The 57671-nt window shown below is 68.7% G+C and carries 49 protein-coding genes and 3 tRNA genes (2 of these 52 cut by a window edge); 23 read left to right on the forward strand and 29 right to left on the reverse strand.

Translation table 11 applies throughout. The annotated features are described in order from the left end of the window. From JOE64_RS00180 to JOE64_RS00205, 6 genes are all read left to right on the forward strand, one after another. A protein-coding gene (locus JOE64_RS00180) for a YhgE/Pip domain-containing protein (protein ID WP_204962400.1) crosses the window boundary here: on the forward strand, nucleotides 1-192 show its 3' end. It extends 2703 nt beyond the left edge of the window; 192 of the gene's 2895 nt are visible here — the last part of the coding sequence; its start codon lies off the left edge, out of view; its stop codon occupies nucleotides 190-192. After that, nucleotides 189-2375 carry a YhgE/Pip domain-containing protein gene (locus JOE64_RS00185; protein ID WP_204962401.1) on the forward strand — a complete coding sequence of 729 codons (2187 nt, stop codon included), beginning with the start codon at nucleotides 189-191 and terminating at the stop codon, nucleotides 2373-2375. The genes JOE64_RS00180 and JOE64_RS00185 overlap by 4 nt, the downstream gene beginning before the upstream one ends. A gap of 32 nt (nucleotides 2376-2407) precedes the next feature. Next, entirely contained in the window at nucleotides 2408-3058 is a 651-nt protein-coding gene (locus tag JOE64_RS00190) for a TetR/AcrR family transcriptional regulator (protein WP_204962402.1), read from the forward strand. Nucleotides 3059-3224: 166 nt separating this feature from the next. Next, nucleotides 3225-5927 (forward strand): penicillin acylase family protein, encoded by a 2703-nt coding sequence (locus tag JOE64_RS00195; protein WP_204962403.1) that lies wholly within the window; start codon nucleotides 3225-3227, stop codon nucleotides 5925-5927. Nucleotides 5928-6058: 131 nt separating this feature from the next. After that, the gene (locus JOE64_RS00200; protein ID WP_204962404.1) at nucleotides 6059-6727 is read left to right on the forward strand and encodes an SRPBCC family protein; all 669 of its coding nucleotides are present in this window, start codon (nucleotides 6059-6061) and stop codon (nucleotides 6725-6727) included. After that, nucleotides 6724-8169 (forward strand): phytoene desaturase family protein, encoded by a 1446-nt coding sequence (locus tag JOE64_RS00205; RefSeq protein WP_204962405.1) that lies wholly within the window; start codon nucleotides 6724-6726, stop codon nucleotides 8167-8169. The genes JOE64_RS00200 and JOE64_RS00205 overlap by 4 nt, the downstream gene beginning before the upstream one ends. Before the next feature lie 134 nt (nucleotides 8170-8303). On the opposite strand, the gene mnhG is transcribed toward JOE64_RS00205, so the two are convergent. From mnhG to JOE64_RS00240, 7 genes are read right to left on the reverse strand one after another with little or no spacing between them, the layout of a single operon-like run. After that, nucleotides 8304-8660, reverse strand: a complete 357-nt coding sequence (gene mnhG, locus JOE64_RS00210; protein WP_204962406.1) for a monovalent cation/H(+) antiporter subunit G — start codon at nucleotides 8658-8660, stop codon at nucleotides 8304-8306. Then, a complete protein-coding gene (locus JOE64_RS00215) occupies nucleotides 8657-8926 on the reverse strand; it encodes an MrpF/PhaF family protein (protein ID WP_204962407.1) in 270 nt (89 codons plus the stop codon). The genes mnhG and JOE64_RS00215 overlap by 4 nt, the downstream gene beginning before the upstream one ends. Beyond that, nucleotides 8923-9507 (reverse strand): Na+/H+ antiporter subunit E, encoded by a 585-nt coding sequence (locus JOE64_RS00220; RefSeq protein WP_204962408.1) that lies wholly within the window; start codon nucleotides 9505-9507, stop codon nucleotides 8923-8925. The genes JOE64_RS00215 and JOE64_RS00220 overlap by 4 nt, the downstream gene beginning before the upstream one ends. Then, the gene (locus JOE64_RS00225; protein ID WP_204962409.1) at nucleotides 9504-11069 is read right to left on the reverse strand and encodes a Na+/H+ antiporter subunit D; all 1566 of its coding nucleotides are present in this window, start codon (nucleotides 11067-11069) and stop codon (nucleotides 9504-9506) included. Before JOE64_RS00225 ends, JOE64_RS00220 begins: the two co-directional genes overlap by 4 nt. Further along, a complete protein-coding gene (locus JOE64_RS00230; protein ID WP_204962410.1) occupies nucleotides 11066-11635 on the reverse strand; it encodes a Na(+)/H(+) antiporter subunit C in 570 nt (189 codons plus the stop codon). Before JOE64_RS00230 ends, JOE64_RS00225 begins: the two co-directional genes overlap by 4 nt. After that, entirely contained in the window at nucleotides 11632-14631 is a 3000-nt protein-coding gene (locus JOE64_RS00235) for a Na+/H+ antiporter subunit A (protein ID WP_204962411.1), read from the reverse strand. The genes JOE64_RS00230 and JOE64_RS00235 overlap by 4 nt, the downstream gene beginning before the upstream one ends. 48 nt (nucleotides 14632-14679) lie before the next feature. Then, nucleotides 14680-15732, reverse strand: coding sequence for a LacI family DNA-binding transcriptional regulator (locus JOE64_RS00240; protein WP_204962412.1), 1053 nt, complete (start codon nucleotides 15730-15732; stop codon nucleotides 14680-14682). Between the two features lie 74 nt (nucleotides 15733-15806). Between JOE64_RS00240 and JOE64_RS00245 the strand changes: the two genes are divergently transcribed. From JOE64_RS00245 to JOE64_RS00255, 3 genes are all read left to right on the forward strand, one after another. After that, nucleotides 15807-17018, forward strand: a complete 1212-nt coding sequence (locus JOE64_RS00245) for an MFS transporter (RefSeq protein WP_204964878.1) — start codon at nucleotides 15807-15809, stop codon at nucleotides 17016-17018. A gap of 76 nt (nucleotides 17019-17094) precedes the next feature. Then, complete coding sequence (gene nucS / locus JOE64_RS00250) at nucleotides 17095-17790, forward strand: endonuclease NucS (RefSeq protein WP_204962413.1); 696 nt, start codon at nucleotides 17095-17097, stop codon at nucleotides 17788-17790. Between the two features lie 229 nt (nucleotides 17791-18019). Continuing rightward, the gene (locus JOE64_RS00255; RefSeq protein ID WP_204962414.1) at nucleotides 18020-18694 is read left to right on the forward strand and encodes an HAD hydrolase-like protein; all 675 of its coding nucleotides are present in this window, start codon (nucleotides 18020-18022) and stop codon (nucleotides 18692-18694) included. 64 nt (nucleotides 18695-18758) lie between these two features. On the opposite strand, the gene JOE64_RS00260 is transcribed toward JOE64_RS00255, so the two are convergent. Then, nucleotides 18759-18965, reverse strand: coding sequence for a cold-shock protein (locus JOE64_RS00260; protein WP_005054759.1), 207 nt, complete (start codon nucleotides 18963-18965; stop codon nucleotides 18759-18761). A 370-nt stretch (nucleotides 18966-19335) separates the two neighbouring features. Here JOE64_RS00260 and JOE64_RS00265 point away from each other — a divergent pair, with 370 nt between their 5' ends. Next, nucleotides 19336-19977, forward strand: coding sequence for a GntR family transcriptional regulator (locus JOE64_RS00265; protein WP_204962415.1), 642 nt, complete (start codon nucleotides 19336-19338; stop codon nucleotides 19975-19977). Nucleotides 19978-20044: 67 nt separating this feature from the next. Next, nucleotides 20045-20737, forward strand: coding sequence for a GntR family transcriptional regulator (locus tag JOE64_RS00270; RefSeq protein WP_204962416.1), 693 nt, complete (start codon nucleotides 20045-20047; stop codon nucleotides 20735-20737). A gap of 31 nt (nucleotides 20738-20768) precedes the next feature. On the opposite strand, the gene JOE64_RS00275 is transcribed toward JOE64_RS00270, so the two are convergent. The 3 genes from JOE64_RS00275 to JOE64_RS00285 all read right to left on the reverse strand — a co-directional run bounded on the left by JOE64_RS00275 (nucleotide 20769) and on the right by JOE64_RS00285 (nucleotide 25685). Continuing rightward, a complete protein-coding gene (locus JOE64_RS00275; RefSeq protein WP_204962417.1) occupies nucleotides 20769-21545 on the reverse strand; it encodes a DeoR/GlpR family DNA-binding transcription regulator in 777 nt (258 codons plus the stop codon). A gap of 119 nt (nucleotides 21546-21664) precedes the next feature. Further along, on the reverse strand, nucleotides 21665-25222 hold the full coding sequence (locus JOE64_RS00280; RefSeq protein WP_271202466.1) for an NPCBM/NEW2 domain-containing protein: 3558 nt from the start codon (nucleotides 25220-25222) through the stop codon (nucleotides 21665-21667). A gap of 379 nt (nucleotides 25223-25601) precedes the next feature. Continuing rightward, nucleotides 25602-25685, reverse strand: a tRNA-Leu gene (locus JOE64_RS00285). 161 nt (nucleotides 25686-25846) lie between these two features. Between JOE64_RS00285 and JOE64_RS00290 the strand changes: the two genes are divergently transcribed. The 7 genes from JOE64_RS00290 to pknB are packed head-to-tail and all read left to right on the forward strand — an operon-like array spanning nucleotide 25847 to nucleotide 34680. Further along, the gene (locus JOE64_RS00290; protein ID WP_204962418.1) at nucleotides 25847-26578 is read left to right on the forward strand and encodes an FHA domain-containing protein; all 732 of its coding nucleotides are present in this window, start codon (nucleotides 25847-25849) and stop codon (nucleotides 26576-26578) included. Then, entirely contained in the window at nucleotides 26575-27120 is a 546-nt protein-coding gene (locus tag JOE64_RS00295; protein WP_204962419.1) for an FHA domain-containing protein FhaB/FipA, read from the forward strand. The genes JOE64_RS00290 and JOE64_RS00295 overlap by 4 nt, the downstream gene beginning before the upstream one ends. 10 nt (nucleotides 27121-27130) lie before the next feature. Then, the gene (locus JOE64_RS00300) at nucleotides 27131-28369 is read left to right on the forward strand and encodes a PP2C family protein-serine/threonine phosphatase (RefSeq protein WP_204962420.1); all 1239 of its coding nucleotides are present in this window, start codon (nucleotides 27131-27133) and stop codon (nucleotides 28367-28369) included. Continuing rightward, entirely contained in the window at nucleotides 28366-29748 is a 1383-nt protein-coding gene (locus tag JOE64_RS00305) for an FtsW/RodA/SpoVE family cell cycle protein (protein ID WP_271202465.1), read from the forward strand. Before JOE64_RS00300 ends, JOE64_RS00305 begins: the two co-directional genes overlap by 4 nt. Next, entirely contained in the window at nucleotides 29745-31202 is a 1458-nt protein-coding gene (locus JOE64_RS00310; protein ID WP_204962421.1) for a peptidoglycan D,D-transpeptidase FtsI family protein, read from the forward strand. Before JOE64_RS00305 ends, JOE64_RS00310 begins: the two co-directional genes overlap by 4 nt. Then, nucleotides 31199-32929, forward strand: coding sequence for a serine/threonine-protein kinase (locus tag JOE64_RS00315; RefSeq protein WP_204962422.1), 1731 nt, complete (start codon nucleotides 31199-31201; stop codon nucleotides 32927-32929). The genes JOE64_RS00310 and JOE64_RS00315 overlap by 4 nt, the downstream gene beginning before the upstream one ends. Nucleotides 32930-32973: 44 nt before the next feature. Continuing rightward, the gene (pknB, locus tag JOE64_RS00320; RefSeq protein ID WP_204962423.1) at nucleotides 32974-34680 is read left to right on the forward strand and encodes a Stk1 family PASTA domain-containing Ser/Thr kinase; all 1707 of its coding nucleotides are present in this window, start codon (nucleotides 32974-32976) and stop codon (nucleotides 34678-34680) included. A 12-nt stretch (nucleotides 34681-34692) separates the two neighbouring features. Here the strand turns inward: pknB and JOE64_RS00325 are convergent, their stop codons facing one another. Genes JOE64_RS00325 through JOE64_RS00335 form a run of 3 tightly spaced genes read right to left on the reverse strand, consistent with a single transcriptional unit; the run spans nucleotide 34693 to nucleotide 36291 of the window. Beyond that, nucleotides 34693-35331 (reverse strand): anthranilate synthase component II, encoded by a 639-nt coding sequence (locus JOE64_RS00325; RefSeq protein WP_204962424.1) that lies wholly within the window; start codon nucleotides 35329-35331, stop codon nucleotides 34693-34695. Beyond that, nucleotides 35324-35482 carry a hypothetical protein gene (locus tag JOE64_RS00330; RefSeq protein WP_204962425.1) on the reverse strand — a complete coding sequence of 53 codons (159 nt, stop codon included), beginning with the start codon at nucleotides 35480-35482 and terminating at the stop codon, nucleotides 35324-35326. Before JOE64_RS00330 ends, JOE64_RS00325 begins: the two co-directional genes overlap by 8 nt. After that, nucleotides 35482-36291 (reverse strand): class E sortase, encoded by an 810-nt coding sequence (locus JOE64_RS00335; RefSeq protein WP_204962426.1) that lies wholly within the window; start codon nucleotides 36289-36291, stop codon nucleotides 35482-35484. The genes JOE64_RS00330 and JOE64_RS00335 overlap by 1 nt, the downstream gene beginning before the upstream one ends. Nucleotides 36292-36345: 54 nt before the next feature. Between JOE64_RS00335 and JOE64_RS00340 the strand changes: the two genes are divergently transcribed. Beyond that, nucleotides 36346-36585, forward strand: coding sequence for a cell division protein CrgA (locus JOE64_RS00340; RefSeq protein WP_204962427.1), 240 nt, complete (start codon nucleotides 36346-36348; stop codon nucleotides 36583-36585). A gap of 98 nt (nucleotides 36586-36683) precedes the next feature. Here the strand turns inward: JOE64_RS00340 and JOE64_RS00345 are convergent, their stop codons facing one another. Beyond that, nucleotides 36684-37535: a rhomboid family intramembrane serine protease gene (locus tag JOE64_RS00345; protein ID WP_204962428.1), complete on the reverse strand. Its 852-nt coding sequence runs from the start codon at nucleotides 37533-37535 to the stop codon at nucleotides 36684-36686. 74 nt (nucleotides 37536-37609) lie between these two features. Continuing rightward, nucleotides 37610-38167 (reverse strand): peptidylprolyl isomerase, encoded by a 558-nt coding sequence (locus JOE64_RS00350; RefSeq protein ID WP_204962429.1) that lies wholly within the window; start codon nucleotides 38165-38167, stop codon nucleotides 37610-37612. 92 nt (nucleotides 38168-38259) lie between these two features. Between JOE64_RS00350 and JOE64_RS00355 the strand changes: the two genes are divergently transcribed. Together JOE64_RS00355 and JOE64_RS00360 are read left to right on the forward strand one after the other, a co-directional pair. Next, nucleotides 38260-38835: a DNA helicase gene (locus JOE64_RS00355; protein WP_204962430.1), complete on the forward strand. Its 576-nt coding sequence runs from the start codon at nucleotides 38260-38262 to the stop codon at nucleotides 38833-38835. Then, nucleotides 38828-39301, forward strand: coding sequence for an aminoacyl-tRNA deacylase (locus JOE64_RS00360; RefSeq protein WP_204962431.1), 474 nt, complete (start codon nucleotides 38828-38830; stop codon nucleotides 39299-39301). Before JOE64_RS00355 ends, JOE64_RS00360 begins: the two co-directional genes overlap by 8 nt. A gap of 16 nt (nucleotides 39302-39317) precedes the next feature. On the opposite strand, the gene JOE64_RS00365 is transcribed toward JOE64_RS00360, so the two are convergent. The 13 genes from JOE64_RS00365 to dnaA form a co-directional block, all read right to left on the reverse strand. Further along, on the reverse strand, nucleotides 39318-39740 hold the full coding sequence (locus JOE64_RS00365; RefSeq protein ID WP_204962432.1) for an NUDIX hydrolase: 423 nt from the start codon (nucleotides 39738-39740) through the stop codon (nucleotides 39318-39320). 68 nt (nucleotides 39741-39808) lie between these two features. Beyond that, nucleotides 39809-41194: an endo-1,4-beta-xylanase gene (locus tag JOE64_RS00370; RefSeq protein ID WP_204962433.1), complete on the reverse strand. Its 1386-nt coding sequence runs from the start codon at nucleotides 41192-41194 to the stop codon at nucleotides 39809-39811. Nucleotides 41195-41279: 85 nt separating this feature from the next. Beyond that, nucleotides 41280-43742, reverse strand: a complete 2463-nt coding sequence (locus JOE64_RS00375) for a family 43 glycosylhydrolase (RefSeq protein WP_204962434.1) — start codon at nucleotides 43740-43742, stop codon at nucleotides 41280-41282. 157 nt (nucleotides 43743-43899) lie between these two features. Beyond that, on the reverse strand, nucleotides 43900-46119 hold the full coding sequence (locus tag JOE64_RS00380) for an NPCBM/NEW2 domain-containing protein (RefSeq protein WP_204962435.1): 2220 nt from the start codon (nucleotides 46117-46119) through the stop codon (nucleotides 43900-43902). Nucleotides 46120-46475: 356 nt separating this feature from the next. Then, nucleotides 46476-46548 (reverse strand) — tRNA-Ala (locus JOE64_RS00385). Nucleotides 46549-46561: 13 nt separating this feature from the next. After that, nucleotides 46562-46635, reverse strand: a tRNA-Ile gene (locus tag JOE64_RS00390). Between the two features lie 65 nt (nucleotides 46636-46700). Then, nucleotides 46701-47102: a DUF3566 domain-containing protein gene (locus tag JOE64_RS00395; RefSeq protein ID WP_204962436.1), complete on the reverse strand. Its 402-nt coding sequence runs from the start codon at nucleotides 47100-47102 to the stop codon at nucleotides 46701-46703. Beyond that, nucleotides 47099-49690: a DNA gyrase subunit A gene (gene gyrA / locus JOE64_RS00400; protein ID WP_204962437.1), complete on the reverse strand. Its 2592-nt coding sequence runs from the start codon at nucleotides 49688-49690 to the stop codon at nucleotides 47099-47101. Before gyrA ends, JOE64_RS00395 begins: the two co-directional genes overlap by 4 nt. A 173-nt stretch (nucleotides 49691-49863) precedes the next feature. After that, nucleotides 49864-51912: a DNA topoisomerase (ATP-hydrolyzing) subunit B gene (gene gyrB, locus JOE64_RS00405; RefSeq protein WP_204962438.1), complete on the reverse strand. Its 2049-nt coding sequence runs from the start codon at nucleotides 51910-51912 to the stop codon at nucleotides 49864-49866. Between the two features lie 122 nt (nucleotides 51913-52034). Then, a complete protein-coding gene (locus tag JOE64_RS00410) occupies nucleotides 52035-52520 on the reverse strand; it encodes a DciA family protein (RefSeq protein WP_204962439.1) in 486 nt (161 codons plus the stop codon). Then, complete coding sequence (gene recF, locus JOE64_RS00415; protein ID WP_204962440.1) at nucleotides 52517-53797, reverse strand: DNA replication/repair protein RecF; 1281 nt, start codon at nucleotides 53795-53797, stop codon at nucleotides 52517-52519. Before recF ends, JOE64_RS00410 begins: the two co-directional genes overlap by 4 nt. Before the next feature lie 198 nt (nucleotides 53798-53995). Next, the gene (dnaN, locus tag JOE64_RS00420) at nucleotides 53996-55138 is read right to left on the reverse strand and encodes a DNA polymerase III subunit beta (RefSeq protein WP_204962441.1); all 1143 of its coding nucleotides are present in this window, start codon (nucleotides 55136-55138) and stop codon (nucleotides 53996-53998) included. Between the two features lie 485 nt (nucleotides 55139-55623). Beyond that, a complete protein-coding gene (gene dnaA, locus JOE64_RS00425; protein WP_204962442.1) occupies nucleotides 55624-57060 on the reverse strand; it encodes a chromosomal replication initiator protein DnaA in 1437 nt (478 codons plus the stop codon). A gap of 320 nt (nucleotides 57061-57380) precedes the next feature. Between dnaA and rpmH the strand changes: the two genes are divergently transcribed. Together rpmH and rnpA are read left to right on the forward strand one after the other, a co-directional pair. Then, the gene (gene rpmH, locus JOE64_RS00430; RefSeq protein ID WP_005054680.1) at nucleotides 57381-57518 is read left to right on the forward strand and encodes a 50S ribosomal protein L34; all 138 of its coding nucleotides are present in this window, start codon (nucleotides 57381-57383) and stop codon (nucleotides 57516-57518) included. A 10-nt stretch (nucleotides 57519-57528) separates the two neighbouring features. After that, nucleotides 57529-57671 carry the 5' portion of a ribonuclease P protein component gene (gene rnpA / locus JOE64_RS00435; protein WP_204962443.1) on the forward strand. The gene runs 196 nt beyond the window's last position, so 143 of the gene's 339 nt are visible here — the first part of the coding sequence; its start codon is at nucleotides 57529-57531; its stop codon lies off the right edge, out of view.

The following is a 57671-nucleotide window of genomic DNA, read 5'->3' on the forward strand; positions in this document are numbered from 1 at the left end:
GACACCGTCGACAGCGACACCGACGAGCTCACGCGCCTGTTCGCCGACGACCCGGCGCCCGCTCCCGCTGCGGGATCCGCGGTTCCTCCCGAACCGGAACCCGAACCCGCCGGTGCGACCGAGGGTGAGCCCGACGCCGAGGCATCCGACGACGATCCCGACGCGCCCCGCGAAGGAGGTGAACGAGCGTGAGAGGCATCCTGCACCTCATCCGCCGCGACCTGCGGCACTCGGTCATGAACGTCATGGCGATCATCGTGATGTTCGGTCTCGTCGTCATCCCGTCGCTGTTCACCTGGTTCAACGTGCTCGCGAGCTGGAACCCGTTCGACAACACGAAGAACCTCACCGTCGCCGTCGCCTCGACCGACGAGGGGTATCAGAGCGATCTCGTGCCGATCCGGGTGAACGTGGGCGAGCAGGTGCTGTCGCAGCTGCGCGCGAACGACCAGCTCAACTGGGTGATCACCTCGGAAGACGACGCGATCGACGGCACGAAGGCCGGCCGCTACTACGCGGCGATCGTGCTGCCGAAGAGCTTCAGCGCCGACATGCTCACGTTCTACGCCGACGGGGCCGAGCGCACCGAACTCGCCTATTACACGAACGAGAAGAAGAACGCCCTCGCCCCGAAGATCACCGGTCAGGGCGCCGAGGGGGTGTCGGCGCAGATCAGCGAGGTGTTCACCGAGACGCTGAGCGACGTCGCGCTGAGCCTCATCTCGTCGCTGTCCGACTATCTCACCGACGCCGACACCCAGGCGGCGCTGACCCGGGTCGAGAGCCGGGTCGGCTCGCTCGCCGCACAGCTGCGCTCGGGCGCGCAGACCGCGGACATGTTCGGCGCCCTGGTGCAGGGCACGATCCCGCTCGCGCAGAGCGCGTCGGCCCTCGTGTCGGGAGCGGGTTCGGCGTTCGGCGACGCCGCGGACGCCGCCGGCAGCGGCGCCGGTGCGGTGCAGCAGCTCGCCGGCACGCTGCAGCAGGCGACCGGCGCGATCGCCGACGCGCTCGCCCAGACGGCGGCCGGGTACGAGGCGGTCGGCACGAGCATCGACGACCTGTACGCACAGCTCGGCACGCTGTCGGGCGACCAGTCGGCCGCGCTCACCACCCTCGCCGCACGCGTGCAGCAGCAGATCGACGGGGCGACGACTCTCCGCACCACCCTGGTCGACGACGTGCGGCCGCAGCTGCCGGCCGCCGGGCAGCAGGCGCTCGATGACGTCGTCGCGCAGCTCGACCGCGCGATCCTGCGCCAGCAGGCCGTCCACGATTCGCTCGTGCAGGCAGCGCAGGACATCACCGCGGGAAATGCCGACGCCCAGGCATCCCACCAGCAGGTGAAGGACCTCATCGCCCAGGCGAAGGACGCGATCGCGCAGGCGCAGAACTCGTACTCCGGCACCTTGAAGCCGCAGTTGGATGCCTTGGGCTCGACCCTCGCCACGATCGACGACGACGTCTCGGCAGTGCGCGGCGACCTGTCGCAGGCGGCCGCGGGGCTGTCGGGGGCGTCCGACTCGGTCGTCGCGACCCTGCAGGGTGCGCAGGGCGTCACCGCCCGCCTCAGCACGGCGCTCACCGACGCGGCCGGCCGGTTCGACGGCGTGCAGCAGGCGATCGCCCGGGCCGTGCAGACAGGCGACCTCGCCGGACTGAGCGAGGTGATCGGATCCGATCCGAGCGTGCTCGCCACCTCGCTCGCCGAGCCCGTGCGGGTCGACCGGGTGGCGGTGTTCCCCGTCGTCAGCTTCGGTGCGGGCATGGCGCCGCTGTACATCGTGCTCGCCCTGTGGGTCGGGGCGCTCCTCATGACCGTCGCGATCCGCGTCGACGTCGGCCGGGACACCCTGCCCGGCGACCCCGACCTGACGCCGACGCAGAAGTACCTCGGCCGCTACGGCATCTTCGCCCTGACGGGGCTCGCGCAGAGCACCCTCGTCATCGGCGGTCTCATCCTGTTCGTGCGCATCGCCCCGGCGCACCCCTTCCTGCTGCTCCTGGCCGGATGGGTGACCTCGCTCGTGTTCACGCTCATCATCTACACGTTCGTCGTCGCGTTCGGCAACGCCGGAAAGGCCCTCTCGGTGCTGCTGCTCGTGATCCAGATCTCCGGGTCGGGCGGTGCGTACCCGCTGCAGCTGCTGCCCGCGTGGTTCCAGAACATCAGCCCGTTCCTCCCCGCCACCCACGCGATCTCGGCGATCCGCTCCGCGATCGCCGGCACCTACGGATCGGACTTCTGGGTGTCGCTCGGGCTGCTCCTCGCCTTCACTCTGCCGACCCTGCTGCTCGGCCTCGTGCTGCGGCGCCCGCTGATCTCGTTCAACCGGGGCCTGGTCGACGCCATGGCCTCGACGAAGCTCATGTGACCGGCATCCCCCTCCCCCGAAGGACCACTCCCGTGACCCGCACCGCCGCCTCCCCCGCCTCAGCCGCCCCCGCCCGCGCGACCGGTCGTCGCCGCGACGCCACGGCGAACCGCGCGGCTCTTCTCGCGGCGGCGCAGCGCGTACTCGCCGGCGACCCGCACGCCTCGCTCGACGCGATCGCCCAGTCGGCGGGCTTGTCGCGGCGAGCCCTGTACGGTCACTTCTCCGACCGCGAAGAGCTGCTGCGCGAGGTCATCGCCATCGGCGCCGGCCGGTTCAACGCCATCGCCGAAGAGACGTCCGACCCCGACCCGCGCGTCGCGCTGGCGCACATGGCGGCGCGGCTGTGGCGCGAGGCATACGCCGTGCGCGCCTCGGCGAACATCGCCCTCGACGACGCACACGTCGCCGAGACGGTGCGCGCGCTGGCCCCGCTGCGCCGCCGCGTGCGCGAACTGACCCGCGAGGGCGTCGCCTCGGGGGCGTTCCGAGGCGACGTGCCGCCCGAGCTCCTCGCCTTCCTCATCGAAGAGACGGCCCGCGCGACCCTGCGCGAGCTGCGGCTGACGACGCAGCACGCCGACGCCGCCGTCGTGCGGGTCGTGCTCAGCATCGCCGGGCTGTCGTGGCAGGAGCAGGTCGCCCTGCTCGACGCGCACCCCGAGATCCTCGCCGGGGACTGACCCGAGCCTCGAGCCGGAGGCCTGCACGCGCGACGCGCGGCGCATAGGATGCCAGGACGATCCGTTCACCTGGGGGTGCGGACCGCGCAGCGCCACCTCGGGCCCCGAACCCGCGCGGCGCGGCGTAGCGTGCTCCCGCAATCCAGCTGGAAGTGCTCCGACGACGATGTCCGATCTCCCCTCCCTCACCGGCGCCAACCGCACGGTCGCGCATGTCGACGAACCCACCCCCGACCCGCGGACGCGCCGGCGCCGGATCGGCATCATCGCGTACTCGGTGGTCGCCGGGCTCGTGGTCATCGCGCTCATCGCCGCCGGGTTCGTCGTGTGGACGATCCAGCGGTCGTTCCCGCAGCTGGACGGCACGGTGAGCGCGCCGGGCCTCGAGGCGCAGGTGTCGGTGTACCGCGATGACCTCGGCATCCCGACGCTCGTCGCCGATTCGACGCACGACCTCTTCTACGCGCAGGGATACGTGCAGGCGCAGGACCGGTTCTGGGAGATGGACTTCCGCCGTCACGTCACGAGCGGGCGGCTCGCCGAGCTCTTCGGCGCCTCGCAGCTGCCGACCGACGAGTTCCTGCGCACCCTCGGCTGGCGACGGGTCGCCGAGCAGGAGGTGGCGGCGCTGGATGCCACGACCCGCGGCTACTACGAGGCCTACGCCGACGGGGTCAACGCCTACCTCGCGAGTCACCAGGGTGCCGACGCGTCCCTCGAGTACGCGGTGCTCGGACTGCAGAACCCCGACTACGAGATCGAGCCGTGGACGCCCGCCGACTCGGTGGCGTGGCTGAAAGCGATGGCGTGGGACCTCCGCAGCAACATCGAGGACGAGACCGACCGCGCCGTGCTCGCGCAGAACTTCACGGCGGCGCAGATCGCCGACCTCTACCCGGGATACCCGTACGCCGACCATCCCGTGATCGTCCCGACGATCACGACGGGCCTCCCCGCCGTGCCCACGCCCGAGAGCGGGGCGTCCACCGCCGGGGCCGTCACGACCGGGTCGGTCGCCGCCGACGGGTCGCCGGGCGCAGGCGACACGGTGCCCGCGGTCTCGTGGCAAGAGGTCGGGTCGGTCGTCGAAGCCGCGTCGGCGCTGCTCGGCGGCGCCCAAGAGGGCGTCGGGTCGAACTCGTGGGTGGTCTCGGGCGATCTCACCGCGTCCGGCAAGCCGCTGCTCAGCAACGATCCGCACCTGGGCGCGTCGCTCCCGAGCGTGTGGCACCAGATCCGGCTGCGCTGCCGCACGGTCACCGACGCGTGCGCGTTCGACGTCGCCGGGTTCGGGTTCTCGGGGGTGCCGGGCGTCGTCATCGGTCACAACGCCGACATCGCCTGGGGCTTCACCAATCTGACGGCGGACGTCACCGATCTGTACCTCGAGCGCATCCAGGGCGATCAGTACTGGCGGGACGGCGCGCTCGTGCCCCTTGAGACCCGCACCGAGACGTTCCGGGTCGCCGGCGGCGACGACGTCTCGATCGAGGTGCGATCGACGGCGCACGGGCCGATCGTCTCGGGGCGGACAGACGACTTCACCTCGATCGCCGACGACCCCGCGATCGGAACGACGAACGCGGCGACCCCGCTCGAAGGTGACAGCACGAGTTCCGGCGGGTCCATTCCGCCCGGGGAATACGCCGTGTCGCTCCGATGGACCGCGCTCGATCCGGGCACCACGGCATCCGCCATCTTCGCCCTGAACACGGCGGCGGACTTCGAGGACTTCCGTGCCGCGGCATCCCTGTTCGACGTCCCCGCGCAGAACCTCGTCTACGCCGACCGGGCCGGCAACATCGGCTATCAGGCTCCCGGAAAGCTGCCCGTCCGCGGGGCCGGGGACGGGACGATGCCGCAGCCCGGCTGGGACTCGGCCTACGACTGGCAGGGATATATTCCGTTCTCGGATCTCCCGGTCGTCTACAACCCGGAGTCGGGCTACATCGTCACGGCGAACAACGCGATCGTGCCCGAGACGTACCCTTACTTCCTCGGCTCCGACTTCGACTACGGCTGGCGTGCCGCCCGCATCGCCGACCTCATCGAGCGGGCGACCGCACGCGGCGAGCTCACCGCCGACGACATGAGCGCCATCCAGGCCGACCAGGAGTTCTGGCTCGGAAAGCGCCTCATCGCCGCCTACGCCGACATCACCCTCGACGACCCGACGGCGCAGCGCGGCCTCGACCTGCTGGCGGGATGGGATGCCCAGAACACCGCCGACTCGTCGGCCGCCGCCTACGCGAACGTGCTGTGGGACGAGCTCGCGCAAGACCTGTTCTCGCGCCGCGACCACTCCGCGGGGCTCTCGGGCCAGGGCCGCCTGTTCACCGTCATCGACCGCCTGCTCGACGACCCCGACTCGGACTGGTGGACGAACGACACGATCGGTGTCAGCGGACAGCGCGCCATGCTCGAGCGTGCGGCGACCGACGCGTACGCACGGCTCGCGGCGCTGCAGGGCGACGACCCGGATGCCTGGAATTGGGGTTCGCTGCACGCCATCACCCTGACCAGCGGCACGTTCGGCGAGAGCGGCATCGCCCCGATCGAGGCGCTGTTCAACCGGGGTCCGTACCCCGTGGGCGGCGGCTCTTCCGTCGTCGACGCCACGGGGTGGACGCTCGGCAGCGGCTCGTTCGCGACGACGACGGTGCCCTCGATGCGCATGACGATCGACCTGTCCGACCTCGACGCGTCGCGCTGGAACCATCTGACCGGGGCGAGCGGCCACGCCTACCACCCGAACTACACCGACCAGTTCGCGGCGTGGCAGGAACGGCGCCAGACGCCGTGGCTGTTCTCGCGCGACCGCGTCGAGGCATCCGCCGTCGACACGCTCACGCTCCTGCCCGCGGACTGACCGGTGCCCGCGAACTGACCGGGCGGCGGGCGGTCTCGATCGTGGGACCACCTGTGTCACGACGTCAACCCCCACGTCCGTCGCGTGCGGCCCCCGTAGCATCGAGAGGGACCCCTGCCGAGGAGGCCCCGATGGCGACCGCCAGTGTGAGACTGTTCGACTGCACCCCTGACGACGTGTTCGCCGTGCTCGGCGACGGATGGCTCTACCCCGCGTGGGTGGTGGGCGCCTCGCGCATGCGTGCGGTCGACCCGGAGTGGCCGGCCGAAGGCGCACGACTGCACCACTCGCTCGGAGTGTGGCCGGTGCTCTTCGACGACGACACCCAACTCGTCGAGTGGTCGCCGCCGCAGCGCGTGAAGCTGCGCGCGAAGGCCGGGCCGCTCGGGCGCGGTGTCGTCGTCATCGAGGTCAAGCCCCGAGGCCAGGGCTGTGTCGTGCGGATGGGGGAAGAGCCCGTCGCGGGTCTCGGGGCGCTTCTGCCCCGCCTGGTCTGGGCACCGCTGCTGCACCTCCGCAACGAAGAGACGCTGCGCCGCCTCGCCTTCCTCGCCGAGGGGCGTCGCCGCGAGCGCGAGGCGGGTGAGTCGTCGGCCCGCGCCACCGCGCCGGACGCCGGTGCGGGGACGCCGGATGCGCAGGCCGCCGCCGAGGTCGGCGAGGCGACGGATGCCGCGGCCGCCGCCGCGGGCACGGATGCCCCCGGGAGCGATGCCGAGGGGACGGATGCCCCGGGCACGGATGGCTCGGGCACGGATCCCGGCGCCGCTGCTCCCTCCCCGGCGCCGGCGGACCGATGACCGACGTCGAGATCGTCGGATCGGGGCCGAACGGCCTCGCCGCCGCCGTGACGCTCGCCCGCGCCGGGCTGTCGGTACGCGTGTACGAGCGGATGCCGGGGTTCGGCGGAGGCGCGAGCACGCGCGAGAGCGTCGCGCCGGGGTACTGGCAGGACTCGTGCTCGGCGGTGCATCCGCTCGCCGTGGCATCCCCCTTCTTCCGCGCCTTCGGACTCGCCTCACGGGTCGAGTTCGTCACCCCGGAGGTCTCGTTCGCCCACCCCTTGCCCGACGCCGACGGCGGCCCGGGCATCGCGTACCGCGACCTCGAGCGCACGGTCGACGCGCTCGGCACGGACGGCCCCGCCTACCGTCGCCTGCTGCAGCCGCTCGCCGCGCACGCCCGCGAGATCGCCCGGTTCACGGGGTCGTCCCTGCTGCGTGTGCCGCCGCACCCCGTCGTCGAGGCGCGGTTCGGGCTGCGCACGCTCGCCCAGGGCAGCCCGCTCTGGAACGCGGGCTTCTCAGGGCGCGTGGCCCCCGCGATGATCACCGGCGTCGCCGCCCACGCGATCGTGCCGCAGCCGAGCCCGGTCGCCGCCGCCGCGGGCCTCGCGCTGCAGACGCACGCGCACGCGGGCGGGTGGCCGATCCCGCTCGGAGGCTCGCAGGCGATCTCGAACGCCCTCGCCGCTGACCTGCGCGCCCATGGCGGCGAGATCGTCACCGATCACGAGGTCGCAAGCCTCGACGAGCTGACGGCGCACGCCGTCGTGCTCGACGTGACACCGCGCGCCCTCATCCGGCTGGCGGGCGGACGGATGCTGGGGCGCTACCGCCGCCGGCTCGAGCGGTTCCGGTACGGCAGCGGGGCCGCGACCGTGCACTTCGCCCTCTCCGGCCCGGTGCCGTGGGCCGACGCACGGGTGGCCCAAGCCGGCACGGTGCATCTCGGCGGCACACGCGAGCAGATCGCGGCCGGCGAGCGCGACGTCTTGTCGGGGCGGCACGCGGCATCCCCCTATGTGCTCGTCTCGCAGCCCTCGACGTTCGATCCGAACCGTGCGCCCGCGGGCGGCCACGCCCTGTGGACGTACACGCACGTGCCGACGGGGTCGACGATCGACCAGACCGAGGCCGTGATCCGGGCGATCGAGCAGCACGCACCGGGATTCCGGGAGGTGATCGTCGCGTCGCAGGCGCGGACCGCGGCCGACCTGGCCGAGTACAACCCGAACTACATCGGGGGCGACATCGCCGCCGGGGCCGCGACCCTGCGGCAGCTGCTCGCGCGGCCCGTGCTGAGCCTCGACCCGTGGCGGACCCCAATGCCCGGCGTCTACCTCACCGGCGCCTCGACCGTGCCCGGCCCGGGAGTGCACGGCCAGTCGGGCTGGTTCGCCGCCCGCAGCGTGCTGCGTCACGAGTTCGGCATCGCCCGCACCCCCTCGCTCGCCCCCTGACGCCGCCCGGCGCCGCGCGCCAGCCCGAGAACGCACGACAGCACCGCTCGGGCGGCTGCACCGGTGCTGTCGTGCGTTCTGGGTGAGGGCGGACGCGAACCAACCCCCCGACCCTGCGGCGGTCAGCCCGCGGGTCAGCCGCCGGCGGCAGGTGGGGTGCCGCGTGCCTCGGCGAGCTCGTCGACATACAGCGAGCGCTCATCGATCGTGCCGTTGCGATAGGCCTGTCGCCCCACCATGTGCGCCGACAGGGGGGCGGATGCCAGTTGGATCAGCACCACCGGCACGAAGAACGCGACCACGGGCCACGACCGCAGCGACAGCGCGATCGCGATGCAGATGAGGATCAGCCCGAGCACCTGCGGCTTGGTCGCGGCGTGCAGGCGGGTGGGCACATCGTGGAAGCGCAGCAGGCCGATCGCGGCCGTCACGCACAGCAGCCCGCCGATCAGGACGAGGATCAGGGCGATGGTGTCGAACAGCTCGTTCATCGGTCGGAGTTGTCCCTTCTCGCCACGAAGCGCGCGATGGCGATGGATCCGAACACGCCGACGGCGGCGATGATGAGCAGCGCCGGCAGCGAGCGCGTGTGGTGGTTGATCACCATGTCGGCGCCGAGTGAGCACATGACGAGCGTGAGCAACACGTCGGACGCGACCGCGCGATCGAGGATCGACGGCCCGAAGATGATGCGCCAGAGGGTCAGCAGGGTGGCGACACCGAACACGATGCAGATGACGACGACGAGCGGATTCATCTGAGGTCCCCTCCCTCGCGGGGCGACCGGGAGCCCTCGCCGCGGATGGCTTCGAGCTGCGCGCGCGAACCCACGGCGCGCACGATACGGGCCTCCCAGCCCTGCACCGAGCGCCGCTGCTTCTCGACATCGGCGTCGGACGAGACCCCCAGCACATGCAGGTACAGGATGCGCCGGTCGCGGTCGATGTCGATGATGAGCGACCCGGGGATCAGCGACGCGGTCACACCCACGTGCGCGAGGATCAGGTCGTCGTCGGTGCGCAGCGGAACCGCGACGATCGCGGTTCCGGGATAGCGCCGCAGGTCGAGCGTCTGCCATGCCACGATGAGCGACCCGCGCACGAGTGCGAACACGAAGGTCACGACGAACACGAACCCGTACCAGAGGTTCACCCGACCCGATAGCTCGACCGGCGGCAGCCGGAAGATCCGCGTGACGAAGATCGCGACGATCAGACCCGTCACGGCCGCGAGCACCGTGAACTGTCCCCACAGCAGCATCCACAGCGCGATCAGCCACACGAAGAAGGGGAGCTGACGCCAGATCGCCGAGGCGAGCGAGCGCGACGCGGGGCTCATCGTCCGACCTCCTCGTCCAGTTGCACGAGGGTGACCGGCGTCAGCAGCGCATCGCCGATGCTCGCGCACAGGCGGTACAGGGGCCCGGCGAAGACCGTCAGAGCGATCGTGACGGCGACCATCCCGGCGGTCGTCGCGGTCATGATGCGCGGGATGACCCGCCGGTCGCCCTGTTCGTCGGCGGCCGGCGCATCGCCGAGGTACGAGATGCGCTCGACGACGGCGGGCTCCTCCGCGTGGTCGTCGTCCTCGCGCCAGAAGGAGAGGTTCCACGCGCGCATGAGGGTGTACAGCGTCAGGAGCGACGTGATCACGCCGCCGACGATCAGCACGTACATGAGCGGCGTGCCCACCTGTGCGGCGGCGTCGAACAGCGCGAACTTACCGATGAAGCCCGAGAAGGGCGGGATGCCACCGAGGTTGATCGCCGGGATGAAGTACAGCACCGCGATCACGGGGGCCGCGCGCATGAGCCCCTTCACCTTGAGGATCGAGGTGGAGCCCGCGCGACGCTCGATGAGTCCGATCGCGAGGAACAGGGTGGTCTGCACGATGATGTGGTGGACCATGTAGTAGATCGTCGCGCCGAGGGCGAGGGGGGTCGCGATCGCGAGCCCGAAGACGAGATAGCCCACGTGGCTGACGAGCGTGAACGACAGGATGCGCTTGAGCTCGGCTTGGGCGAGCGCGCCGAGCACGCCGACGATCATGGTGGCCAGCGCCACGATCAGCAGCAGGGTGTTGACATCGTTGTCGCGGAAGATCTGCGTCTCGGTGCGGATCATCGCGTAGACGCCGACCTTGGTCAGCAGGCCCGCGAACACCGCCGTGACCGGGGCCGGGGCCGTGGGGTACGAGTCGGGCAGCCAGAACGACAGCGGGAAGACGGCCGCCTTGATGCTGAAGGCGAGCAGCAGCATGAGGTGCAGCACGAGCTGTGTGGACTGCGGCAGCTCGGTCATCCGCTCCGACAGCTGGGCGATATTCACCGTGCCGAGGGCGCCGTAGATCGCGGCGATCGCGGTGAGGAACAGGATCGACGAGACGAGCGAGACGACGATGTAGACGACGCCCGTGCGGATGCGCGACTCGGTGGAACCCAGCGTGATGAGCACGTACGAGGCCACCAGCAGGATCTCGAATCCGACATACAGGTTGAACAGGTCGCCCGCGATGAAGGCGTTGAAGATGCCCGCCGCGAGGATCAGGTACGACGGATGGAAGATCGTGACGGGGGTGTCGTCGTCGCCGTCGGCCGCACCCTGCCCGACCGAGAAGAGGAGAACCGCCAGCAGGACGATGCTGGAGATCACGACGAGCAGCGCCGCCAGCCGGTCGACGTACAGCACGATGCCGAACGGGATCGGCCAGCCGCCCACCGAGACGGCGATCGCCTGATCCGACGAGTCGACCGTATACAAGAGCACGGCGGCGATCGCGAGGACGAGGGTGAGGGTGACGATCGAGACGCCGACCTGCACGCGACGCTGACGACCGAAGACGAGGGCGACGCCGGCACCGAGCAGCGGCAGCGCGACGAGGAGGGGCACGAGGGCGCTCATCGGCGGTCACCTCCGTGGTCGGATGCCGCGGTGCCCGATGATCCCGAGGCGCCCGAGCTCCGGTCGAGGGGGGCGTCGTCGAGGATGCCGTCGATGTCGCGGTGGTGCAGCACCGTGATGGGCGCGGTCTCGGTGCCGATGAAGTCGGTCGTGGCGTCGTCGTCCTCGTCTTCGATGGCCGTCTCGTCGTCCATCTCGTCCTCGTCGACCGAGGGCCGCTCGCGCAGGGCCACGTCCTCCTCGTCGTCCTCCACCGTGTCGGCTTGGCCGAGCTGCCAGGAGCGGTAGATGAGCGCCAGCAGGAACGCCGACACCGCGAAGGTGATGACGATGGCGGTGAGGGTCAGCGCCTGCGGGAGCGGGTCGCTCATGTCCTCGGGGTCGGCCGCGCCGAAGAACGGCGCCGCGCCGGGGCGACCCATCACGACGAGCAGGAACAGGTTCGCGGCGTTGCCCAGCAGCAGGAAGCCGATGAGCACGCGCGTGAGGCTGCGCTCGAGCATGGCGTACACGCCTGCGGCGAAGAGCACGCCCATGATGATGACGAGCACGAGCGAGACCGTCACGATGCGCTCACCCCCGGCATGCCGTGCGCGCCCTGCGCCGCCTCGGGCGCCTGCCCGGCAGTCGGCGGCTGGGCCTGGCGCAGGGCCTGCGTCTGCCGGTCGACCTCGCCGCCGAGCGAGCGCAGCACGTCGAGCACCAGACCGATCACGACGAGGTAGACGCCGATGTCGAAGAGAGTCGACGTGACGAACTCGACGTGGCCGATGACGGGGAGTTCCGCCTCCCAGAACCAGCTTGTGAGCGGCGCGGCGCCGAACAGCAGCGGGACGACCGCGCATGCCACGGCCAGCGTCATCCCGGCACCGAGCAGGCGACCGGCATCCGTCGGCGCTGCGGCACCCAGTTCATAACGGCCGCCGGCGATGTAGCGCATGACGAGGGCCATTCCGGCGACCAGTCCGCCCGCGAAGCCGCCTCCGGGCAGGTTGTGACCGGCGAACAGCAGGTAGATCGACACGACGATGATCGTGTGGAAGAGCACCCGCACGATCACCTCGAGCATGATCGACCGATTCTCGGGCCGCATCCGCTGGCCGCCGACGAGCCACGCCTGCCGCGTGCTGCCGGGCGCGCTCGCACGCGACTGCAGCCCATCGGAGGTCTCGACGAGCGGGCGGCGCGTGCGGGTGGCGCCGGTCGGCAGGGCCGAGATCGCCCGCGAGATGAGATCGGACCGGTGCGTGACGAAGACGAGGGATGCCACGCCGGTGGCCGCCAGGATGAGCACCGAGAGCTCGCCCATGGTGTCCCACCCGCGAAGGTCGACCAGGGCGACGTTGACGACGTTCTTGCCGTGGCCGAGGTCGTAGGCGAGGTCGGGGAACGCTGTCGAGATCGGCTCGGCGACGCGGGCACCGGTCGCCACGAGCGCGACCATCGCCATCGTCGCGCCGACCGCGACGGCGAGCACCGTGCGCGCCACCGGCCACACCGAGGCATTGTGCTCGCCCATGCGGGCCGGGATGCGCCGCAGCACGAGCGCGAAGGTAACGAGGGTCACCGTCTCGACGAGGATCTGCGTGAGCGCGAGGTCGGGCGCGCCGCTCGTGGCGAAGAGGGCCACCATGCCGAGGCCGGTCACCGACACCAGCACGACGCCCGTGTACCGCTTGCGCGCGCGCACCGCGACGATGCCCGCGATGATCATGATGGGGGCGGCGAGCAGCTGCATCGGCGTCTGCCACGGCTCGAACGAGATGCGCCGATCGGGGCTCGCGAGCAGGGCCGTTCCCTCGGCCGCGACGAACACGACGAAGATCGTGCCGACGTACACCGGCAGCGATCCGCGCTGCGTGAGGGTCGTCGTCCAGACGGCGACCCGGGCGATGCCGCGCAGGGTCGCGTTGTAGACGTCGGCCGCGGTGAAGGGCAGCAGGCGCCGCGGGATGCTGCGCGTGCGCTGCGCGAACCAGAACAGGGCGGCACCGAGCGCGATGCTGCCGAGGGACAGGAGCAGCGCCGGCTCGAGGCCGTGCCAGAGCGCCAGGTGGTACGGGTGATCGGGGTTTCCGGTATCCATGGGCATGGTGTCGGCGTAGCCCGAGAATGCGACATCCAGCAGGGGGGCGGCGAAACCCGCGGTGAGGGTCAGCGCCGCGAGAATGATCGGGGCGGCGAGGAATCCGAGCGGCGGGTCGGGCCACGGGGTGGGCGCCATCTTCTCGCCCGACGCGTCGCGCTTCGTCCAGAACGCGCCCCAGATGAAGCGCAGTCCGTACGCGGTGGTGAGGATCGAGCCGAGCACGATGCCGACGAGCGGGATCACCGCGTCGGGGCGCGAACCACCCTCGAGCAACGAGCTGAGCACGGCCTCCTTGGCGACGAACCCGACCGTCGGCGCGAGGCCCACCATCGAGCCGATCGCGACCATCGACGCGATCGCGAGCGTGGGTGCCTGCCGGCCGACGCCCGAGAGCTCGCCGATGTCACGCGTCGACAGCTGGCGGTCGATGACGCCGACGACGAGGAAGAGGGCCGACTTGAACAGCGCGTGCCCGAGCAGCAGCGCGAGCCCCGCGAGCGCGGAGTTGCGCTCGCCATAGCCGAGCACGACGGTGAGCATGCCGAGCTGGCTGACCGTGCCGAAGGCGAGGATGCGCTTGAGGTCGGATTCGCGCAGCGCCTGCAGTCCGCCGAGCAGCATCGTGAACAGGCCGAGCCCGATCACGATCGGTCGCCACGGCTCGCTGTGCGCGAAGGCGGGGGCGAGCCGCGCGATGAGGTAGATGCCGGCCTTCACCATCGCCGCCGCGTGCAGATACGCGCTCACGGGGGTGGGGGCGGCCATGGCTCCGGGAAGCCAGAAGTGGAACGGGAAGATCGCGGACTTGCTGAGGGCGCCGACCAGCAGCAGCACGATCGCGGTGTTGATCAGTGCATTCCCGGCGAGCGCCGACCCCGCTGCGGTGTAGGCCGCGAGGATCGCGGCGATGCTGGTGGTGCCGGCCTGCACGACGAGGATCACCGCGCCGACGAACATCGCGAGCCCGCCGAGCGTCGTGACCAGCAGTGCCTGGAGCGCGGCCCTGCGGCTCGCACCGCGGGCGTGGTAGAAGCCGATCAGCAGGTACGACAGGATGCTCGTGATCTCCCACAGCATCACGAGGATGATGAGGTCGTCGGTGAGCACGAGACCGTACATCGCGCCGGCGAAGGCGAGCAGCGTCGCGCTGAACAGGCCGACACCGGCCTTCTTGCCCGCGAAGTACCACCGGCAATAGATCATCACGAGCGCACCGACACCCGTGACGATCAGAGTCAGCAGCCAGCCGAGCGTGTCCATCCGCATCGACAGGTCGAGCCCGAGCTGCGGGATCCAGACCACGGATTCGGTCGGCGCGTCACCGGCGAGGACGCGCGGGGTCGCCATCGCCGCGTGGACGAAGGCGACGATGGGCACGAGCGCTCCGACGAAGAACGCGCGGGGGCCGATCCTGCTCACGAGCCAGGGCAACGTCAGCGGCACGACCGCGAACGCAGCCAGGAGTGCGAGCAATCTGGCCTCCTGACGGTCGCGGCGGGTCGTGGGGGTCGGGGTTACAGTCTACCGGCGAGCGGGGACGGGTCCGGTCGTTCGGCCGGGTCGGAATGCGCAGGTGAGCAGAACGGATGCCGGGACGCGCCCCTCGAGCATCGCGGCGACCGCCTCTCCGGCGGCGCGTCCTTTGTCGGTCGGCGGCTGCACGAGCGTCGTCAGTTCGTAGGGGGAGAGCCCGTCGACGGGGATGCCGTCGAAGCCCGTGACGCTCACGTCGAGCGGGACCGTCAGCCCGGCCTCCTCGGCCGCACGGATCACACCCGCCGCCAGCAGATCGCTCTGCGCGATGACCGCGGTGGGCCGGTTCGCAGGGTCGGCGAACAGCACGCGACCCGCCGCCAGCCCCTCGTCGATGGAGCTGCCCGCGGTCGCCAGCGCGGGGGCATCCGCGAACACGTCGCGGGCCCCCTCGAGCCTCTCGCGCGTCACGTCGATCGTGATCTCCGCGTCGGAGGGGAGCCAGCCGGACGTGATCTCGGCGCGGGTGCGCAGCGTGACGATCGCGACATCGGTGTGACCGAGATCGCGCAGGTGCTGCGCCGCGGTGCGCTGGGCGTCACGATTGTCGAGAAGGATCTGTGGGACGTCCGAGCCGGCATCCCCCTCGATGACCACGAGCGGGAGGCCGCGGCTGCGGGCCGCGTCGAGGGATTCGCGCAGCGGTGCATCGCAGCCGATGAGCACGGCGGCATCGACGGGCGCGGTGAGCAGGGTAGGCGCGTTCTCGACGTCGGTGTGGGTGCGCAGCAGCAGCAGACCGGCGCCGAACGGCGCGACCGCTTCGGCGAGTCCGTCCATCATGAGGCGCTGCACCGGATCGAGGAAGAGGTGGTTCAGGCTCGCACCGACGACGACGCCGACGATGCCGCTGCGCCCGAGTCTCAGGGAGGCCGCGCGGGGGTCGGGTCCGACGTAGCCGAGCGCGGACGCGGCGGCGAGCACGCGGCGCCGTGTGGCATCCGACACGGGCGTCTTGCCACTGAAGACCACCGACGCGGTCGAGGGTGAGACGGCCGCCTCGCGGGCGACGTCTGCGATGGTGGCGCGTCGGTTCGTCACCGACACCACTCTACCCGCCGCGCCAGCGGGAGATCGAATCGATTCGGTAGGGTGGACCCGTGACCTGGACGATCATGACCCACCGCCAACTCGTCGCGTGGCGAACGGCGATCTTCACGCTGTTCTTCTTCTGCGGCGTGACCTTCGCCTCATGGGCGTCGCGGCTGCCGGCGGTGAAGGTCAATCTCGGCCTCGACGACTTCGAGGTCGGTGCCCTGCTGTTCTCCATGGGTGCGGGCTCGCTGACGGGCGTCATGCTCGCGAACGTCGTCGTCGTGCGGTGGGGCGCGAAGCGCGGACTGTCGGTGACGATCGTCGGCGTCGCCGCAGGTCTCCTGCTCGCCGCCCTCGGCGTGGATGCGCTGAACTCCTATGCCCTCGCGGCCGCCGGACTCGCCCTGCTCGGGCTGTGCTTCGGAGCGACCGACGTCATGATGAACGTCGAAGCGGCGTCGGTCGAGCAGGCGTTCGGCCGCACGATCATGCCCCTGTTCCACGCGTTCTTCAGCCTCGGCACGGTCGCCGGCGCCGGCGTCGGCGTCGTGATGGCCGCCTGGGGCGTCGGGGTCTCGTGGCACCTCGGTGGGGTGGCCGCCGTCTGGCTGGCGATCACGGCACTCGCCCTGCGCGCCATTCCGGCGCACGAATCCGCTGCGGAGGAATCCGCCACGGCGACCACCCGCGGCGAGCGCCTCGCCACCGCCCTCGCGGTGTGGCGCGACCCGCGCACGTACGCCATCGGCGCCATCGTGCTCGGCATGGCGTTCGCCGAGGGCAGCGCCAACGACTGGCTCACGATCGCCGTCGTCGACGGGCACCAGGAGACCGAGGCCACGGGCGCCATCTTCTTGACGGTGTTCTCGGTGTCGATGACCGTCTTCCGGGCGATCGGCGGCCCGCTGGTCGATCGGATCGGCCGCGTCTGGACGCTCCGCGCCCTGTCGATCGCCGCCGGCGTCGGCCTCATCGTGTTCATCCTCGCCCCGAATATTCCGCTCGCCTTCGTCGGCGTGGCCCTCTGGGGTGCGGGGGCCTCGCTCGGCTTCCCCCTCGGCATGTCGGCCGCCGCCGACGACCCGGCCAAGGCCGCGGCATCCGTCTCGGCGGCGGCGACCATCGGCTACGTCGCCTTCCTGTGCGGCCCGCCGGTGCTGGGGTGGATCAGCCACCAGATCGGCATCCTGCCGACGCTGTGGATCATCGTCGGTCTGATCGCCATGAGCGGTTTCGCGTCGGGTGCGGCCAAGCCCATCGCCGGATCGACCGTGGGCGCCGGGCACCACTGACCCGGGCCCGGCGCGAGGGTCTCGCAGGAGGAGTTCTCCGCGGTCGTTCGGTCGTGCGGCCACGTACACTCGACGGGTGCGCCTGGTCATTGCCCGCTGCTCGGTCGATTACACCGGGCGTCTGAACGCTCATCTGCCCCTGGCGACGCGCCTGCTGGTGCACAAGGGCGACGGATCCCTGCTCGTCCACTCCGACGGCGGTTCCTACAAGCCGCTCAACTGGATGAGCCCGCCCTGCCGCCTCGAGGTCGAGACGCCCGACGACGAGTCGGCGTCGGCCGGCGTGATCGAGCACTGGCGCGTCACTCATGCGAAGACCGGGGATGCCCTGCTCGTGCGCATCTACGAGGTGCTGCACGACTCGTCGCATGAGCTCGGCGTCGATCCCGGGCTGCAGAAGGACGGCGTCGAGGCCGATCTGCAACGACTGCTCGCCGAGCAGGTCGAGGTGATCGGCGACGGCCTGACCCTCGTGCGTCGCGAGTTCCCGACGGCGATCGGGCCGGTCGATCTGCTGCTGCGCAACCCCTCCGGCGGCACGATCGCCGTCGAGGTGAAGCGCCGCGGCGACATCGACGGCGTCGAGCAGCTCACGCGGTATCTCGACCTGCTGAATCGCGACCCGCACCTGGCACCGGTCGCCGGCGTGTTCGCCGCGCAAGAGATCAAGCCGCAGGCCAAGACACTCGCCGGCGACCGCGGCATCCGCTGCGTCACCCTCGATTACGAGGGCATGAAGGGCATCGAGTCCGGAGCCCCGCGCCTCTTCTGACCCGCACCCCTTCCGCCCCGCGCCTCACCTCACCCGCACCCCTTCCGCCCCGCGCCTCGCCGGGACCGCCCCTGCCTCACCCGCGCTCCATCTGACCCGCCTCTGCCTCACCCGCCTCATCCGCGCACCGAGTCCCCGCGAGACCTCGCTTGTGTACGCTTTTGCGGCGTGTCGCGGTACATACGCGAGGTTTGGCGGGTTCACGCGCGGCGTCGATAGGCTGAATGCCATGTCGCTTCGATCGCCGTGGACCTGTGTGCTCTGGGATGTCGATGGCACGGTGGTGGATGCCTCGGACGGCATCCTGCGACGCCTGACGATCGCGCTCGAGCACTTCGGCAAGCCCGCACCCACGCGTGCCGAGCTGGTGCACTGGATCGGGCCGCCGATGTTCGAGTCGTTCCAGACGAACGTCGGGATGACTCCCGAGGAGTCGACCGAGGCCGTCGCTTACTACCGGAAGATCGGCAAGGCGGACGGCTACACGACGGGCGCGAAGCTCTACCCGGGAATCGGGGAGCTCATCGCCGACGTCGCAGCTGCCGGGATCCCGCAGGCCACCGCCAGTTCGAAGCCCGAGATCCAGGTCGCTGCACTGGTCGAGCACTTCGACCTGTCGCCGTACCTGCAGGCCGTCGTCGGCTCGACGCCCGACGAGCGGACGCTCGCCACGAAGGCCGACATCGTCGCCGAGGCGCTGCGTCGTCTCGCTGCAGCCGGGGTGGACGTGAGTCGTCCGGTACTCATCGGCGATCGTCATCATGACGTCGACGGCGGAGCACAGCGCGGCGTCCCCGTGATCTTCGTGCGATGGGGCTTCAGCTGGCCGCACGAGTCCGAAGGCGCGGCGGCCGTCGTCGACGACGTCGCGCAGCTGCGTTCACTGCTCTTGATCGAGGACTGATCACCTCGATCGATCACTGGCACGAGTGAAAAGGGCCCGCGCGAACGCGGGCCCTTCACTCGAATCAGAGGGGTCGGATGTTCTCCGCCTGCAGACCCTTGGGTCCCTGGGCGATCTCGAACTCGACGCGCTGGTTCTCCTCGAGCGAACGGTATCCGCTCGACTCGATGGCGGAGTAGTGGGCGAAGACGTCAGCGCCGCCCTCATCGGGAGCGATGAACCCGAAGCCCTTCTCCGAGTTGAACCACTTGACGGTACCGCTGGTGCTCATGAACTGCCTTACTAGACGTGCGATGACGACGCGACTGCGCCGACAGGCACCAACCTAGCCGTGCGCCCGCCTTCGCGCGTCATCCTTTTGGTGAAGGTGACATAAACGTTGCAACACAAGCGTCTTTATTACGGCGATGCTCTCCAACCATTCGACGCCCGGGCGTTACGCGCTTGACGCGTCGCCCGGGCGTCGACGGATCCCCCCGGATAGGCCACGCAGTGCGTGGCTGACGATCACTGTACTGAGTGGCCGATGCTCGCGGAGGCACCTGTGGATAAGAATCCCCCGTGAGTCACCGGCGAGAGTGCGACAGGCCGACGACGGGGCCGCGGGCGAGAGTAGGGGCGCGACATAGGATGTCGGAGCGATGACGGTCATCCTGTCCCCCATCGACCTGACGCCCGGCATGATTCTGAGCGACGAGGTCTACGCGCGCGTCGGCGCGGCCATCGTCGACGGCTCGCTGCCCCCGGGACACCTGCTGCGCGACGTCGAGATCGCCCGCCAGCTCGGGATCTCGCGCACGCCGGTTCGCGAAGCCCTGCAGAGACTGGAGCGATCCGGCCTGGTCGAGATCGCCGTCGGCCGATACACGCGCGTGTCCGTGCCGGATCATTCGCTGCGCGCAGACACCGCCGAGTTCACGATCTATTTCATGGGCAATGCACTCTGCATGACGCTCCCCCGCTGCACGGACGATGCGCTCGCGGCACTCGTCGCGCACGCGGATGCCGTTGTCGTCGCGGCCCGCGCCGGAGACGAGCTGGGCGTCTTCGACGCCGCGACCGCCCTCTTCGTCGCCGTCACGATCGGCACCGGCAACCACATGGTCCGCGGGGTCATGCGCGAGGGCGCTCTCGCGATCGAACGCAACCTTCGCGACTGGCCACCCTTCTACGAGGCCTCCGCCCACAGCGTCGATGCGTGGAACGACCTCCGCGATCGCATTCTTGCTCGTGACGGAGCGGGCGCCGAGAGAACGCTGCGCGATCTGCACGGTGTTCCGTGATCGTCAGGGCAGACATCGTCGCAAGAACTATTCGAAAGTCGGATGCGGACGTAGCATCTCCTCTGATATGAGCGACGCATTGCACCCCATCGACCTCGTCGGCGGCATGATCCTGAGCGACGAGGTCTATGCGCGCATCGGCGCGGCGATCGTCGACGGCACCCTGCGCCCCGGACAACGCCTGCGCGACGTCGAGATCGCCCGGCAGCTCGGAGTGTCACGCACCCCGGTGCGCGAAGCACTGCAGAGACTCGAGCGCTTCGGTCTCGTGGAGATCGCCGTGGGGCGCTACACGCGAGTCACCGCTCCCGATGACAAGCTGCGCCGTGACACCGGCGAGCTGGCCGCGTACTTCCTGGGCAATGCGCTGCACCTCGCACTCTCGCGCTGCGATGACGCCACGCTCGCGCGCATCGTCGCCGCGGCGGATGCCGCCATCGCCGGCGTCCAGGCCGATGACAGCCGCGCGGTCTTCACCGCAGCCGTCGAGCTGGGGATCTCCGTCACTCTCGCAACCGAGAACAACGTGTTCCTGGCGCTCGTGCGGGAGTCATCCGTCGCCACACGACGAAACCTCGGCGGATGGTCGGGCATTCTCGCCCCGCGCGAGCAGCGCGAGCGCACCTGGCGTCGGATGCGCGACTGCATCGCCGCACGCGACGGCGACGGAGCCGAACAGACGGTGCGCGATCTCTACGGAATGACCGCCGGCGCCCGGCTCGGGGACGGATCGGCGGCCACCGAACCCGACTCCATGTAGAGAGCGGACGCGGCGCGCCGTCGACCGTGTGTCACGGATGAGGCCTCGCGTCCGCGATCATCACCGAGATGCCCGCCTCCCGGAAGCTCTCGACCTCGTCGGCCGGAGCCGAAGAGTCTGTGACGAGCACGTCGATCCGGTCTGGAGGAATCGTCTGGATCGGCGAGTCGATCCCGACCTTCGTGTGATCTGCCAGGACGACGACCCGACGCGATCGCTCGGTCGTACGGCGATCGATGCTAGCGACGTGCGCATTCGGCGTGCTCAGCCCGTTCCGGGCGCTGATCCCGTTGCCGGACATGAATACCTTGTCGAAGCGGAACCGCGAGACATGGCTCTCGGCGTCGCCGCCGACGACCCCTCGAATCGAGCCGCGCAGCACTCCGCCCAGCAGGACGACCTCGACATCTCGCGCGTCGCAGAGCGCGTCGGCCACCAGAACGGAGTTGGTGACGATCATGAGACGTCGCCGAACGAGGCGTTGAGCCAGCGCCTGAGTCGTGGTCCCGGCGAGCAGCATCACCACCTCGCCATCCTCGAGGAGCGTGGCGGCGAGACCGGCGATCGCCTGCTTCTCGTCGCTGGCCACCTGCGACTTGTCCCGGAACGTCGGCTCATCCATCCCCAGCCGCGTCACCGACGCTCCGCCGCGGTGGCGCACGATCAATCCGCTCGACTCGAGGGCGCGCAGGTCGCGACGGACGGTGACCTCCGACGCACGGACGGTGCGCGAAAGGTCGACGAGCGACACCGTTCCATGCACCACCAGAATGGACATGATGATCTGTCGACGCTCTTCTGTGAGCATGTCGGACTCCTTCGGTCGCGCTCGTTCGCTGTGCAGGCGCCATCGCCCCCACCGCATCCCGTCGCCACGGGGCCGGGAAGCAGAGCATGCTCCCCGGCCCCGACGTCCGCGACGGCGGATCAGGACTCGGTCGCCCTCCTCCGCCGGGAGTGAAGCATCGCACCCGCCGCGACCAGCAGCATTGCCGCAACGATACCGCCGACGAACAACTCGCCTCCGGTCGCGGGGAGGCGCCCGGATGCCGATGCCGTCCCCGCAGAGGAGCCCGCATCCGTTCCCGTTCCACCCCCGGTTCCCGTTCCACCCCCGGTTCCCGTTCCCGCTCCCGGGTCCGGCTCCGCGCCCGTCACGGTGAGGGCGGCGCGCACCTCCAGACCGCCTGCCGTGCGAGCGACGACCTCATGGCCGCCGGTCTCGGTGTCGGCGGGGATCACGATCTGGGCCTCGAACACTCCGCTCTCGTCCGCTGTCGCCGATCCCACGGCGACAGGCTCGGAATGAAGCTCGAGCGCGATCTCGCTCCCCGGCTCGAACCCGGTACCGCGAACGGTGAGCGCGGCTCCGCGTACGACCGACGTCGCACCCAGAGTCAGCGCCGGCGTCGCCGGCACGGCGTCGTCGCACTCGACCTGGGCCTCAGCCCAGTCCGCGTGGTCGTAGTCCTTGCCGTTGGTGGACTCCGAGGCGCGCAGGGTGAGTTTCTTCACACCGGTGACATCCACCTCGAACGGGACCGCTCCACTCGCGTTCGTCACGACTTCGGTGCTCCGCAGCACGGCGCCGTCGCCGATCAACTCGAACACGACCGATCCGACGCCGATCTCACCGGGAGTGTCCAGCACCTCATCGTCGATTCCGACTGTGGCCGTGAACGACGTGCATGTCCCGCCCAGCCACGTCGTCACCTCACCCGGCGCATGCATTCCGATGCCCTTGGCGTAGGTGGTGCCGGCAATGCTCAGCGGTCTCCCGTCACCCCGCGCCGCCTGTCCATTGGACATGTCGCGCTCGACCGGACCGTATCCGTTCGATTCGGATATCCACGGGAGGTCGGAGATGTACTTCTTCCCCTCCAGAGGAGGCGGAGCGATCCACACCGTCGACTGGTTCGATGCCGACCTGTGCTCGCCCTGCGCCGTGTACGAGACGACGACCGGGATCTCGCGAACCTCGCTCGCAGCGTCAGCGGGGACCTTCACCGTCCACGATCCCGCCAGCGGGGTCTGCGCAGAGAGCGTCGCAGCCGAGGCGGGCGCTCCGACCACCGTCCACCCGGAGGGCAGGACCGGCGCCATCGATACGTCCGCGGCATCCGCGGCGACCGTGAAGGATGCCGCGAGACGAAGCGACCCTCCCGCGGCGACGTCCATCTGCACGGGGTCGACGCTGAGATCCACAGCGGCCCAGGGTGTCGCGGGCTGGAGACACGACTCACGTCCCTCGACGGCTGCGCACACCACCGCCGCGAACCCTCCGTTTCGGGCGGTGGGGATCTGCAGCGTCTCGCTCGTCGTGTGGCGCTCCGTGCGGAGCACCGTGGCCGAGCCGTCGGCGCCGTCGTCCGTGAGCAGGTCGACGATCACGTCACCCGAGCCGAGCCCTGACAACGGCAGCGGAAGCGCCTCACCGGTCCCCGCACGCATCCCCCCGACGTACCAGCGCTCGTCGTGCTGCCGCGCGAGCACGATGCTCGAGGCGGGATCGCCCGACAGCAGCCGCGTCTGCGTCCACTGGGCAGGCAGGTTCTGCAGGAAGCGTTCCGCGTTCGGCTCGGCCGCGTAGCTCTCCGGCTTGTCCGACGCGTGCTGCCACCCGGATTCGTAGACGATCCCCATCGCGACTTCCTGCGCCTTCGACGAGTTGTCGGTTCCGCGCGAGAACGTGATCGGGGTCCAGTCCATCGACCCCACGACATTGCGCGTGAAGGGCACCGTCAGGCTGCGGGACGGCACGACGCCGTTCTCCGCGCCGCGGACCGCTTCATAGCTCATGACGTTCGGCCAGGTCCTCTGCAGGCCGGTGGGCAGGGATGCCCCGTGGAAGTTGATCATCAGGTGGTGCTGGGCCGTGTCAGCCGCCACCGCGTCGTACCACTGGTGGATCTCCTGGCTGTCGGAGTCCATGAAGTCGACCTTGAGCCCCTTGACACCCCACGACGCCAGCTTCGGCAGCCACTCGTCGCGCTGTTGCTGCGTGCGCAGGTCGCGACTGTGGAACCACACGATCACGTCGACCCCCTTGTTGGCCGCGTACCGAACGGTCCGGGGCACCCAGCTGGCGTCCCAGCCCTCGTCCAGCAGCACGTACTTCCACCCCATGCGTGCGGACAGGTCGACGAAGTCGCGCTGACGCGCTTCATCGCGCGGCGAGCCCCAATCGGTCAGCCAGCTCCAGCTCGACACCCCCGGCGTGATCCACGAGGTGTCGGCGACCTGGCTCGGCGTGGCGAGGTCGTCCACGAGGGTCGAACCGACCACGGTGTCCAACGATCCGACGATGGCCACTCGCCACGGCGTCACCAGATCCCCCGTGGAGGCGACCGGTCGGTCCTCGAACAGCTCGATTCCGTAGCTGAGGGAGCCCGCCGAATGGGTGAGATGCGTCGCGGAATAGTTGCCGTGCACGTTCGACTCGGTCAGGAGCACGAATGCATCACCCTGCTCGAAGAGAGCGGGGTAGGCGGTGACTCCGGGCGCGGATGCCGCCGTGGTCGTCGTCCACTCGGCTTCATAGTTCGGCGCGTACGAGTTCTGCATCCACGCGCGCCCGTCCTCGGGTAGCGTCCACGCACCGCTCTCGCGGTCGACCCGATGCTCTCCGCCGCCAGCGATGCCGTAGCGGTAGGCGACACCGTCCTCGCCGGCTCGAACGACGAGATCGATCGTGCCTCCCGACGCGTTCGCGAAGGTGAAGGTGCTCTCGACGTGGCGGTAGGAGCGTTCAGTCGCCTTTCCCGTCACCATGCTGTAGCTTTCCGCGACGGTACGGTCCGACCGCGCGACGAACGTCAAACCGGACGTGAAGTCGCCATCGCTCCCGCGGAGCCCGAGGTTGGTCGAGGCGGCGACGACGCGATCGTGCGCGCGGACCTCCAGAGCGACTCGCCCCTCGCTGTCGAGCCGCACGGCGGCGTCCGCCGCCGTGATCGACGGTCCGGGGACCTCCCACCGGGAGACCTCGGTGGGCACACCCGGCTGCGTGCTCGCGCACGAGAGTTTCGCCATCGCCCAGTCGGCGTGGGCACCGTTCTTGCCCTTCGGGCCCTCGACGACGACCAGCTGCAACTCGGAAACCCCGGCCAGGTCCGCGGTCAGCGGCTTTGCCGCCTCGAGTCCTTTTACCGAACCGGAGTCGGCCAGCAGCGCACCATCTCCGTAGACACGGAACGTCACCTCTCCCTCGCCCGACGCCACTTCGTCGTCGAGGCCGACGAGAGCACTGAACGTCGTGCAGTTGCGCGAGAGATCGACGGACAGACTCGACGGAGCGTGTGAACCGATCCCCTTCGCGTACGCCGTCCCGCCTACGACTATGGAGCGGCCATCGGTAGCACCATCCTCTCCGTTCGAACGATCGCGCTCGATCGGTCCATAGCCGTTCGACTCGTTCGTCCAGGGGAGGTCCGACACGAACACCTCTCCGGTCGGAGCTGCGGCGCTCGCGGTCTCCGTCGCCACAGCGGACAAGAGACCTCCCGCCAGCACGCTGGTGAGGATGACCGCCGCCGTCTTCCTCGTGTGTCGTGTGGCACGTCGGGCGTTCCGTCTGACATGACTGGGCACTGAATCTCCTTTGATCGTCCGTCCCGGGGTGGACACAGCTTATGGATCCCCTGGGCGCCGACCTCAGGAACGGTCGATACTGATCACGCTGCGCTGGAGTGCAGTCCGAATCGATCAGCCCTCCATCGAGCCGCCGCTCAGAGGGCGCCGTGGGGCGTTCGGATCAGCGTGCGTCGAGCAATGGTCCTGCCCTGCTCACCACGGGTACGCAAAAACGGCTGAACCCCCGAAACCGGGGGTTCAGCCGTTCACGATGTTGTGAGACATCGCACTGTGCGCGAGGGGGGACTTGAACCCCCACGCCCTTGCGGGCACTGGCACCTGAAGCCAGCGCGTCTACCTATTCCGCCACTCGCGCGAACCGTGGCATCCGAAGATCCCGCGTGTCCAACTTCCCGAGGATATCACGCGCAGAGCACTGTTCGCGGCGCAGAGCGACGCCCGTGCACCGCGGGCATGCCGCTCGCGCTCAGGCAGTGCAACTAGCATGTACGCACCGGTCCAAGCCTGAGGAGCCCCGTGGGACTACTTGACAGCTTCGAGAAAGGACTCGAACGCGCTGTGAACAGCGCGTTCGCCAAGTCCTTCCGCAGCGGCATCCAACCGGTCGAGATCGCGGCGGCACTGCGCACGGAACTCGACGCGAAAGCGGCCGTCGTCAGCCGCGACCGCATTCTCGCCCCGAACGCCTTCGAGGTGCACATGTCGCCCGCCGACGCCGAGCGGATGAATTCGCTCGGGTCGGCCCTCGACAACGAGCTGCACGGCCTCGTCGAGACGCACGCCAAGACACAGGGCTTCGCGTTCGCCGGCCCCGTGACGATCGTGCTCGCCGCCGACGCGCAGATGCCGACCGGAACCCTCCGCGTCGACTCGCAGACAGCCGCCGGCACGGTGTCGTGGCGGGGCGTCGTCGACATCGACGGTGCGCGCCACCCGCTCGTGAAGGGGCGAACGGTGATCGGCCGCGGCACCGACGCCGACATCACCCTCGCGGATGCCGGGACGAGTCGCCGCCACGTCGAGATCCTGTGGAACGGCGAGCGCGCCATGGTGCGCGATCTCGGATCGACCAACGGCACCCTCGTCGACGGCCAGAAGGTCGCGGAGGCTCCGTTGCCGCCCGACTCGGTCATCACGATCGGGCGCACCGACATCACCTTCCGCGTCATCGCCCAGTCGACGCCGCCCCGGCCGACGACCTCCGCCGCGGACGCGACACGGGCGTTCGGGTTCGGTGACCGCCTGTGAGCGCGCTGACTCTTCTGCTGCTGCAGATCGGGCTTCTGCTCCTGCTCTGGTTCTTCGTCTTCGCGCTGGTGTACTCGCTGCGTGCCGATCTGTTCGGGGTGAAGGTGCGAAAGCTCGCCGACCCCGCGCCGGTCGCAGCCGCAGCGGTGGTGCCGTCCGCGTCCGCCGAGACCGCACCCGTCGCACCCGCGCGCGCCCCGACGCCGCGGGCGGCACCCGCACCGAGCGGCCCGGCCCCGGCGACCCGCGACGCCGTGTCGCGCATCGTCATCACGAGCGGACCGAAAGCCGGCCTCGAACTGCCGTTGACCGGCGAGCCGCTCACGATCGGCCGCTCCAGCGAGTCGGGCCTCGTCATCCGCGACGACTACACCTCGAGCCACCACGCGCGCCTGCTGCTGTGGGGCGATCAGTGGATGCTGCAGGATCTCGATTCGACCAACGGCACGTGGCATGACGGCGCCCGCGTCGCGACCCCCGTGGCCGTGCGCGTCGGCGCCCCGATCAAGGTCGGCGCGACGACGTTCGAGCTGCGGAAGTAGTCCCACCGACATGGTCTTCGAGGGGTCGAGCGCCGCCATCTCCCACACGGGGAAGGTGCGCTCCAACAATCAGGATTCGGGCTATGCGGGCTCGAACCTGTTCGTCGTCGCCGACGGCATGGGCGGCCATGCCGGTGGCGACGTCGCCTCGAGCATCGCCGTGCATCGGCTGAAGAACCTGGATCACCCGTTCGCGACGCCCACCGAAGCCGAAGAGGCCCTGCAGGAGGCGATCTCCTCCACTGCCGCAGTGCTCATCGACACGGTCGCCGAGCGCCCCGAACTGGCCGGCATGGGCACCACCGTCAGCGCGCTCGACATGGTCGACGACTACGCGGTGATCGCGCACATCGGCGACTCGCGCATCTATCTCTATCGTGACGACGCACTGACGCAGATCACGACCGACCACACGTTCGTGCAGCGCCTGGTCGACTCGGGCCGGATCACGCCGGAAGAGGCGCGCTACCACCCGCGGCGGTCCGTGCTCATGCGCGTTCTGGGTGACATGGACCCCGACCCCGAGGTCGACACCTTCATCATGCCGACCCAGCCCGGCGACCGGTGGATGATCTGCTCCGACGGCCTGTCCGGCGTCGTCGACGACGCGCACACCGCGAAGGCCCTGGGCCAGGGCCTGCCACCCGGGCGCACCGCCGACCTGCTGCTCAAGCAGGCGCTCGACGGGGGAGCCCCCGACAACGTCACGGTGGTCATCGTCGACGTCGGCGGCAGTCATCCGCTCTTCAGCGGCACCGCCACGATCGTCGGCTCGGCGTCGAACCCGCGTGGCGTCGAGGTGCCGGCGGCCCGCCCCGGCCGCACGAGCTGGCTACACCCCGCGCGTCAGGCCGCGAACGAGCCCACGCACTTCGAGCCCGCACCGGAGTTCCTCGAGGAGCTCATCGAGGAGGACCGCCGCCGCTCCCGCCGCCGACGCGTGTGGTGGATCGTCGGTCTCGCCGTCATCCTCGCGAGCCTCGCCGCCGCCGCGCTCGGCGCGTACAGCTGGACGCAGTCTCGCTACTTCGTCGGGTCGGACGCCGACTCGGTCGTGATCTTCCGCGGCATCCAGCAGGATCTCGGGCCGATCACGCTGTCGTCGCCGTACGAAGACACCGGCATCCTGCTCGCTGACCTGCCCTTCTACCAGCGCCTCGCGGTCCAGCAGACCATCTCGGCGCGTTCGCTCTCCGACGCCCAGGCCATCGTCGAGACGATGCGCAAGACGCGGGAGGTGACCCCGTGACCGCCCCCGTGAGCACCGACACCACCGTCGTCAAGGCACTGCGAAAGCTCCGGATGCCCCAGACTCAGCGCAACCGCGAACTGGGCCTGCTGGTGTTCGCGTTCCTCATCAACGGCGCCTCGGTCGCGCTCGTGCAGCTCGGTGCGCTCGGACGCATCGACTGGACGTTCCTCTACTACTGCGGCGCGCTGACCGTTCTCGTACTCGGCCTGCACATCGTGCTGCGCTACCGCGCCTCGCAGGCCGACCCCTTCGTCGTTCCGATCGCGACCGTGCTGTCCGGGCTCGGCGTCGCCATGATCTACCGCATCGACATCGAGGATGGCGACGAGGGGTGGGCGGCCCTGTCCACGCGCCAGCTCGTCTGGCTCGTCATCGCCCTCGCCGCCGCGGTCGCGATCGTGCTCGCACTGAAGAACTACCGTGTGCTGCTGCGATACACCTACGTGTTCGGCTTCGTCGGCATCGCGCTGCTGCTCCTGCCGTTCGTTCCCGGACTCGGCACCGACGCGAACGCCGACGTCTGGATCTCGATCGGCGGCATCTTCTCCTTCCAGCCGGGCGAGCTCGCCAAGATCGCGCTCGCGATCTTCTTCGCGGGCTATCTCGTGCGCACGCGTGAAGCGCTGAGTTCCGTCGGCACCCGCTTCCTGTGGATGACGTGGCCCCGGCCCCGCGAGCTCGGGCCGCTGCTGCTGGTCTGGCTCGCCTCCCTCGCGATCATCGTGCTGCAGCGGGACCTCGGCACGGGGTTGCTCATCTTCGGCATGTTCATCGCGATGCTCTACGTCGCGACCGGAAAGACCAGCTGGGTGGTCATCGGCGTCGGGCTCGCGGTGGCGGGTGCCGTCATCGCCGCACAGACGCTCACCTACGTCGGCTGGCGCTTCCAGAACTGGCTGAACGCCTTCGACCCCGACGTGATCGACCGCACCGGCGGCAGCTATCAGCTCGTCAGCGGCATCTTCGGGCTCGCGCACGGCGGTCTCATCGGCACGGGTCTCGGTCGCGGGCGGCCGGGGCTGACGCCGCTCGCACAGAGCGACTACATCTTCCCGAGCCTCGGCGAAGAGCTGGGCCTCGTGGGCGTTTTCGCGATCCTCTGCCTGTACATGGTGTTCGCCAGCCGTGGCATCCGCATCGGCATCACCGGCCAGGACGACTTCGGCAAGCTGCTCGCCACGGGACTGTCGTTCACGATCGCCCTGCAGGTGTTCATCATGGTCGGCGGCGTCACCCGGCTGATCCCGCTGACCGGCCTCACGACGCCGTTCCTGGCCGCCGGCGGGTCGTCCCTCGTGGCGAACTGGATCATCGTCGCACTGCTGCTGCGCATCTCGGATGCCGTGCGATCGAGGCCCCGGGTGGTGATCGGATGACCAAGGAGCTGCGCCGACTCAGCATCATCATGTTGCTCATGTTCGTCGCGCTGTTCGGTGCGACGAGCTGGATCCAGGTCGTGCAGGCCGGCGATCTCGCCGACAACCAGCGCAACAAGCGCGCGCTCTACGACTCGTTCGAGGTGCAGCGCGGCTCGATCATCGCGGGCGACCAGGTGATCGCCTCGTCGGTGCCGAGCGACGACATCTACGCCTGGCAGCGGCAGTACGCGGATGCCGCGATGTGGGCCCCCGTGACCGGTTACATCAATCCGGTGCTGCAGTCGGCGACCGGTATCGAGCAGGCGATGAACCGGGAGCTGTCGGGAACCGCCAACTCGCAGTTCCTCTCTCGTGTCGACCAGATCATCACGGGCCAGCCGCCGCGCGGGTCGAACGTCCTGCTCACACTCGACCCCGCCGTCCAGAAGGCCGCCTTCGACGCTCTCGGCTCGTATCAGGGAGCGGTCGTGGCGATCGAGCCGTCGACGGGGCGCGTGCTCGCGATGGCGACGAGCCCCAGCTTCGACACCAACACTCTCGCCGTGCACGACGCCGACCAGGTGAACAACACCGCCGCCGAGCTGAACAACGCGGCCGTCAACCCGTTGGCGAACCGCACGATCGACACGCTGAACCCTCCCGGCTCGACGTTCAAGCTCGTCGTGGCATCGGCCGCGCTGGCATCCGGCCAGTACACGCCCGACTCCACGTTCCCGAACACCGCCACGTACACGCTGCCGGGCACCTCGACCTCGATCCGCAACTTCGACGGCGGCACCTGCGGGGCGGGCGACCAGGTCACCCTCGCCACGGCGCTGCGTCTCAGCTGCAACATCCCCATGGCCGAACTCGCCGTCGCGCTCGGCGACGACGCGATCCGCACCGAAGCGAAGAAGTACGGCTTCGGCCAGAGCTTCGACATCCCTCTCGAGACGGCGATCTCGAGCTACCCGGCCGGCCCCCTCTCGCCCGATCGCACGGCGCTCACCGGATTCGGCCAGGAGAACGTCAAGGCCACCCCGCTGCAGATGGCGATGGTCGCGGCGGGCATCGCCGACAAGGGGATCGTCATGAATCCGCGGATGGTCGACCGCGTCGTCGCCCCCGATCTGACGGTGCAGCAGACGGTCGAGAACACGCAGTTCGGGCGTGCGCTCTCGGAGAAGGATGCCGCCACGATGACGAGCCTCATGATCGCCAATGTCAGCGACGGCGCAGCCAGCGGTGCAAGAATAGACGGCGTCGACGTGGCCGGGAAGACCGGCACGGCGGAGCACGGCCCGGGCGATCCGTACACCCTCTGGTTCACCGGGTTCGCTCCGGCGAGCGACCCGAAGGTGGCCGTCGCGGTGATGATCGAGGACGGCGGAGGGCTCGGGCAGTCCGGAACGAGCAACGGGATCGCGGCCCCCATCGCGAAGAAAGTCATAGAGGCGGTGCTGAGCAGATGAGACCGACGCAGGGTGTGAGTTTCGGCGGGCGATACGAGCTGGACTCGCGGATCGCGATCGGCGGCATGGGCGAGGTCTGGGAGGCCACCGATCACGTCATCGGACGCACGGTCGCCATCAAGATCCTCAAGGACGAGTACATGGGCGACCCGGGGTTCTTGGAGCGCTTCCGCGCCGAGGCCCGTCACGCTGCACTCGTCAACCACGAGGGCATCGCGAGCGTCTTCGACTACGGCGAGGAGAACGGCTCGGCCTTCCTCGTGATGGAGCTCGTGCCCGGAGAGGCGCTCTCGACCATCCTCGAGCGCGAAGGCGCTCTCTCGACCGACAAGACGCTCGACATCGTCGCGCAGACCGCCGCCGCCCTCCAGGCCGCGCACGCGGCCGGTCTCGTCCACCGTGACATCAAGCCGGGAAACCTCCTCATCACGCCCGACGGCCGGGTGAAGATCACCGACTTCGGCATCGCCCGCATCGCCGACCAGGTGCCGCTGACGGCGACCGGTCAGGTGATGGGCACGGTGCAGTACCTGTCGCCCGAGCAGGCATCCGGTCATTCCGCATCGCCGGCGACGGACATCTACTCGCTCGGCATCGTCGCGTACGAGTGCCTCGCGGGCAAGCGACCGTTCGCGGGCGAGTCGCAGGTCGCGATCGCCATGGCGCAGATCAACGACGCTCCCCCGCCGCTCGCGGCGACGATCGCCGAGCCCGTGCGCAACTTCGTCCTGTGCATGATCGCCAAGAAGCCCGACGAGCGCCCGGCGACGGCCTCCGCGGTGGCCCGGGCCGCGACGGCGCTGCGCCGCGGCGACGTCGCCGGAGCGGTCGCCATCGTCCCCGCCATCGCGGGAGACCGGCCCGTGGACGAGGTCACCCAGCTGCTGAGCCCGAGCGGTGAAGACACGACCCGGCTGATGCCGGCGGCCGGAGCCGCCGCCGCGGTCGCCGGCGGTCCGGAGGGCGAGGCGAAGAAGAAGAAGCGCAGCCCGTGGACATGGCCGCTCATCGCCCTCATCGCCCTGCTGCTGATCGTGCTCGGCGCCACGGTGTTCGCCATGGTCTCTAACTCCCAGCCGCAGCCCGCGCCGTCGACATCCAGCGCCGCGCCCACACCGACGAAGTCCGACCCGCCGTCGCCCTCGCCGACGCCGAAGCCCTCGTCGGTGAACGTCGATGCGCTCGGTCTCGTCGGACACACCTGTGCCGACGCCAAGAAGATCGCACAGGACGCCGGCCTGTCGAACGTGAGCTGCGTGACGGGTGACGCCGCGCCCACCGAAGACAAGGTCGGCACGGTGTACCGCTACGAGCCGCAGGCCAACGTGCCGCTGACCCAGCAGTTCACCCTCACGGCCTACGCGGAGCAGACGCCGCTGCCGACGCCCGCGGCCGCGACCCTCAGCGCGGCGAGCGTGGCCGCCGGAGGCCGTCTCGACGTCACCTGGCAGGGTCTTGCGTGCCCGGCGGGATCGACGCCGACGAACTACAAGTTCACGGTCGTCGGGGGCACCTTCCAGGCCGGCGGCGGCGAAGAGGCATCCTTCCTCATCGGTCAGCAGCCCGCGGTCGTCACGGCCGGAGCCTCGGGCACCGTTCAGATCGACTACATCGTGGAGTGCGAGAGCGGCGACGGCACCGTGCGCCAGTCGCCGCGGTCCCCCAAGTCGGTGGCGACGATCACTGCGGCACCGACCCCGGCTCCCACCGCGACGACGGGCCACTGAGTCGGGTCGGATAGGCTGGCTGTTCCATCGGTCCAGGGGGATACGTGTCTGCAGAGCGCCGAATACTGTCCGATCGCTATGAGGTAGGCGATCTGATCGGACGCGGCGGGATGGCGAGCGTCTACCGCGGACGCGATGTGACTCTGGGTCGCGAGGTCGCGATCAAGATCCTCAAGCGCGAGCTCGCCGCCGACAACACCTTCCGCACCCGGTTCCGGCTCGAGGCGCAGGCCGCCTCGAGGATGTCGCATCCGACGATCGTGCGCGTGTACGACGCCGGTGAGGACACGCGGACAGAACCCGACGGCTCGGTCCGCGCGGTCCCCTACATCGTCATGGAGCTCGTCTCGGGACGTCTGCTGAAAGACATCGTCGAAGACGGCCCCGTGCCCATCGCCGATGCGATCCGCTACACCGACGGCATCCTCGAGGCGCTCGAGTACTCGCACCGCGCCGGTGTCGTGCACCGCGACATCAAGCCCGGGAACGTCATGGTGACCGCGAGCGGTCAGGTGAAGGTCATGGACTTCGGCATCGCACGCGCGGTGTCGGACTCGTCGTCGACCGTCGCCGAGACGACCAGCATCATCGGCACCGCCGCGTACTTCTCGCCCGAGCAGGCCAAGGGCGAGCCGGTCGATTCGCGCGCCGACGTGTACTCGGCCGGCGTGGTCCTGTACGAGTTGCTCACGGGTCGCCCTCCGTTCCGTGGCGATTCACCCGTGGCCGTCGCCTACCAGCACGTCAGCGAGACCCCGATGCCCCCGTCCGAGCTGGTCGACGCCGTGCCGCGCTCACTCGACGCGGTCGTCCTGCGGGCGCTCGCGAAGGACCCGTTCCAGCGCTTCCAGGATGCCGCGTCGTTCCGCGCCGCGCTCGAGGCCACCCGCGACGGGCGCGCCCCCTCGAAGAAGCAGGTCGGAGCGCTGACGAGCGAGCTGTACGGATCCAGCCCTCGCCAGGCGGCGGAGACGGCGCGATCGCTGCGCCAGCTCTCCACCGACACGACCATGACCCGCACCCAGCAGGGCCCGCCGGTGGCCTGGATCTGGGCCGGGATCGCCGTGCTCGCCGTCGTGCTGATCTCCGTCCTCTTCTGGGTGCTCACCAATCGCCCGGGCACGACCGTGCCGACGACCTCGCGCGTCGTCCCCGATGTCGTGGACATGTCCTGGGATCGCGCCAACGATCTCCTGCTGCAGCACGACCTGCAGGCGCAGGAGCTGCAGCAGAGCAGCGACAAGATCGGGGCGGGCAACGTCATCAGCACCGACCCCGGCGCCGGCACGACCGTCGAGCCCGGACAATCGGTGAAGGTCTACGTGTCGACCGGTCAGAAGATGGCGAAGGTGCCCACCCTCACCGGGCTGGACACGACGGCAGCCGGCAACGCGCTGACGGGCGCCGGACTCTCCCTCGGTACCGTGATCAGCCGCAACAACCCCGATCTGGCGACCGGCGTCGTCATCGCCGCCGACAGGACCGAAGGCTCGGAGGTCGCGATCGGCACGGCCGTGAACCTCACGGTCGCGAGCGGCAAGGTCACCCTCGTGGACGTCGTCGGCTATACCGCCGACGCGGCTCAACGTGCGCTGTCGGCAGACACGTTGAAGCTCAACCCCACCATCGTCGAGGATGCCGGGTGCCCGGCGTCGGCGGGCGGACGCACCGTCGCATCGCAGTCGCTCGCCCCGGGCGACGTGCCGATCCACTCGACGGTCGAGCTCCGGGTCTGCACGGGTACGCGCTGAACCCAGCCGGGCTCACGCCGTGAGCTCACGATGCGGGCGGAGTGCGGCTCCGCGCGCGGCCGCGCCCGCGCATCCCGTCTCTTCGAGCCAGTTGCCCAGAAGGCGATAGCCGCCCTCGGTCGACACGGCCTCGGGGTGGAACTGCACGCCCCGAATCGGAAGGTCGCGGTGGGCGATCCCCATGATCACGCCGGTGTCGGTCCACGCGATCGCCGTCAGCTCGGACGGCAGAGTCTCGGGCACCACCGTCAAGGAGTGGTACCGGGTCGCGCGGAACGGTGTCGGAAGCCCCGCGAACAGAGCGTCGCCGGCGTGATGCACCTCGCTGGTCAGGCCGTGGACGAGCTCGGGCGCCGCGCCGACCCGCGCTCCGTAGGCGCGGGCCAGCGCCTGATGACCGAGGCAGACCCCGAGAAGCGGAGTCCGGGACCGTGCAGCCGCACGGACGACGTCGATCGACGATCCGGCGTCGTCGGGGCCGCCCGGGCCGGGTGAGACGAGCACGCCGGCGAAGCGGTCGACCGCCACGCGGGGGTCGGCAACGGCATCCGCCTCGATCATCGTCACGCGCGCTCCGAGTTCGCGCAGATACCCGACCAGGGTGTGCACGAAGCTGTCGTGATTGTCGATGACGAGGATCCGGTCAGCCACCGACCGTGGACTCCTGAGGGTTGATGAACTGGCCCGCCCACGGGAACACGTACCAGAACAGGCCGTAGAGAGCCGCGGCCAGCAGCACCAGAAGGATGATCACGCGCACCCAGGCGGGGCCGGGGAGAATGCGCCAGAGAGCGGCATACATCAGGCGGTGGCTCCTTGCGTGGGGGCGGACAGCGACGCCGGCGGTCCGGAGGATGCCGGGGTGAAGCTGTCGAAGACGGCGTAGGCGATGATCCGCTCGAGCATGTTGAGCTTCGGTGCGCAGCTCGTCAGGGTGAGGTAGCGGCCGTTGGCCTGCACGCCCACCTTCTGCGGGACGTCGAGGAGGACGTCGACCTGCGTGTCCTGGACGTACTCGAGCGTGCGGAAGCGATAGGTGTACCAACCGTCGCTGGTCTGCACCACGATGGCGTCGCCGACGACGAGCCGGTCGATCGGATCGAACGGCGCCCCCGAGGTCCAGCGGTGGGCGGCGTAGACGGTGTTGCCCACGGCTCCGGGCATGCCGGTGTCGGCATAGTGACCGATCTCGCCCTGGTCGAGGATGTCATGTCGCGAGGTGCCGGCGGCGATCGTGAACTGCCACTGGGATCCGAAGCGCGGCACGAACATGACCCCGAACGTCGTGCCGTGATCGGGCTGCGCCTGCACCGGCACCACCGCGTCCGGAGCGGGTCCGGCCGTGGCCGACGGATCCGGCGAGGGTGAGGGCGAGGCGTCCTCGGACGCGGCAGGCGACGGGGTCATCCAGCTCTGCGACAGCGCGCTCGCCTGCTTGTGCTTCTCGGCTCCGATGATCCAGTCGCCGACCCACATCTGCCACGACACGTAGAGAAGGGCGACGACGCCGACGGTGATGAGCAGCTCGCCGAGGACGCCGACGATCGACACCCGCCGCCGGGGCGCGCGGCGACGGTGGCTGCGGCGCGTGACCGGCGCGGAGTCTCCCATGGGGGGATTCTCGCACAGCACGGCTGTGGCCCGGCTGGCAGGTAGAATCGCGGCATGGCACGTTCTGGCAAAGATGACGAGCAGACCACCGAGCACGGCGAGGCGAACACCGCCCCCAACCCGGTGTGGTTCAAGCCCATCATGCTGGGGCTGATGATCCTGGGGCTGCTCTGGGTGATCGTCTTCTATCTCAGCGGCCAGGCGCTGCCGGTTCCCGGCATCGGGGGCTGGAACCTCGTGATCGGTTTCGGCATCGCCTTCATCGGCTTCCTCATGACGACGCGCTGGCGCTGATCTCTCTCCACCGTGTCATCCTCTCCGTGTGAATAACACCGGTGTAATTCATCCCCACCTGTGGATGAGCCTGTGGAGAACTCGGCGTCGACCCTGGATCAGCGGTACACGAACAGTGGAACCGCGAGCAACGCGAGTAGCCCGACGCCGATGGCGATGAGCAGCCACATCTGCTGACGCTGCTGGCGGATCGCACGCGTCCGCGCGAAGACGAAGCCGATCAGCGCGCCCACGAGCCCGCCGCCGATGTGCGCCTGCCAGGCGATGTTCGATCCCGGCAGGAAGGTGATCAGCAGGTTCAGCCCGAGGATGACCGCGATCGTCGTGACGTTCGCACCGAGATGTCGGCCGATCACGAACATCGCGCCCAGCAGACCCCAGACGGCGCCGGATGCCCCGACGACCCACGTCGTGGGGGCCAGCAGAGCGGTGAGCACCGAGCCGCCGAGGGCACTCAGCAGGTAGAGCGCGAGGAAGCGCCATCGGCCGAGCAGCGGTTCGAGACTGCGCCCGATGGCCCACAGAGCCAGCATGTTGAGCGCGACGTGCCAGATGCTTGCGTGCACAAGCGTGACGGTCACGAGGCTCCAGGGCTGAACGAGAACCAGCTGTGGATTGAATGCCAGCCAGGATTTCACCTCGTCTCCCAGCCCGGGGATCAGTCCGACGAGGTACATGAAGCTCGTGAGAATGACCAGACCGTAGGTCACGACCGGGCGGCCGTCGAGGCCCGCTGCGCGACGGCGCGGCATCCGCGTCACCTTCGCCGTGTGATGCTGCTGCTTCTGCTGCTCGGCACGGCACTCGGGGCAGATGACCCCGACCGGCATCTGGGTCTGGCACTCGGGACAGATCGTGCGAAGGCACCGCTGGCAGAGCACGAAGCTCTGCCGCTCGGGATGCCGGTAGCAGAAGTTGTCCGGGTTCGACCGGAAATCGGCGTTCGTCATGGTCCTCCGGTCGTCCGGTTCCGATCCGTCCAGCCGGCGCGGGGCCCCGCACGGGCACCCCGCGCCCGGGTGGGTCAGACGGCGGCGACGTCGATCGAGCTGATCACGACGGGCTCGACCGGACGGTCGCCGGCGCCCGTGCGGACGGCCGCGATCGCGTCGACGACGGCGCGCGAGGCCTCGTCGGCCACCTCGCCGAAGATCGTGTGCTTGCCCTGCAGCCACGGGGTGGGGTCGGTCGTGATGAAGAACTGCGAACCGTTCGTGCCCTCGGCCTTGCCGGTGATCGCGTTGCGACGCAGGCCCGCGTTGGCCATCGCCAGGATGTAGGGCGCGGTGAAGTTCAGCTCCGGGTGGATCTCGTCGTCGAAGTTGTACCCCGGGCCTCCGATGCCCTGACCGAGCGGGTCGCCGCCCTGGATCATGAAGTTCGGGATGATGCGGTGGAAGATGACGTCGGAGTAGAGGGGGCCCTCGCCGGGCTTTCCGGTGGCGGGGTCGGTCCACGCCTGCGAACCGTCGGCGAGACCGGTGAAGTTCTGCACCGTGCGCGGCGCGTGATCGCCGAAGAGGTTGACGACGATGTCGCCATGGTTCGTGTGGAGGGTGGCTACGGCGGTGTGAATCGTCATGCTGAGCATTCTTTCACCTGTCAACCCCTCGCATGCTCTGAGCGGTCTGGCAAGATGGAAGGACATACAGCCGGAACCCCAGGGAGGGCACCGTGAGCCTCAGCCGCAAGCGCAAGAAGGAACTCCGCAAGCTCCAGGACCAGGCGGCGACTCTGTGGGAGTCGCAGCAGGTGCTGCTCGGTCAGGCGGGGAGCGTCGCCCGTGAGGCGGGTCGCCAACTCGGCAACTACAACCGCGAGCAGGTCGTGCCGACCGTGCAGCACACCTACGAGCAGTACGCCGCGCCGTTCGTCGAGCAGGGTCTCGCGACGTCGAAGAAGGTCTACAACCAGACCGTCCTCCCCACGGCCGCGGGTGTCATCGGTTCGGCCCTGTCGGTGTGGGATGCCGCGAACGAGAAGCGCAAGCACCTCGCCGCCGGCCGCGGATTCGGCTCGGTGGACATCGCCGCCATCCAGAAGAACGCGGACAAGTACGGCAAGAAGGTGGCCAAGCAGTTCGCCGTGCCCGTCGCTCCCGCGAAGAAGGGCGTCAGCGCCGGTGGTGTCATCGCTCTCGTTCTCGGCGTGGCCGCCGCGGCCGGTGTGATCTACGCCGCCTGGCAGACGCTGCGCGCCGATGACGAGCTGTGGGTCGCCGACGACCCGCTGCGCGCACCGGATGCCTGATCCGACCCGACGCGTCAGAGATGCCGCCGCGCAGCGCGGACTCGACATCGAGATCCGTGAGCGCCCGGCGGCGGGATCGCTCGCCGAGGCGGCGACGCTGCTCGGACTGCAGCCCGCTGACATCGTCAAGACGCTCGTCGTGAAGCGAGCCGACGACACGTATCTGTTCGTGCTGGTGCCCGGCGACCGGGCGATCTTATGGCCGAAGTTGCGTGCCGTCGTCGGGGTGAACAAGCTGAGACTGCCGGAACCCGAACTCGCCCTCGCGGCGACCGGATACGAGCGCGGCACGATCGTTCCGATCGGCAGTGCCACCGACTGGCCGGTGTATGCCGATCAGAGCATCACCGGCCGCCGCGTCGCCATGGGAGCCGGAGCGCACGGCTACAGCCTGTTCGTCGACGCGGATGCCCTCATCGCGTCGTACGACGCGACCGTCGCGGACATCTCGCAGCCTGCGGCGTGACGGAGGCACTCGCGCGTCAGCCGAGCCCCGCCATACCCAGAGCGGTCTCGATGAGCTGCACGTGCGGGATGGTCGGCACCGACGAGCGAGCGAACCATCCCGCCTCATCGGTCGAGCCGTCCGTCTCGTGACGCAGCCGGCCGCCGACCACGTGGGCACGGTAGACGATCCTGATGGTGTGCAACGGGGCATCCGCCCCCGCCGCCAGCCGCCGTCGGAGCGGAATCACGCGCGAATCGATGCCGAGGAGCTCATCGATCTCGACCTCGTAGCCCGTCTCTTCCCGCACCTCGCGCCGGACGGCATCGGCCGGATCCTCCCCTGGCTCGATCCCTCCGCCCGGAAGGGTCCACGCGGCACGTCGGCCTTCGTGCCAGTGCGCCAGCAGCAGTCCCCGATCGTCGTGGACGACGGCGTAAGCGGCCACGCGCAGGTCCATGCCCACACCCTACCGGCGACGGGTGTGGCCGCCGACGACGGCGACCACACCCGGGGACATCCGTCGGTTCAGCAGGTCACCGCCGCGTAGCCCGAGCGGTCCGTGCCGAACACGAGGTCCGTCGACGACACCGTCACTTCGCCCACGGGAACCGTCGCGGCGCGCGTCGAGACGGCGACCGATGCCTTCGTTCCGGCGGCGACCCGCAACGCGCGCGACCCGTATGGTGACGTGACGGTGACCGCGGCGGCTGATGCCCCGCGGTTCTCCACGGTCGTAACCACCACGATCCGGCCCGCGACGCACCGCGTCGTGGCGTTGAGCACGCCGGTCGGTGCCGGTGCCGCCTCCAGCACTCCGTAGAACGCCGGCTTGGGGGAGTAGTCGTCAGCGAACAGCAGCGGCGCGCCGTCCTTCGCGCGCCAGCTCCGGCTGTCAGTCAGGCCCCACACGCTCACCGAGTAGAGCGATGACGCGCGAGCATGGAACACGGCGAAGGCATCGCGATAGTAGGTGCGCTGCGCCTCGAGCCGCTCAGCGGTCACGGGTGTGCCCACGGGCACGTCGAGCTCGGTCACCGCCTGGGTCACCGGACGCGACGCGAAGGCGTCGATCGCCTGCGCCATCGCGTCGACGGGCGTCGTGAGCCCCACGTGGAACTGGTGGCCGACGCCGTCGACGGGGACTCCGCGTGCCAGAAGGCGATCGACCAGGGCGAGGTAGCGCGCACGCTTGGACGCATATTCGGTGTTGTAGTCGTTGATGAACAGCTTCACGGGACGATGGACGCCGGGCGCGGCGTAGACACCGTTGAACGCCTCGTCCGCATAGCGGAAGGCGAGATCTATGTATTCCTCGCCGAGAATGCGGTACCACTCGCTGCGTCGCAGCCCGTCCGATTCCGGGCCGTCGCTGATGACCTCGTTGACGACGTCGAACGCGTTCACGGGGTTGCCCGCTCCGAACAGACCGGAGCGTTCCGACAACAGTCGCGCGACACCGAAGATGTGCGTGCGCATCCGCTCGCGGAGCACCGCACGGTCGGCGTCGCTCGTCCCGAGCGCCTGACCCGACGACGCATTCTGGAAGAACCATGCCGGCGTCTGCTGGTACCAGACGAGTGTGTGGCCGTACACGTGAAGATCGTGGGCCGACGCGAAGTCGAGGATCGCCGCCGCCTGCGGGTGCATGCGCAGCGAACGCTGCCCGTCATACCAGGCATCCGGCTTCATGTGGTTCTCGGCGGTGACCTGGTCGAAGTTGCGCGCCACGAGTACGCCCGCGGTTCCGGTCGTCTCGCGCTGATCGATCGCGACGCCCACCGCGAACGGTGTCGTGTCTTTCACCCCGGGGTCGGTCTCGCCCGCCGACGCACTCTCGACGGCGGATGCCATCGAGACCGCGAGCAGCATCGCCGCCGCCGAGGCGAGGAGTCGTCGTCCGGCACTGGTCACATGTCGTTGTCTCATTCGCACTCCCGGGTTGGGTGTCGAGCGGGTTCCGGTCCGGCATGCGCCGGACCGGAACCCGCTGCGGTGTTTACTTGCAGCTGAAGGCGGCGAAGTCCGCCTGCACATCACCGGTGACGGTGGCACCGTCGACCGAGGCCGACACGGCGAGGGAGACCTGACCGGCCGGGTACGCCTTGAGGCGGCTGGTGAAGGCGTTCGTCACGGTCTTGCCGGGTTGGACGGTGACCTTCTTCTTCCCGTACGGCGTGGTGATCGTGGTCTCCACCGCGACGTCGTTGCCGTTGTTCACGCTGACCGCGAGATACGACGTGCCCGCCACGCAGCGACTGGTCGAGGTGACCGTCACCTTGTCGGCGATCCCGACGTGGGGCGTGGCCTCGGTGAACGACAGGTAGTCGAGATCGAACAGCTGGGCCGACGCCGATCCGACGTAGGAGAAGAACACGTCATGCGTACCCGTCGCTCCCGTCAGTTCGGCCGTGTAGTCGGCGTAGGTGGATCCGTCGCCCGCGGGGATCGAGACGGTGCCCGCGACAGGTCCCGTCGGCGAATCGAGGCGCACCTCGATCTGGCCCCCGGCCTTGCCTGCGCCGTGGAAGGACACCGAGGCGGCTCCCTTGTCGCCGAACGCGACGCTCGAGAGGGCCGTCCACTCCGAACCGTTGATGTTCGTGAGCTTCATCCCCTGGTCGTTCGTCGTCCCGAGGAACTCGGTGCGGATGCCCGCGGTCGTCGTGTACGGGTCACGCACGCCGGAGTCCCAGGCGATCGTCTCGGACTCGATCCGCGCGTACGGATTCAGGTCGCCGACCTGGTCGACGCCGGCCATCGTCATCGTGATCGGGGCGATCGTGCCATCGGGTGCGATCGAGATCTTGTCGATCTGGGTCGAACGGTAGCCCTTCACACCGCTGAACTGGCCGTCGTCGACGAACTTCTTGAAGACGGTCTGGGCGTGATAGGCCACATACCACTGGTTCTTGAACTCGAAGATCGCGTGGTGGTTGTTGCCGCCGACACCGAAGAAGGTCGCCGGGTTGGGCAGGATCTGGTCGACGTAGGTGAACGGGCCCATGGGCGAGTCCGACACCATGTAGGCGATGTTCCCGGTGCCGACGGTGCGGTTGACGCCGTCGATCATGAGCCCGTTGGGGCGCCCGGTGAAGTTCGTGCAGAAGCTGTAGTAGTACTTGCCGTTGAACTTGTGGATGCCGGAGTCCTCGAACAGGGCCGGTGCGTCGACCAGTGCGGCCGAGCCGTCGACGCTGACCATGTCGGCGCCGAGCTTGATCACGCGGCCGGTCTTCGGCCAGTCGCTCTGACCGGTGGGCACGCCGCCGCCGAAGTACAGGTACGCCGAGCCGTCGTCGTCGACGAGGACCGCCGGGTCGAACAGCCAGACCACGTTGTTCGCACCGGCCAGGTTGTTGACGCCGGGGGTGCTCGACGAGATCAGCGCGGTGCCGTTCATCGGGTCTGTCCAGGGACCGACGGGAGTGTTCGAGGTGAGCACGCCGATGCCGCCCGCGCTGTTGGCGTAGTAGAGGAAGAACTTCTCGACGCCGTCGATCTTCTTGTGCGCTGCCGTCGGCGCCCAGGAGTTGCTCGCCCACGACGAGACGCCGAATCCGTTGCCCCGGCCGGCGACCTTGATCTGGCCGTGGTTGGTCCAGTTGACCATGTCGGCCGAGGAGATGACGGTGAGCGTCTTGATCTTGCCGTACGAGTTGTCGACGATGTCGCCGTCGCTGTTCTTCTCGTAGGCGTAGGTGGGCTTGCCCGTCGCATCGAGCTCGTACGCGTCGGAGGTCATGTAGACGTAGGCACGCCCGTCGTACTCCATGACGAACGGATCCGCGCCGTACTCGTAGTCCATCAGCGGGTTGGATGCGCCGATCGCCTTGGCGGGGGCGGCGTTTCCGACCGGACGAGGCGGCAGCGCGGCACGCTTGCCCACGAGGGAGACATCGTCGACGAAGAAGATGTCCGGGGTGACCGTCGATCCGACCGTCTCGATGCCGAAGCGGGCCGTGGCGAGGTCGATGCCGCTGCTCGGGATGACGAACGTGCCGCCGATCTGGGTGAAGAGGGTGGTGTTGCTCGAGGTTCCCTTGGTCACCGGCGCCTGTGCCGCGGTGACGGAGTGTCCGGAGGCGTCCCGAAGCGTCAGTGCGAAGGTGACGCTGGCGTCGCCCGCGTCTCGGTAGTGCACCCACGCCGAGGTCGTGTACGACTCACCCGCGACCAGACGGTTGACCGTCTGGTAGGCGCCGTCGGTGTCGGCCGTGCGCGCGTTCACCTTCAACGAGGTGTTGCCCGCGTGGCGGGTGGAGTAGCCGAGCGACAGGCTCACGCCGGTGCCCTTGGCCGTCCATCCGTTCGTACCGGATTCCATGTTGCCGTTGGTCAGGAGCTCGACGGCGTCCCCGTCGGCGGCGGAAGCCGCCAACGGCACGCCGGTCAGGGCCACCGCGCCGACGAGGGCGCCGACGAGGGCGCGCCTCCACAACGACCATCTGCGTCTTTGCATGCTGCACTCTTCTCTGGGTGTGCGTAGTGATGTGCGACTAGTTATCGCTAACATTCGTGATAGTAGCGGAGATCGTCTCAGAGCGGGAGAGTCGGGATGAGGAATTTCGCCGAGACGGCAGAGCGGGGCCGGCGCATCGCGCCGGCCCCGCTCGTGATCAGCAGGTGGCGGCCGCGTAGTCGGCCGTCACCGTCGCCTTCGTGCCCGTCGCCGGATCCGTCACATCGACGCTCACCGTTCCGGCCGGGATCTGGCCCCGGCGCGTCGAGAACACCTGCGTGACCGAGGCACCGACGTCGACCTTCGAGAAGGTCTTGGTGCCGTACTCGCTCTTCACGGTCGCCGCAAGTGCGGCGTCGTCGGTGTTGAGCAGGCGCACGGCGAGCACCGACTTGCCGGCGACGCAACGCGTCGTGACGCTGGCCTCGGCCGTGGGCGCCGTCACCGCAGGAGCACACTTCACGGCCATGTTCAGCCAATCCGCGTGGTCGTAGGCGTTGTCGCCGTCACCGTTTCCGGCCGTGAGACGCAGGGTGTCCACGCCGCTCACGTCGACGACGAAGTCCTGCTTCTGCTGGTAGCGGATGATCCCGTCGTTGCGCCACAGCGCCTTGCCGTCGCCCGCGATCGTGCCGTCGATGGACGGCGACTTCGTGCCGTTGCCGCCACGGGTCTCGTCGTCCACACCCAGCGACCCGGTCAGGGTCGAGCAGCGGCCCCCGAGCCAGATGTCCACGGTCGACACGGCGTTGCTGCCGATGCCCTTCGTGTACGTGACCCCGTTGACCTTCAGGGCGTTGCCGTCCTGGCTGCGATCGCGCTTGGGGTCACCGGTCCACCCGTTGGTGGTCGCCAGCCAGGGCAGGTCGCTCAGGTGCGTGTCGGCGGTCGGCGCGGTGGGCGTGACGCGCACCGTGACGGATGCCGCCGACTGACCGCCGTTCCAGGAGAACTGGGCCGGCAGCGAGACGATCGCAGCGGTGGCGTTGGCCGCAGCCGCAACCTGCACCTGGACCTTCACCGAGCCGCCCGCGGGAACGGTGGGAACCGTGACGGATGCCGTCGGCGTGAGACCGCCCGCAGCCGACAGGTCGATGCGGCCACCGGTGACCGGCGTGCTCAGCAGGTTCACGACGTCGATGTCGACCGTCGCGGTGCCACCGGCCTCGACGCGACCCGTGCCCGACGCGCCCACGATGCCGGGAAGCGACGAGTCGGAGCCCGCCGCGAGGCGGTAGACGATCGTGTCGTACGCAGGAACCGTCGCCGAGATGGAGTTGGCCGTGTTGAACACGTTCTTCTTCGCCCAGACATCGCGGGCGACGTGCACGCCGTCCACGCCGAGCGCGCTCAGCGAGGTCGAGATGGTGGCGTCGGCGCCCGTGGAGTTGAACAGCGCCACGGCGGTGTCACCGTTGGCGAGCGGGCGGGTCCAGACCTGCAGACCGTTGCTCTCGCTGATCCGGCGCGCCTGCTTTCCGAGCGCGTCCTGGTCGATCGCCACCATCTCGGGGTTGGTGAGCAGACCCACGAGGTCGTTGCTCAGCCGCGAGATGTCGGTGCCGAGGAATAGCGGGGCGGCAAGCATCGACCACATCGCCAGGTGGCTCTTGTTCTGCGTGTAGGTCAGCGATCCATTGCCGAACTGCAGCATGTCGGGGTCGTTCCAGTGACCGGGACCCGAGTGCGGGTACAGGTCGACCTGACGGTTGATGATGCTGGTGACGGAGTTCCAGTTGGCGGCGATGTCACCGGTGGTGCGCCACAGGTTGGCAACGTCCTTGCCCCACGTCCAGGGCTGGCTGTCGCCGTACTCGGAGATCGCATACACGATGTCGCGGTCGACGCGGGCGAGCTCGTCGCGCATCTTCGAGAAAGCGGGAACCTTCTGCAGCCCCAGCGAGCCGTCGGGGTAGCACCAGTCGTACTTCAGGTAGTCGACGCCCCACGACGCGAAGGTCTCGGCGTCGATGCGCTCATGGCCGTAGGAGCCGATGTTGGGGGAGTACTTCGGGTTGTTGAAGAGGTTCGCGCAGGTCTTGTCACCGGGCACACTGTAGATGCCGAACTTCAGCCCCTTGGAGTGGATGTAGTCGGCGACCGGCTTGATGCCGTCCGGGAAGCGGTCGGCCTTGACCTTCATGACGCCGTTCTCGTCACGGCCGTCCTGGAAGCAGTCGTCGAGGACGACGTACTCGTAGCCGACGTCCTTCAGACCGCGGTTGACGATGTCGTCTGCGACCTTCTTCAGCGCCGTGGCGGTCAGACCGCCGCCGTTGTTGCAGTAGAACTGGTTCCAGGTGTTGTACCCCATGGGCGGGGTCGGGGCGAGCCCGTTGTCGAGCGCCTCAGCCGACGAAGGCGGGGGAAGGGTCACCAGCGCAGTGGCGGCTATGGCGACCGCAAGGCAAAGCCCTGCGAGTCGTCCGCGCCCACGCCGGAGCGATGTATCCATCATGATGGCCGTGCTCCTTTGCAGCATCTCAGAGGAACTCCCACGTCGTGACATCGATTGTTATCGTTCACATAAGTTCCGACACCAGGGTGGCGCACCACCTTTGCACTCGTCAAGTGTTAGCGATATCTTCGCTGTGAATCCTCGACCTTGGGAGGCATCGTCGGCCACCCGCGGGCAACGATCGACGGGCGCGGTCGTACGCCTGGCGTGAGAGGATGCCGGAATCGAAAAACCCCGGCACGGCGCTGAATGCAGCGGACGAACCGGGGAGAATGTGGAGCCTAGGAGATTCGAACTCCTGACATCCTGCTTGCAAAGCAGGCGCTCTACCAACTGAGCTAAGGCCCCGGAGGGGGTGGTGTGGGGCTACCAGGACTTGAACCTGGGACCTCTTCATTATCAGTGAAGCGCTCTAACCGCCTGAGCTATAGCCCCGTCTGGAGATCGGCTTGCCGCCGTCAACCTCCAAGACTTTACAGGATGAGTCGGCTAATCCGAAATCAGTTCGACGTGAAGCCGACGAGCAACCCGCCGGTGACCTTCACCATCAGGTTGTAGATGCCGGCGACGACCGCTCCGAGCACCGTGAAGACGATGAGGTTCAGGATCGCCACGATCGCCGAGAACGCCATCACCTGCGGCAGCCCGATGACGCTGCTCAACGTGAAGTTGTCGTCGAACGCCTTGAAGAGCTCGTCCAGGCGCCCGATCATGCCCGTCGTCTGCAGCACGAGGAACACGAGGAAGGTCGCGACGACCGTCACGATCGCCAGTGCGACGGATGCCAGAAAGGAGAGCTTCGTGGCCGACCAGAAGTCCACGTACACGAGACGCAGGCGCACCTGCTTCGCGCTGGTCTTGCTCGATGACTTCTTGGCCAGCTTGTCGGCTACCGTGCTCATGCGTCCGTGTCACTCTCTTCGGGGCTCGCAGGCGTGGGGGCGGCTGCAGCGTCGTCGTCGGGTGTGGCCGGCTCGTCGGAATCCGACGTCTGCCCCAGCGTCCGCTCTCCGTTGCGGGCGATCGCGAGGATGCGATCGTCGTCGTCAGGACGGGCGAACACGACACCCATGGTGTCGCGTCCCTTGGCAGGGACCTCGGCCACGGCAGAGCGTACCACCTTGCCGCTGGCAAGAACCACCAAGACCTCGTCGTCCTCGGAGACGATCAGACCGCCCGCCAGATCGCCCCGATCCTCGCTCAGTTTGGCCACCTTGATGCCCAGCCCGCCGCGGCCCTGCAGGCGATATTCACCCACCCGAGTGCGCTTTGCGTAGCCGCCCTCGGTGACGACGAACACGTAGGCGTCGTCCTTGGCGACGGATGCCGACAGAAGCGAATCGCCTTCGCGGAAGCTCATGCCCTTCACGCCTTCGGTCGCACGACCCATCGGTCGCAGCGAGTCGTCGGTGGCGGTGAAGCGCAGCGACATGCCGTGGCGCGAGATGAGCAGCACGTCGTCGGTGTCGTCGACGAGGAGTGCACTGACGAGCTCGTCGCCGTCCTCCTCGTCTTGACCTCGCAGGCGGATCGCGATGATGCCGCCCTGACGGTTCGTGTCGTACTCGCTGAGGAAGGTCTTCTTCACCTTGCCGTCGCGGGTCGCGAGCACGAGATGCGTCGCGACCTTGTAATCGCGGATGTCGAGGATCTGCGCGATCTCCTCACCCGGCTGCAGGGCGAGCAGGTTCGCGACGTGCTGACCCTTGGCATCCCGCCCCGCCTCGGGCACCTCATACGCCTTGCACCGGTAGACGCGGCCCTTCGTCGTGAAGAACAGCAGCCAGTGGTGTGTGGTCGTCACGAAGAAGTGCTCGACGACATCGTCGGCGCGCAACTGGGCGCCCTTGACGCCCTTGCCGCCGCGATGCTGCGAGCGGTAGTTGTCGCTGCGCGTGCGCTTGATATAGCCCTCACGTGTGACGGTGAGGACCATCTCCTCCTCGGGGATGAGGTCTTCCATCGACATGTCGCCGTCGAAGCCCTGCAGGATGTGCGTACGGCGCTCGTCGCCGAACTTGTCGACGATCCCGGTGAGCTCGTCCGCGATGATCGTGCGTTGACGTGCGGGGGTCGCGAGGATGTCGTTGAGATCGGCGATCTTCAGCTCGAGCTCGGCGGCCTCGTCGATGAGCTTCTGCCGCTCCATGGCCGCAAGGCGACGCAGCTGCATCTGCAGGATCGCCTCAGCCTGCACGTCGTCGATGTCGAGGAGCGCCTTCAGTCCCTCGCGGGCATCCTCGACCGTCGCGGACGCGCGGATGAGGGCGATGACCTCGTCCAGCGCATCGAGAGCCTTGAGGTAGCCGCGCAGGATGTGCATGCGCTTCTCGGCTTCGCGCAGACGGTACTGGGTGCGCCGGACGATGACCTCGACCTGGTGTTCGATCCAGTAGGAGATGAAGCCGTCGAGGGCGAGGGTGCGGGGCACCCCGTCAACGATCGCGAGCATGTTCGCGCCGAAGTTCTCCTGCAGCTGCGTGTGCTTGTACAGGTTGTTCAGCACGACCTTCGCAACGGCGTCGCGCTTGAGGACGATGACCAGGCGCTGGCCCGTGCGATCGCTGGTCTCGTCGCGGATGTCGGCGATGCCGCTCAGCTTGCCGTCACGCGCGAGGTCGCGGATCTTCGCGGCCACGTTGTCGGGGTTCACCTGGTACGGCAGTTCGGTGACGACGAGGCACGTGCGGTTGTGGATCTCCTCCACGTTCACGACAGCGCGCATCGTGATCGAGCCGCGGCCGGTGCGCTGCGCCTCGCGGATGCCTTTCGTGCCGAGGATCTGCGCGCCGGTCGGGAAGTCGGGACCGTGCACACGCGCCATGAGCGCTTCGAGCAGCTCGTCGCGCGTGGCATCCGGGTTCTCAAGCGCCCACAGCGCACCCTCGGCGACCTCGCGCATGTTGTGCGGCGGGATGTTGGTCGCCATGCCGACCGCGATGCCGACCGAGCCGTTGACGAGCAGGTTCGGGAACCGCGCCGGCAGCACCGACGGCTCCTGCGTCTTGCCGTCGTAGTTCGGTTCGAAGTCGACGGTGTCTTCCTCGATGTCGCGGACCATCTCCATGGCCAGCTGCGACATCTTCGTCTCGGTGTACCGGGAGGCCGCGGCGCCCATGTTGCCGGGTGTGCCGAAGTTGCCCTGACCGTCGGCGAGCGGATACCGCAGCGACCACGGCTGCACGAGACGCACGAGGGCGTCGTAGATCGCACTGTCGCCGTGGGGGTGGAACTGACCCATGACGTCGCCGACGATGCGTGCGCACTTGTTGAAGCCCTTGTCGGGGCGGTAGCCCCCGTCGTACATGCCGTAGATCACGCGGCGGTGCACCGGCTTCAGGCCGTCGCGGACGTCCGGCAGCGCGCGACCGACGATGACGCTCATGGCGTAGTCGAGGTAGCTGCGCTGCATCTCGACCTGCAGGTCGACCTGGTCGATGTTGCCGTGGTTGTAGTGCGCGGTCGGGTCGGGGCGTTCTTCGTCAGTCATCTGCGTGCTTTCGTCTCATCGTCCGGGCTCCGGGATGCTCGGTCTCGGACAACAACGGGGACCCCGCCGCTTCGCGGCACCCCGATTGTCCGAGACCGAGCATCCCTCCGCCCTTCTTTGCGTCGTCTGTCGTGAGCCCCGACCCCGCTGTGTGCAGGGGTGGGGCGGGGAGGTCAGATGTCCAGGAAGCGGACGTCCTTGGCATTGCGCTGGATGAAGCCACGGCGCGATTCGACGTCCTCGCCCATCAGCACCGAGAAGATCTCGTCGGCCGAGGCGGCGTCGTCGATCGTCACCTGGCGGAGGGTTCGGGTGTCGGGGTCCATCGTGGTCTCCCACAGCTCCTTGGCGTTCATCTCGCCGAGACCCTTGTAGCGCTGCACCCCGTTGTCCTTGGGGATGCGCTTGCCGTCGGCGACACCCGCCTCGAGCAGCGCGTCGCGCTCACGGTCGCTGTAGACGTACTCGTGCGGCGAGTTCGACCATTTCAGGCGGTACAGCGGCGGCATGGCGAGGTAGACGTAGCCCGCCTCGATGAGCCCGCGCATGTAGCGGAACAGCAGGGTGAGGAGCAGCGTCGTGATGTGCTGGCCGTCGACATCGGCATCCGCCATCAGCACGATCTTGTGATACCGCGCCTTGGTGACATCGAAGTCCTCGCCGATGCCCGTACCGAACGCCGAGATCATCGCCTGGATCTCCGCGTTGCCGAGTGCGCGATCGAGTCGCGCCTTCTCGACGTTCAGGATCTTGCCCCGTAGCGACAGGATCGCCTGACGCTCCGGGTCGCGACCCGAGACGGCCGAACCGCCGGCCGAGTCGCCCTCGACGAGGAAGATCTCCGAGATCGACGGATCCTTGCTCGTGCAGTCCTTGAGCTTCTCGGGCATCGAGAACGATTCGAACACGCTCTTGCGGCGTGCGGTCTCGCGCGCCTTGCGAGCCGCGAGACGGGCGGTCGCGGCGTCGATCGCCTTCGTGATGACGCGCTTGGCCTGGGCAGGGTTCCGATCGAGCCAATCGGTGAGCTGGTCGCCGACGATCTTCTGCACGAACGCCTTGGCCTCGGTGTTGCCGAGCTTCGTCTTGGTCTGCCCCTCGAACTGCGGCTCGGACAGCTTTACGGAGATGACGGCGGTGAGCCCCTCGCGGATGTCCTCACCGGTGAGGTTGTCGTCCTTCTCCTTCAGCAGGTTGTTCGCGCGCGCGTACTTGTTGATCAGCGTCGTCAGCGCCGCGCGGAACCCCTCTTCGTGCGTGCCGCCTTCGTGCGTGTTGATCGTGTTGGCGAAGGTGAACACGTTCTCGGTGTAGCTCGTCGTCCACTGCATCGCGAGCTCGAGCGAGATGTGCCGCTCGGTGTCCTCCGACTCGACCTCGATGATCTCGTCGTTGACGACCTCGGCCTTGCGGATCTTGTTGAGGTACTCCACGTAGTCGACGAGGCCGCGCTCGTAGTGGAAGTCATCGAACGGCTGCTTCTCGACCGACTGCCCGTCCTCGGTGTCGATGACGTACGCGGATGCCGGGCGCAGATCGCTCAGCGTGATGCGCAGGCCCTTGTTGAGGAACGCCGTCTGCTGGAAGCGGGTGCGCAGCGTGTCGTAGTCGAACTCGACGGTCTCGAAGATCGTCGAGTCGGGCCAGAACGTGATCGTGGTGCCGGTCTCGTCGGTGGCCTCGTCCTGGCTGAGCGGGGCCTGCGGAGCGCCGCCATCGCGGTACTCCTGCCGCCACACGTGGCCCTGACGACGAACCTCGACGTCGAGACGAGTGGAGAGGGCGTTCACGACCGACGAGCCGACGCCGTGCAGGCCGCCCGAGACCGCATATCCGCCGCCGCCGAACTTTCCGCCGGCGTGCAGCACCGTGAGGACGACCTCGACGGTCGACTTGCCTTCGGCCTTGTGCAGGTCGACCGGGATGCCGCGGCCGTTGTCGACGACACGGACCGCGCCGTCTTCGAGGATCGTGACCGTGATCGTGTCGCAGTAGCCGGCAAGGGCCTCGTCGACGGAGTTGTCGACGATCTCGTAGACGAGATGGTGCAGGCCGCGCTCACCGGTGGAACCGATGTACATGCCGGGTCGCTTGCGGACGGCTTCGAGGCCTTCGAGCACCTGAATGGCGTCGGCCCCGTACTCGTTCTCGACCTTGTTCGACGGGTGCGAGCGTTCGGCTTCGCTGTCCTCGGGAACGCTTTCGGGGGTATCGGACGTCATAGGTTTCGAGCGCTCCCAAGTATCGGACAGAAGACGCCCCAGTCTATCGCTTTTCCCTGGTGTCCGAGCCGATTTCGGCCCTGTGGCGCCGTAGAAAAGCCCCGGATGCCGTTGGACGTGCCTCAGCCGTAGGTATCGCGAGGACCCCGCCCTGGAACGGCTCTGGGGCCCCATTTCCAGGAGGGGACGTCGGGGCCGACGAATCGCACGTTCTGTACGCCCGCGTCGGGGAACCTCCGCATCAGCTGGGTGACGATCTCCGCGCGCATGAGCTGCAGGTTCTTCGCCCACGCCGTGGAGTCGCACTGCACCGTGAGCAGACCGTCGGCGAGGGCGACGGGGTGAGCGTGCCGTGCCGTCTCGGCACCGGTGACCTGTTCCCACTGCAAGACGAGGTCTTCCCGGGCGAGCTGCGAGTCCCAGCCGGACTGCCGGGTGAGGTCGGCCAGCACGTCGCCGACGCCCTTCGGATCCCGCCCGGGCGCGAAGGGCATCTTGTCGTCGTCCTGAGCGGCCACGCGCTTGCGTCGCCGCGCCGCGCGCGGCGACGGCTCGAGGCCGCGCAGCCGCAGGTAGGTGGCCACGGTTTCGGGAACGTCGTCCGTCACGATCCGCTCCCTTCCTTCGTCGTCTGTGCCTGATCGGTCCGTACGTCGGCGGTGCTCGTCGCGTCATCCACCGCGACCGCGAGCCGCGTGTCCGGCGCGGCCGGGCTGTCGACGATCGTCCCGGCAACGACCCGGACCGTCCGCGCGCGCAGCGATGCCGGAACGTCCTCTTCGACCGCCGCCGTGACGACGACCTGCTCGAACCCTTCGACGAGAGCGGCCAGCCGCGAGCGACGATTGGCATCGAGCTCGGCGAACACGTCGTCGAGGATCAGCACCGGGTCCCCCAACTGCGACTGCGCGCGCAGCAGCTGCGCCGAGGCGAGCCGGAGAGCGAGCGCGACCGACCACGATTCGCCGTGCGACGCGTACCCCTTGACCGGAAGGTCGCGCACCCGCAGCAGCAGATCGTCGCGATGCGGACCGACGAGCGTCACTCCCCGATCGAGCTCCGCGCTCCGGCGGGCCGCCAGAGCCTGACGGAATCGACGCTGCACGTCCGTGGTGGTGGGGGCGTCGGACGACGCGGATGCCGCGGCATCCGTTCCGCCGTCCGCCTCGTCGTCATCGGGGTCGGCTCCATCGATGGACAGCAGCCATTCGAGCCGAGGCCGGTGGTCCGCTCCGGCGATGGCGGTGTACGCGTCGGCGACCGGCCCCGCCAGGTCGTCCGCGAGGGCGCGACGGGCGCGGATCACCTCGGTGCCCAACTGCACGAGCTTGTCGTCCCACACCTCGAGCGTCGAGAGCGAGTCGCCGCGGATGCCGCGTGCCCGCGCCGACTTCAGCAGGGCGGTGCGCTGCTTGAGCACCCGGTCGTAGTCGCCCAGCACGCCGGCCATGCGCGGTGCCCGCTGGATCAGCAGTTGATCCGCGAACCGCCGCCGCGCAGAGGGATCGGCGCGGACGATCTGCAGGTCTTCGGGGGCGAAGAGCACGACCTGGGCGTATCGAGGCAGCTCTGCGGTGCGGACCGCGGCGCCGTTCACGCGCGCTTTGTTGCTGCCGGTGCGGTTCACCTGCGCCTCGAGAAGCACCCGGCGCTCCCCGTAGGCGAGACGCATGCGCACGATCGCCGCATCCGCGCCGTCGCGGACCATCGGGGCATCCTGCGACACCCGATGCGACCCGAGGGTCGCGAAGAAGCCGATGGCCTCGGCGAGATTGGTCTTTCCCTGACCGTTCCGGCCGACGAAGACGTTCGCGCCGGATGCCAGAGTCACATCGGCGACCGCGTAGTTGCGGAAGTCGACGAGACTCAGCTGCTCCACGATCACCCGATCAGCCTAGTTCGGGCACCCGACCCGAGCCGTGGCGCCGTCCCATCCGAGCCCTCCCGCGCGAGAAACCACATTCGTCGCGAGAAATCTCGCCCGCGCGTGTTTCTCGCGACGGTGATGCTTTCTCGACCGTGACGACACACCGTCCAGGTCACGGCGGCTCGAGACGCGGCGGCGCGTGACCGCGCGCGGCGCTCAGCGCAGCAGCAGATTCGGCTGCAGCAGGTATTTGAAGCTCTCGGGCGTGCCCGAGGTCTGCGGCGTGATCAGCACGGGGCTGAGCTTGTTCGCGTTGTCGCTCGAGGTGAACGTGATCCGGGCGAACTCGCTCTTGACCGCACTCAGCGCCTCGAGGAGGTACTGCGGATTCAGGCCGAGAGTGACATCGTCGCCGGTGAGGGTCGCGTCGACGGCTTCGGTCGCACGCGCTTGCTCGGTACCGGAGGCATCCATCGACACACCGTCCTGCGTGAACGTGAACCGCAGGGGCGCCGAGCGATCCAGGACGAGGGCGACACGGCGCACCGCCTCGGTGAGATCGGCGGTGCCGACGACGGCGTAGTGGTCGGTCTGTTCGGGGAACAGTCGTCGCACTGGCGGGAAATTGCCCTTGATCAGGAGCGATGTCACCGTCTTGTTGCCCGACGTGAACGCGATGATCTCGCGATCGCCCGAGCCCGAGAAGGAGATCTGGATGTCGCCGGTGTGGGCGAACGTCTTGCCCACCTCGGTGAGTGTGCGCGCCGGAACGAGTGCCGTGGTGGACTCGTCGCTCGCGACCGTTCCGCCGTCGAATTTCACGTCGCGCAGCGCGACACGGTAGCGGTCGGTCGCGACGAGGCTGAGCTGCGTCCCGGCCACTTCGAGCTGCACACCGGTGAGCACGGGGGTCACGTCGTCACGCGAGGCGGCGAAGGCGACCTGCGAGATCGCGGTCGCGAACTCTTCGGCCGGAACGAGACCGGACTCGCCGGAGACCTCCGGGATCGCGGGATATTCCTGCACCGGCATGGACGCGAGGGTGAATCGGGCCGAGCCACAGGTCAGCACGATGCCGTCGTCCTCGCCGACCTCGATCTGGATCGGGGCGTTGGGAAGACGGCTCGCGATCTCGGACAGCAGTCGCCCGTGGACGAGGATCGTCCCGGGGGCATCGACGGTCGCCTCGATGGTCGTCCGGGCGGATGCCTCGTAGTCGAATGCGGCGAGCGACAGTCCGTCGTCGGATGCCTCGATCAGCACACCGGCCAGGATCGGCTGGGGGTTGCGCTGTGGCAGGAGCTTGACGACGAACGACACGGCCTCGCTGAACACATCGCGATTCACGTGGAACTTCACTGGCGCTCCCTTGACGGCGAGTAGGGCCCTCCCATGCTAGTGCCCTGTCTTGTCATTCTCTGCGCCGCTCTCGTTGCAACAGCGCCGGAGCAGGCCATCGCTCCCCGAATCGCACGAGGTGATCGAACGGGCTTCATCAAGGGAGTTCTCTGTCATGGTGTTAACGCCTGTGGAAACTGTGGATAAGTCGCGCGATCCCTGTCGTCGAGCCGGAACCACACGCGTGTAACTTGTGAACGCGTTGCGGATGCCTGTGTTCTCGGGGGTCCAGGCGGGTTCGACCGCGGTGCGAGTCATCCACAGGGTTCGTCTCGTTGCCCACAATCTTCCGATCCTGGCGACGAGTTATCCACAGGCTGTCCACACTGTGTAGAACGCGCATGATGAGGCACTCGGTCTCACAGTGTCAAATCTCGAGTGCCTTCGGGGCGCGCACGGGCGTGTCGCGATGCCTCCGCGAGCGCCCCGGCATCCGCGAAAGTCGGTCAGCGGCTGACGCGACCGAGCTGCGTCGTGATCTCCGACACCTGGTTGTAGATCGAGCGCCGCTCCTTCATGAGCTGCGCGATCTTCTTGCAGGCGTACATCACCGTCGTGTGGTCGCGGTTCCCGAAGAGCTGGCCGATCTTCGGCAGCGAGAGGTTGGTGCGCTCGCGGCACAGGTACATCGCGATCTGCCGGGCTGTGGCGACCGACTGGGACCGGCTCGAGCCGTAGAGGTCGTCGACCGAGAGGCGGAAGTACTGCGCCGTGGCCGCGATGATGTCGGTCGGCATGATGACATTCGCGTCGTCGGTGTCGACGATGTCGCGCAACACCGTCTGCGCGAGCGAGATGTCGAGGGTCGATCGGTTGAGGCTGGCGAAGGCCGAGACCCGGATCAGAGCGCCCTCGAGCTCGCGGATGTTGCTCGAGACCTTCGTCGCGATGTACTCCAGCACCTCATCGGGCACCATCAGGCGCTCCGACTGGGCCTTCTTGCGGAGAATGGCGATACGCGTCTCGAGGTCGGGTGCCTGGACGTCGGTGATGAGTCCCCATTCGAACCGGCTGCGCATGCGGTCCTCGAAACCGGTGAGGTGCCGAGGGGGGACGTCGCTGGTGATCACCACCTGCTTGTCGTGATCATGCAGGGTGTTGAACGTGTGGAAGAACGCTTCCTGCGTCTCGGCCTTGCCCTGCAGGAACTGGATGTCGTCGATCATCAGGATGTCGACGTCGCGATAGCGCGCCTGGAAGGCGGAGCCGCGGTTGTTGGCGATCGAGTTGATGAAGTCGTTGGTGAACTCTTCGCTCGAGACGTATCGCACGCGGATGCCCGAGTACAGGCTCAGGGCGTAGTCGCCGATCGCGTGGAGCAGATGGGTCTTGCCCAGTCCGGAGTCGCCGTAGATGAACAGCGGGTTGTAGGCCTTCGCGGGAGCCTCGGCGACGGCGACGGCGGCGGCGTGGGCGAAACGGTTGGACTGTCCGATGACGAAGTTGTCGAAGCTGTACTTGGGGTTGAGGCGCGTGTCGCTGCGCGAAGGTCCTGCGCCGGCATCCCCGTCATCGACGACCGGACGCGGCACGGTCGCCGGCGGAAGCGGCGAGCCGGCGGCGACGGGACCGGGCTGGATCGGGATCGGAGCGGTGAAATGCGCGTCGACGAGCTCGGGGTTCACGACGACGCGGAACGTGGATGCCGATGGCTCAGCATCGACGTGGGCGAGCGCCTCCATGATGGGGGCCCTCAGGCGCTTGTTCAGCTGAGCGGCCGTCAGGTCGTTGGGAACATCGAGGTAGAGGGTTCCCCCCATGACGCCCTGGGCGACGGCGAGACTGAGGAACCCCTGCATCTGCGGAGTGACCCGCTCATCGCCGTCGAGGTGCTGGAGCACCGCGTTCCAGACCGGGACATCCGGGACATCGTGCGGTGACATGGGCTCCCCAGGGTCGGATGATCAGATCGGCAGCCTCCATACGGGGTCCCAGTACCTGTGGATAACTACCCGAGACACGGTATCCAGCGACACCGTGACCAGCCAAATCCACTGTAGTTCCGGCCTGCGTGTCGTCAACAGGGCTCATCCACAGGCAGTGGATAATGGGGTCGTCGTCGTGACCTCCCGATCGCCGGTTTGAGGTCTCGGCTCTCTCGACGTATCCTTAGTCGGTTGACTTATGCCCGCATGGGCAGTCCCCTGTACCTGTGTCCCCGGTCTAGAGCGTTCGGGTGACCCGCCGATCCGGAGTGATCCACATGAGCAAGCGCACGTTCCAGCCCAACAACCGCCGCCGCGCCAAGAAGCACGGCTTCCGCGCCCGCATGCGCACGCGTGCCGGCCGCTCGATCCTGTCGGCGCGCCGCGCCAAGGGTCGCACCGAGCTCTCGGCCTGATCCACTCGCAGTGCTGGCGCGGGGGAATCGCATCACCCGCGGGGCGGAGTACCGTGCCGTCGTCCGCGGGGGTTCCCGCTGTGCCGGCGCGCACACGGTGACGTATGTCGTCACCACATCCGAAGACCGTTCGCCGCGCTTCGGATTCATTGT

This window comes from Microbacterium dextranolyticum (genome assembly GCF_016907295.1).
Taxonomy (GTDB): Bacteria; Actinomycetota; Actinomycetes; order Actinomycetales; family Microbacteriaceae; genus Microbacterium; species Microbacterium dextranolyticum.

Bases quoted from the DNA above. Each gene is read 5' to 3' on its own strand.
- JOE64_RS00315 (WP_204962422.1), top strand. From the start codon at position 31,199: ATGAGACCGACGCAGGGTGTGAGTTTCGGCGGGCGATACGAGCTGGAC.
- JOE64_RS00335 (WP_204962426.1), bottom strand. From the start codon at position 36,291: ATGGGAGACTCCGCGCCGGTCACGCGCCGCAGCCACCGTCGCCGCGCG.
- JOE64_RS00375 (WP_204962434.1), bottom strand. From the start codon at position 43,742: ATGCAAAGACGCAGATGGTCGTTGTGGAGGCGCGCCCTCGTCGGCGCC.
- JOE64_RS00360 (WP_204962431.1), top strand. From the start codon at position 38,828: ATGCCTGATCCGACCCGACGCGTCAGAGATGCCGCCGCGCAGCGCGGA.
- JOE64_RS00330 (WP_204962425.1), bottom strand. From the start codon at position 35,482: ATGTATGCCGCTCTCTGGCGCATTCTCCCCGGCCCCGCCTGGGTGCGC.
- JOE64_RS00215 (WP_204962407.1), bottom strand. From the start codon at position 8,926: ATGAATCCGCTCGTCGTCGTCATCTGCATCGTGTTCGGTGTCGCCACC.
- JOE64_RS00310 (WP_204962421.1), top strand. From the start codon at position 29,745: ATGACCAAGGAGCTGCGCCGACTCAGCATCATCATGTTGCTCATGTTC.
- JOE64_RS00225 (WP_204962409.1), bottom strand. From the start codon at position 11,069: ATGAGCGCCCTCGTGCCCCTCCTCGTCGCGCTGCCGCTGCTCGGTGCC.
- JOE64_RS00345 (WP_204962428.1), bottom strand. From the start codon at position 37,535: ATGACGAACGCCGATTTCCGGTCGAACCCGGACAACTTCTGCTACCGG.
- JOE64_RS00245 (WP_204964878.1), top strand. From the start codon at position 15,807: ATGACCCACCGCCAACTCGTCGCGTGGCGAACGGCGATCTTCACGCTG.
- mnhG (WP_204962406.1), bottom strand. From the start codon at position 8,660: ATGAACGAGCTGTTCGACACCATCGCCCTGATCCTCGTCCTGATCGGC.
- JOE64_RS00270 (WP_204962416.1), top strand. From the start codon at position 20,045: ATGAGCGACGCATTGCACCCCATCGACCTCGTCGGCGGCATGATCCTG.
- JOE64_RS00300 (WP_204962420.1), top strand. From the start codon at position 27,131: ATGGTCTTCGAGGGGTCGAGCGCCGCCATCTCCCACACGGGGAAGGTG.
- JOE64_RS00220 (WP_204962408.1), bottom strand. From the start codon at position 9,507: ATGAGCCCCGCGTCGCGCTCGCTCGCCTCGGCGATCTGGCGTCAGCTC.
- JOE64_RS00200 (WP_204962404.1), top strand. From the start codon at position 6,059: ATGGCGACCGCCAGTGTGAGACTGTTCGACTGCACCCCTGACGACGTG.
- dnaA (WP_204962442.1), bottom strand. From the start codon at position 57,060: ATGTCACCGCACGATGTCCCGGATGTCCCGGTCTGGAACGCGGTGCTC.
- gyrB (WP_204962438.1), bottom strand. From the start codon at position 51,912: ATGACGTCCGATACCCCCGAAAGCGTTCCCGAGGACAGCGAAGCCGAA.
- gyrA (WP_204962437.1), bottom strand. From the start codon at position 49,690: ATGACTGACGAAGAACGCCCCGACCCGACCGCGCACTACAACCACGGC.
- JOE64_RS00365 (WP_204962432.1), bottom strand. From the start codon at position 39,740: ATGGACCTGCGCGTGGCCGCTTACGCCGTCGTCCACGACGATCGGGGA.
- JOE64_RS00195 (WP_204962403.1), top strand. From the start codon at position 3,225: ATGTCCGATCTCCCCTCCCTCACCGGCGCCAACCGCACGGTCGCGCAT.
- JOE64_RS00205 (WP_204962405.1), top strand. From the start codon at position 6,724: ATGACCGACGTCGAGATCGTCGGATCGGGGCCGAACGGCCTCGCCGCC.
- JOE64_RS00255 (WP_204962414.1), top strand. From the start codon at position 18,020: ATGTCGCTTCGATCGCCGTGGACCTGTGTGCTCTGGGATGTCGATGGC.
- JOE64_RS00265 (WP_204962415.1), top strand. From the start codon at position 19,336: ATGACGGTCATCCTGTCCCCCATCGACCTGACGCCCGGCATGATTCTG.
- rpmH (WP_005054680.1), top strand. From the start codon at position 57,381: ATGAGCAAGCGCACGTTCCAGCCCAACAACCGCCGCCGCGCCAAGAAG.
- JOE64_RS00350 (WP_204962429.1), bottom strand. From the start codon at position 38,167: ATGACGATTCACACCGCCGTAGCCACCCTCCACACGAACCATGGCGAC.
- JOE64_RS00275 (WP_204962417.1), bottom strand. From the start codon at position 21,545: ATGCTCACAGAAGAGCGTCGACAGATCATCATGTCCATTCTGGTGGTG.
- JOE64_RS00395 (WP_204962436.1), bottom strand. From the start codon at position 47,102: ATGAGCACGGTAGCCGACAAGCTGGCCAAGAAGTCATCGAGCAAGACC.
- JOE64_RS00260 (WP_005054759.1), bottom strand. From the start codon at position 18,965: ATGAGCACCAGCGGTACCGTCAAGTGGTTCAACTCGGAGAAGGGCTTC.
- JOE64_RS00340 (WP_204962427.1), top strand. From the start codon at position 36,346: ATGGCACGTTCTGGCAAAGATGACGAGCAGACCACCGAGCACGGCGAG.